General features: G+C 68.5%; 51 protein-coding genes and 1 pseudogene (1 of these 52 only partly in view). 33 read left to right on the plus strand and 19 right to left on the minus strand.

All coding sequences use genetic code 11. The annotated features are described in order from the left end of the window. The 3 genes from DAT35_RS44840 to DAT35_RS44850 all read right to left on the minus strand — a co-directional run. A partial coding sequence (locus DAT35_RS44840) for a GTP-binding protein (protein WP_233262082.1) occupies positions 1-262 on the minus strand: 262 nt, incomplete at its 3' end. Continuing rightward, entirely contained in the window at positions 263-1,168 is a 906-nt protein-coding gene (gene cysD / locus DAT35_RS44845; RefSeq protein ID WP_108075484.1) for a sulfate adenylyltransferase subunit CysD, read from the minus strand. 376 nt (positions 1,169-1,544) lie between these two features. Then, entirely contained in the window at positions 1,545-1,757 is a 213-nt protein-coding gene (locus DAT35_RS44850; RefSeq protein WP_108075485.1) for a hypothetical protein, read from the minus strand. A 120-nt stretch (positions 1,758-1,877) separates the two neighbouring features. On the opposite strand from DAT35_RS44850, the gene DAT35_RS44855 reads away from it, so the two are divergent. From DAT35_RS44855 to coaBC, 6 genes are all read left to right on the plus strand, one after another. Then, a complete protein-coding gene (locus DAT35_RS44855; RefSeq protein WP_108075486.1) occupies positions 1,878-2,504 on the plus strand; it encodes a hypothetical protein in 627 nt (208 codons plus the stop codon). A 46-nt stretch (positions 2,505-2,550) separates the two neighbouring features. Continuing rightward, positions 2,551-3,069 (plus strand): FHA domain-containing protein, encoded by a 519-nt coding sequence (locus DAT35_RS44860; RefSeq protein ID WP_108075487.1) that lies wholly within the window; start codon positions 2,551-2,553, stop codon positions 3,067-3,069. An 80-nt stretch (positions 3,070-3,149) separates the two neighbouring features. Beyond that, entirely contained in the window at positions 3,150-4,412 is a 1,263-nt protein-coding gene (locus DAT35_RS44865; RefSeq protein WP_108075488.1) for a Stp1/IreP family PP2C-type Ser/Thr phosphatase, read from the plus strand. 103 nt (positions 4,413-4,515) lie between these two features. Next, on the plus strand, positions 4,516-7,482 hold the full coding sequence (locus DAT35_RS44870; RefSeq protein WP_108075489.1) for a carboxypeptidase-like regulatory domain-containing protein: 2,967 nt from the start codon (positions 4,516-4,518) through the stop codon (positions 7,480-7,482). A gap of 78 nt (positions 7,483-7,560) precedes the next feature. Further along, entirely contained in the window at positions 7,561-8,598 is a 1,038-nt protein-coding gene (locus tag DAT35_RS44875; RefSeq protein ID WP_108075490.1) for a hypothetical protein, read from the plus strand. Positions 8,599-8,807: 209 nt separating this feature from the next. Then, entirely contained in the window at positions 8,808-10,025 is a 1,218-nt protein-coding gene (gene coaBC, locus DAT35_RS44880) for a bifunctional phosphopantothenoylcysteine decarboxylase/phosphopantothenate--cysteine ligase CoaBC (protein ID WP_108075491.1), read from the plus strand. Positions 10,026-10,061: 36 nt separating this feature from the next. Here the strand turns inward: coaBC and DAT35_RS58505 are convergent, their stop codons facing one another. The 5 genes from DAT35_RS58505 to DAT35_RS44905 are packed head-to-tail and all read right to left on the minus strand — an operon-like array spanning position 10,062 to position 18,598. Next, the gene (locus DAT35_RS58505) at positions 10,062-10,679 is read right to left on the minus strand and encodes a hypothetical protein (protein WP_146210133.1); all 618 of its coding nucleotides are present in this window, start codon (positions 10,677-10,679) and stop codon (positions 10,062-10,064) included. 37 nt (positions 10,680-10,716) lie between these two features. Further along, complete coding sequence (locus DAT35_RS44890; RefSeq protein ID WP_108075493.1) at positions 10,717-14,445, minus strand: FG-GAP-like repeat-containing protein; 3,729 nt, start codon at positions 14,443-14,445, stop codon at positions 10,717-10,719. A 45-nt stretch (positions 14,446-14,490) separates the two neighbouring features. Beyond that, entirely contained in the window at positions 14,491-15,879 is a 1,389-nt protein-coding gene (locus DAT35_RS44895) for a DUF1501 domain-containing protein (RefSeq protein WP_108075494.1), read from the minus strand. A 20-nt stretch (positions 15,880-15,899) separates the two neighbouring features. Further along, on the minus strand, positions 15,900-16,556 hold the full coding sequence (locus DAT35_RS44900; protein WP_108075495.1) for a hypothetical protein: 657 nt from the start codon (positions 16,554-16,556) through the stop codon (positions 15,900-15,902). Beyond that, positions 16,556-18,598 (minus strand): DUF1585 domain-containing protein, encoded by a 2,043-nt coding sequence (locus DAT35_RS44905; protein WP_108075496.1) that lies wholly within the window; start codon positions 18,596-18,598, stop codon positions 16,556-16,558. The genes DAT35_RS44900 and DAT35_RS44905 overlap by 1 nt, the downstream gene beginning before the upstream one ends. Before the next feature lie 642 nt (positions 18,599-19,240). Here DAT35_RS44905 and DAT35_RS44910 point away from each other — a divergent pair. The 8 genes from DAT35_RS44910 to DAT35_RS44945 all read left to right on the plus strand — a co-directional run bounded on the left by DAT35_RS44910 (position 19,241) and on the right by DAT35_RS44945 (position 26,528). Continuing rightward, positions 19,241-20,221 (plus strand): uracil-DNA glycosylase family protein, encoded by a 981-nt coding sequence (locus DAT35_RS44910; RefSeq protein ID WP_233262083.1) that lies wholly within the window; start codon positions 19,241-19,243, stop codon positions 20,219-20,221. A gap of 28 nt (positions 20,222-20,249) precedes the next feature. Further along, on the plus strand, positions 20,250-21,257 hold the full coding sequence (locus tag DAT35_RS44915) for an esterase family protein (protein ID WP_108075497.1): 1,008 nt from the start codon (positions 20,250-20,252) through the stop codon (positions 21,255-21,257). Positions 21,258-21,429: 172 nt separating this feature from the next. Continuing rightward, positions 21,430-22,461, plus strand: coding sequence for an L-erythro-3,5-diaminohexanoate dehydrogenase (locus DAT35_RS44920; protein WP_108075498.1), 1,032 nt, complete (start codon positions 21,430-21,432; stop codon positions 22,459-22,461). 12 nt (positions 22,462-22,473) lie between these two features. Next, entirely contained in the window at positions 22,474-24,024 is a 1,551-nt protein-coding gene (locus DAT35_RS44925; RefSeq protein WP_108075499.1) for a lysine 5,6-aminomutase subunit alpha, read from the plus strand. Further along, positions 24,024-24,512 (plus strand): hypothetical protein, encoded by a 489-nt coding sequence (locus tag DAT35_RS44930; RefSeq protein ID WP_108075500.1) that lies wholly within the window; start codon positions 24,024-24,026, stop codon positions 24,510-24,512. The genes DAT35_RS44925 and DAT35_RS44930 overlap by 1 nt, the downstream gene beginning before the upstream one ends. A 5-nt stretch (positions 24,513-24,517) precedes the next feature. After that, positions 24,518-25,306 carry an OAM dimerization domain-containing protein gene (locus DAT35_RS44935; RefSeq protein ID WP_108075501.1) on the plus strand — a complete coding sequence of 263 codons (789 nt, stop codon included), beginning with the start codon at positions 24,518-24,520 and terminating at the stop codon, positions 25,304-25,306. 29 nt (positions 25,307-25,335) lie between these two features. Next, positions 25,336-25,698, plus strand: coding sequence for a hotdog fold domain-containing protein (locus DAT35_RS44940; RefSeq protein ID WP_199243206.1), 363 nt, complete (start codon positions 25,336-25,338; stop codon positions 25,696-25,698). Continuing rightward, positions 25,695-26,528, plus strand: a complete 834-nt coding sequence (locus tag DAT35_RS44945) for a 3-keto-5-aminohexanoate cleavage protein (RefSeq protein WP_108075502.1) — start codon at positions 25,695-25,697, stop codon at positions 26,526-26,528. The genes DAT35_RS44940 and DAT35_RS44945 overlap by 4 nt, the downstream gene beginning before the upstream one ends. A 7-nt stretch (positions 26,529-26,535) precedes the next feature. On the opposite strand, the gene bla is transcribed toward DAT35_RS44945, so the two are convergent. Further along, a complete protein-coding gene (bla, locus tag DAT35_RS44950) occupies positions 26,536-27,315 on the minus strand; it encodes a subclass B1 metallo-beta-lactamase (RefSeq protein ID WP_108075503.1) in 780 nt (259 codons plus the stop codon). 191 nt (positions 27,316-27,506) lie between these two features. Between bla and DAT35_RS44955 the strand changes: the two genes are divergently transcribed. Further along, positions 27,507-28,481, plus strand: a complete 975-nt coding sequence (locus DAT35_RS44955) for a lytic polysaccharide monooxygenase (protein WP_233262084.1) — start codon at positions 27,507-27,509, stop codon at positions 28,479-28,481. 68 nt (positions 28,482-28,549) lie between these two features. Here the strand turns inward: DAT35_RS44955 and DAT35_RS44960 are convergent, their stop codons facing one another. Continuing rightward, positions 28,550-28,795: a hypothetical protein gene (locus tag DAT35_RS44960; RefSeq protein ID WP_108075504.1), complete on the minus strand. Its 246-nt coding sequence runs from the start codon at positions 28,793-28,795 to the stop codon at positions 28,550-28,552. Positions 28,796-28,961: 166 nt separating this feature from the next. Between DAT35_RS44960 and DAT35_RS44965 the strand changes: the two genes are divergently transcribed. Next, entirely contained in the window at positions 28,962-29,735 is a 774-nt protein-coding gene (locus tag DAT35_RS44965) for an SDR family NAD(P)-dependent oxidoreductase (protein ID WP_108075505.1), read from the plus strand. Between the two features lie 38 nt (positions 29,736-29,773). Here DAT35_RS44965 and DAT35_RS44970 read toward each other — a convergent pair whose 3' ends face one another. Further along, entirely contained in the window at positions 29,774-31,039 is a 1,266-nt protein-coding gene (locus DAT35_RS44970) for a TCR/Tet family MFS transporter (RefSeq protein ID WP_108075506.1), read from the minus strand. Between the two features lie 18 nt (positions 31,040-31,057). After that, entirely contained in the window at positions 31,058-33,181 is a 2,124-nt protein-coding gene (locus DAT35_RS44975) for a hypothetical protein (protein WP_146210134.1), read from the minus strand. 203 nt (positions 33,182-33,384) lie between these two features. Here DAT35_RS44975 and DAT35_RS44980 point away from each other — a divergent pair, with 203 nt between their 5' ends. The 6 genes from DAT35_RS44980 (at position 33,385) to DAT35_RS45000 (ending at position 41,099) form a co-directional block, all read left to right on the plus strand. Beyond that, a complete protein-coding gene (locus DAT35_RS44980) occupies positions 33,385-35,244 on the plus strand; it encodes an SUMF1/EgtB/PvdO family nonheme iron enzyme (RefSeq protein ID WP_108075508.1) in 1,860 nt (619 codons plus the stop codon). Next, a complete protein-coding gene (locus DAT35_RS44985; protein ID WP_108075509.1) occupies positions 35,241-37,304 on the plus strand; it encodes a M14 family metallopeptidase in 2,064 nt (687 codons plus the stop codon). The genes DAT35_RS44980 and DAT35_RS44985 overlap by 4 nt, the downstream gene beginning before the upstream one ends. A 164-nt stretch (positions 37,305-37,468) precedes the next feature. Further along, the gene (locus tag DAT35_RS44990; protein ID WP_108075510.1) at positions 37,469-37,843 is read left to right on the plus strand and encodes a hypothetical protein; all 375 of its coding nucleotides are present in this window, start codon (positions 37,469-37,471) and stop codon (positions 37,841-37,843) included. A 108-nt stretch (positions 37,844-37,951) separates the two neighbouring features. After that, positions 37,952-38,392, plus strand: coding sequence for a heavy metal-binding domain-containing protein (locus tag DAT35_RS58510; protein WP_146210135.1), 441 nt, complete (start codon positions 37,952-37,954; stop codon positions 38,390-38,392). After that, on the plus strand, positions 38,389-39,759 hold the full coding sequence (locus tag DAT35_RS44995; protein ID WP_108075511.1) for a TolC family protein: 1,371 nt from the start codon (positions 38,389-38,391) through the stop codon (positions 39,757-39,759). Before DAT35_RS58510 ends, DAT35_RS44995 begins: the two co-directional genes overlap by 4 nt. Then, positions 39,756-41,099, plus strand: a complete 1,344-nt coding sequence (locus DAT35_RS45000) for a multicopper oxidase family protein (RefSeq protein WP_233262085.1) — start codon at positions 39,756-39,758, stop codon at positions 41,097-41,099. Before DAT35_RS44995 ends, DAT35_RS45000 begins: the two co-directional genes overlap by 4 nt. A 3-nt stretch (positions 41,100-41,102) precedes the next feature. Here DAT35_RS45000 and DAT35_RS45005 read toward each other — a convergent pair whose 3' ends face one another. Both DAT35_RS45005 and DAT35_RS61980 read right to left on the minus strand, forming a co-directional pair. Beyond that, the gene (locus tag DAT35_RS45005; protein WP_108075512.1) at positions 41,103-41,936 is read right to left on the minus strand and encodes an alpha/beta fold hydrolase; all 834 of its coding nucleotides are present in this window, start codon (positions 41,934-41,936) and stop codon (positions 41,103-41,105) included. A gap of 88 nt (positions 41,937-42,024) precedes the next feature. Further along, on the minus strand, positions 42,025-42,150 hold the full coding sequence (locus DAT35_RS61980; RefSeq protein ID WP_255415251.1) for a hypothetical protein: 126 nt from the start codon (positions 42,148-42,150) through the stop codon (positions 42,025-42,027). Positions 42,151-42,733: 583 nt separating this feature from the next. Here DAT35_RS61980 and DAT35_RS62535 point away from each other — a divergent pair. The 7 genes and pseudogenes from DAT35_RS62535 to DAT35_RS45035 form a co-directional block, all read left to right on the plus strand. Further along, positions 42,734-42,922: pseudogene (locus DAT35_RS62535) on the plus strand (DUF6484 domain-containing protein); the annotation flags it as partial. A 40-nt stretch (positions 42,923-42,962) separates the two neighbouring features. Further along, on the plus strand, positions 42,963-43,484 hold the full coding sequence (locus tag DAT35_RS45010; RefSeq protein WP_108075513.1) for a hypothetical protein: 522 nt from the start codon (positions 42,963-42,965) through the stop codon (positions 43,482-43,484). A 12-nt stretch (positions 43,485-43,496) separates the two neighbouring features. Then, positions 43,497-44,786, plus strand: a complete 1,290-nt coding sequence (locus DAT35_RS45015; RefSeq protein ID WP_108075514.1) for a TIGR02270 family protein — start codon at positions 43,497-43,499, stop codon at positions 44,784-44,786. A 77-nt stretch (positions 44,787-44,863) separates the two neighbouring features. Next, the gene (locus tag DAT35_RS45020) at positions 44,864-45,814 is read left to right on the plus strand and encodes a DUF2169 domain-containing protein (RefSeq protein ID WP_233262086.1); all 951 of its coding nucleotides are present in this window, start codon (positions 44,864-44,866) and stop codon (positions 45,812-45,814) included. Then, positions 45,811-46,860: a 3-oxoacyl-ACP synthase gene (locus tag DAT35_RS45025; RefSeq protein WP_108075515.1), complete on the plus strand. Its 1,050-nt coding sequence runs from the start codon at positions 45,811-45,813 to the stop codon at positions 46,858-46,860. The genes DAT35_RS45020 and DAT35_RS45025 overlap by 4 nt, the downstream gene beginning before the upstream one ends. Continuing rightward, positions 46,857-48,218: a DUF4150 domain-containing protein gene (locus DAT35_RS45030; protein WP_108075516.1), complete on the plus strand. Its 1,362-nt coding sequence runs from the start codon at positions 46,857-46,859 to the stop codon at positions 48,216-48,218. The genes DAT35_RS45025 and DAT35_RS45030 overlap by 4 nt, the downstream gene beginning before the upstream one ends. Then, the gene (locus tag DAT35_RS45035) at positions 48,215-49,027 is read left to right on the plus strand and encodes an SMI1/KNR4 family protein (protein ID WP_233262087.1); all 813 of its coding nucleotides are present in this window, start codon (positions 48,215-48,217) and stop codon (positions 49,025-49,027) included. Before DAT35_RS45030 ends, DAT35_RS45035 begins: the two co-directional genes overlap by 4 nt. A 537-nt stretch (positions 49,028-49,564) precedes the next feature. On the opposite strand, the gene DAT35_RS45045 is transcribed toward DAT35_RS45035, so the two are convergent. After that, positions 49,565-50,566, minus strand: coding sequence for an alpha/beta fold hydrolase (locus DAT35_RS45045; RefSeq protein ID WP_108075519.1), 1,002 nt, complete (start codon positions 50,564-50,566; stop codon positions 49,565-49,567). A 54-nt stretch (positions 50,567-50,620) separates the two neighbouring features. On the opposite strand from DAT35_RS45045, the gene DAT35_RS45050 reads away from it, so the two are divergent. The 3 genes from DAT35_RS45050 to DAT35_RS45060 all read left to right on the plus strand — a co-directional run bounded on the left by DAT35_RS45050 (position 50,621) and on the right by DAT35_RS45060 (position 53,195). After that, complete coding sequence (locus tag DAT35_RS45050; RefSeq protein ID WP_108075520.1) at positions 50,621-51,412, plus strand: class I SAM-dependent methyltransferase; 792 nt, start codon at positions 50,621-50,623, stop codon at positions 51,410-51,412. 19 nt (positions 51,413-51,431) lie between these two features. After that, complete coding sequence (locus tag DAT35_RS45055) at positions 51,432-52,241, plus strand: GNAT family N-acetyltransferase (RefSeq protein ID WP_108075521.1); 810 nt, start codon at positions 51,432-51,434, stop codon at positions 52,239-52,241. Positions 52,242-52,322: 81 nt separating this feature from the next. Beyond that, positions 52,323-53,195: a DUF459 domain-containing protein gene (locus DAT35_RS45060; RefSeq protein ID WP_108075522.1), complete on the plus strand. Its 873-nt coding sequence runs from the start codon at positions 52,323-52,325 to the stop codon at positions 53,193-53,195. A gap of 9 nt (positions 53,196-53,204) precedes the next feature. On the opposite strand, the gene DAT35_RS45065 is transcribed toward DAT35_RS45060, so the two are convergent. The 3 genes from DAT35_RS45065 to DAT35_RS45075 all read right to left on the minus strand — a co-directional run bounded on the left by DAT35_RS45065 (position 53,205) and on the right by DAT35_RS45075 (position 54,554). Next, complete coding sequence (locus DAT35_RS45065) at positions 53,205-53,426, minus strand: hypothetical protein (RefSeq protein ID WP_108075523.1); 222 nt, start codon at positions 53,424-53,426, stop codon at positions 53,205-53,207. A gap of 98 nt (positions 53,427-53,524) precedes the next feature. After that, positions 53,525-54,133 carry a GNAT family N-acetyltransferase gene (locus DAT35_RS45070; protein WP_108075524.1) on the minus strand — a complete coding sequence of 203 codons (609 nt, stop codon included), beginning with the start codon at positions 54,131-54,133 and terminating at the stop codon, positions 53,525-53,527. A gap of 37 nt (positions 54,134-54,170) precedes the next feature. After that, positions 54,171-54,554, minus strand: a complete 384-nt coding sequence (locus DAT35_RS45075; RefSeq protein WP_108075525.1) for a hypothetical protein — start codon at positions 54,552-54,554, stop codon at positions 54,171-54,173. A 142-nt stretch (positions 54,555-54,696) separates the two neighbouring features. Here DAT35_RS45075 and DAT35_RS45080 point away from each other — a divergent pair, with 142 nt between their 5' ends. Beyond that, complete coding sequence (locus tag DAT35_RS45080) at positions 54,697-55,035, plus strand: hypothetical protein (protein ID WP_108075526.1); 339 nt, start codon at positions 54,697-54,699, stop codon at positions 55,033-55,035. A gap of 77 nt (positions 55,036-55,112) precedes the next feature. Here DAT35_RS45080 and DAT35_RS45085 read toward each other — a convergent pair whose 3' ends face one another. Next, positions 55,113-56,385: the 3' portion of an OmpA family protein gene (locus tag DAT35_RS45085; RefSeq protein ID WP_158502143.1), read on the minus strand. It continues 23 nt past the right edge of the window; the window shows 1,273 of its 1,296 coding nt (coding positions 24-1,296); the start codon falls outside the window, past its right edge; its stop codon occupies positions 55,113-55,115.

Here is a 56,385-nt window from a genome sequence, read left to right on the forward strand (position 1 = left end):
TGTCCGCGATGATGAACTTGCGCCGGGGCGTGGCGAAGTAGCGGTAGGCCACGTCGATGGTGATGCCCTGCTCGCGCTCGGCACGCAGCCCGTCCATGAGCAGCGCCAGGTTGACGTACTCATCCCCGCGCGCCTTGCTGGTGCGCTCCACGGCCGTGAGTTGGTCTTCGAAGATGGACTTGGTGTCGTAGAGCAGCCGGCCGATGAGCGTGCTCTTGCCGTCGTCGACGGAACCGGCGGTGGCGAACCTGAGCAGCTCCATTTAGAAGTATCCCTCGCGCTTACGGTCTTCCATGGCCGTCTCGCTGAACTTGTCGTCGGCGCGGCTCGCGCCACGCTCGGTGACGCGCGAGGCCGAGACCTCTTGGATCACCTGCTCCACCGTGGAAGCGGTGGACTCGACGCAGGCGGTGCAGGTCATGTCACCCACGGTACGGAAGCGCACCTGGGCCATTGCAGCCTGCTCACCCGGGAGCAGAGGCAGGTAGGGCGAACACGCCATGAGCATGCCATCGCGGCGGAACACCTCGCGCCGGTGGCTGAAGTAGATGGAGGGGAGCGGAATGCGCTCCTGGGCGATGTACTGCCAGATGTCCATCTCGGTCCAGTTGGACAGAGGGAAGACGCGGATGTGCTCACCGCGGCGGTGGCGGCCGTTGTAGAGGCTCCACAGCTCGGGGCGCTGGTTCTTGGGGTCCCACTGGCCGAACTCGTCGCGGAAGGAGAAGACGCGCTCCTTGGCGCGGGCCTTCTCCTCGTCGCGGCGGGCGCCCCCGAAGACGGCGTCGAACTGGTGCTTCTCGATGGCGTCCAGCAGCGGGGCCGTCTGCAGGCGGTTGCGGGAGGCCCGAGGGCCCTTCTCCTCCACCAACCGGCCCGAGTCGATGAACTCCTGCACCGAGGCCACTTCCAGCCGGGCGCCCAGGGCGGCCGCGCGCTGATCTCGGTACTCGAGGACCTCGGGGAAGTTGTGGCCGGTGTCCACGTGCAGCAGCGGAAAGGGGAGCGGGGCAGGCGCGAAAGCCTTTTCAGCCAGCCACAGCATCACCGCTGAGTCCTTCCCTCCCGAGAACAGGAGGACGGGTCGGGCGAATTCAGCCACCACTTCCCGGATGATGAAGATGGACTCCGCTTCCAGGGACTGCAGATGCGACAGCTCGTAGCTCATCCAGTCACAGCATCCCCTGGGTGGGTTCCCAATGTCCATACTTGTACGGGAAGACCGGGAAATGTTGTATTCAGGATGTTGGTTTGGCTTTCCCCTTGCTCACGAAGCGCAGGTGTGTGTAGCCCGCCCACGGCAGAAGGTGGGCTCCAGCGGGGGCGTGAGGGGAGGGGAGAGCCTCGGCGGGCGCGGCGTCGTTGGCCGGCTTCACGGCTTCGAGGAGGGAAGTGCCGGGGCGCCGTTCCCTGTCGCGGCGCTCATCAGCGGTTCCGAGCGGGGGCTCGGTGGGGACTGCCGGCTGGGACGATCAGTCCGGAGACGTACGGTCCAGGGCTCCGGGCGGCGCAGCCGGCGCGCCGCATGACTTCTCCGCGTGACTTCAGGAGGCTCGGGGCAGTTTGCGACGGCCTATGCCATCCTCCGCGTCGTCCGACTCATAGTAGAGGGTCGCCCCTCCCTCGTCGTAGACGACCAGCACGCGTTCACTCTGATCCAACAGGCCCGTGGCGGCGGCTTCCGCCTTGCGGACCAGCGTGTCGGTCCGCTCGGGATGCTTCTTGGTGTTGCCTGTACGTGTTGACGCACCGGGCATGTGGGAAACGGCTCCTTGAGCCCTCACATACGGCGAGGGGGGTAGCGTGCTATAGCCAACGGGAGACTTCGTTGACAAGCGCTTGACATGACCCGCCCGGTCGCGGGGTAAGGAAGCGTCATGAATCGACGCTTCCTCCCGTGGATCGTGTTCACTCTGGGGCTGTCCATGGCCGCCTGGGCCCAGCCTGCCCCGTCCCCCAAGCCCGTCAGGCCTGCCCGGCTCTCGGATTCGCACACCCCCGCCTGGCTGCCCCGGGGGGCCTTCCTGGGCACCTTCATCCGGGACGGGGCCGTCGTCCCCGAGGTCCGCCTTCAGTGGCACCTGGTGTTCTACCAGGGCCGCCGGGACACGCTCGGGCTGCTCATCGAGCCCACCGCCGCCTTCGCCGCCGCCAAGCCGGACACGGTCGTCGAGAACGCCAGCGTCCCCATGACGTCGCTCCAGCTCTACTCGCTGCTGCTGAGCATCGGGTACACCAGCCGGCTCGAGTCCGGCCTCGAGTGGGGCTTCCAGGTCGGCACCGGCCCCGCCTGGTTCCAGTCGCGCTTCCGCGGTGGCTCCAAGAGCGAGGAGTCCTACTGGGTGGGTCTCCTGGATGGCCGTGCTCGCCTCGGCTACCGCTTCGGCCCCGTGGCCCTGGGCGTGGCGGTGGGGTATGGTGATCCCTACAACTACAAGAGGTCGAGCCTGGCCCGTCCCTATATAGGCGGCCTGCAACTCGGACTGTATGCGGACTGGCGCTAGGCGCCTCTGGACCCTGACCCCCCGGGTGGGGTGAAGTGCGTAGCGAATGGTCGAGCTTCTCAGCCTTCATATCGGCCGCTTCCAGCGAGAGCGGGCGGAGTACGAGAGGACGCTGCCTCCGGCGGTGCTCGTCTTCACGCCCGCGAGCGCGGCAACGCAGCCGCTCGAGGACGATGACGAGACGCATCACCACTTCCGCACCCTCACCAACGTGTCCACGCCGATGCTGGGGGTCGGGGAGCCGATCGTCTTTCCAGTCATCAAGAATCAGGAAAACGCGTTCGGCCGGGGGATCACCGTGGGGCGCACGGGGAACAACGACGTGGTGCTGGATGATGGCACCGTGTCGCGCTTTCACGCCTGGTTCCAGCGCGAGACCGACGGGCGCTACATCCTCACGGATGCGGGCTCGAAGAATGGTTCGTACGTGGCGGGCGTACGGTTGACGCCTCGGCGTCCGTCTCTGCTCACGGACGGTAGCCGCCTGCGCTTCGGCCAGGTGGAGGTCACCTTCTACCTGGCGAGTGGTTTCACCAAGGTGCTCGCGAGGCGGTTGGGACCGTGAGCTTGTCAGCCCTTCCACGGGCTTCGTAACCTTTGAGTCACCCCTCTGGGGGGGAACAGGGAGCGTTCGCGGTGCCATTGATGACAGAGGCGTTCGGCCTGACCGACGTGGGCCGGAAGCGGCAGCACAATGAAGATTCGATGCTCGTGGACGCCTCGCTCGGCCTGTTCATCGTGGCCGATGGCATGGGAGGGCACGCCGCCGGTGAGGTGGCCAGCAACCGCGCCACCGAAGTGGTCCGCCAGCACATGGTGTCCAACCGGCACCTGCTCAAGGATCTGAGCACCAACACGAGCCAGGACGCTCGCAACGCGGCCCAGGCCCTGATGGAGGTGGCCATCCAGCGCGCCTGCGCGGACATCTTCCGCATGGCCCTGGCCGACCCCAGCAAGCGCGGCATGGGCACCACCTTCGTGTGCCTGGCCGTGAGCGGCAACAAGGGCGTCATCGGCCACGTGGGTGACTCGCGCATCTACCTGGTGCGTCACGGCCAGTGTCACCGGCTCACCGAGGATCACACCCTGGTGGCCGCCCAGCTCAAGGCCGGCACCATCACCAAGGAGCAGGCCGCCACCTCGCAGTACCGCAACGTGATTACGCGCGCGGTGGGCATCCAGGAGTCCGTCCAGGTCGACACGCTGATCGTCGACCTGTTCCCCGGAGACCTGTTCCTGCTGTGCTCGGACGGCCTCCACGGCTACCTGGATGACGACGAGGTGCTGCCGCTGGTGCAGGGCACGCCCCCCACGGATCTGCCCAAGCGCTTCGTGGACCTGGCCAACGAGCGCGGTGGCAAGGACAACATCACCGCCGTGGTGGTGAAGGTGTCCGGCGAGGGCACGCTGGAGGCGGAGACCTCCGAGGCGCAGAGCCGCATGGAGGCGCTGCGCAAGATTCCGCTCTTCCGCCACCTCACGTACAAGGAGCAGACGGCGGTGCTGTCCATCGCCACCACGCGCACCTTCCCGGCCGGGAGGGAGATCGTCGTGGAGGGCCAGCCCGGTGAGGAGCTCTTCGTGGTCATCCGCGGCCGGGTGGTCATCGAGAAGAGCGGGGTGGAAATCGCCGAGCTGCGGCCTGGCGGACACTTCGGCGAGATGGGCCTCATCGACAACGCCCCTCGCTCGGCCACCGTGCGGGCGGTCGAGCCCACGCGCACCATGGTCATCTCCCGCTCGGACCTGATGGGCCTGATGAAGCGCGAGTCCATCCTGGCCGTGAAGATGCTCTGGAGCTTCGTCCAGGTGCTGTCGGATCGGCTGAGGGCCACCAACTCGGAGCTGAGCGAGGCCCGGCAGGAACTGGCGGTGGCGCAGGCCATCCAGCCGTTCGCCGAGGAGTGAGCACCCGGCGCCGGGAAGGCGTCGGGCGGACGACTCGGAGGAATGAACCGGCGGAAATGTCGGTTGGCAGGCCGGTCGCGGGGGTAACGTCCCGCGCCGTCCGATGCGCAAATGGCTCATCATAGGGGCGGCTGCCGCCCTGGTCGTCGTGGCGGTGGCGGTGTTGTGGCCTCAGGACGAGGCACCTCCGTCTCCGGTTCCGTCCGCGCCCTCGGCGCGTGCGCTCCCCGAGTTCGAGTCGGTGGAGGTGTCCTCCGGGGATGCCGAGGGCCTCACTCTCACCGGACGGGTGCTGGATTCCACGGGGCGGCCCGTGGCCGGAGCCGACGTCTTCCTGGCCGCGAGTGCGCAGAAGACCCTCACCTCGGTGCGCTGTGACGAGTGTGGCCAGGCGCTGCTGGCCTGTCCGGCCCGGGAGAGCGGCCTGCACGCGCTGGCCTTCTTCGAGCAGGCGCGCGGCTTCCTCCAGCCGAAGGCCACCACGCGTACGGACGCCCAGGGGCGCTTCCGTTTCGAGCACCTGGCCGGGGTCTCCTTCTCCGTCTGGGCCCGGGCCTCGGGCTTCGGCGCCGCCATGCGCGAGCGCGCGGCCCCGGGCGAGCCGGTGGACCTGTACCTGCCCCCGACGCGGAGCATCGGCGGACAGGTGGTGGACGACGCGGGACGGGGCCTCCCGGGCGCGCACGTGTACGCGGTGTCCCGCAAGGTGCCCCTGCCGTCCGAGGCCGTGACGGGGCCAAATGGCTCCTTCACGCTGTCCGGGCTGGGGGAAGGTCCCTTCTACGTGCTGGCCACCGCGAGGGGGTTCCTTCCCACGGTGGAGCCCCTGGTAGAGGCGGGTCCGCAGCCGGTGCGTTTGAGTCTGGAGCCCTCGAGGACGCTGGAGGTGCGCGTCACCCGCCACGGCGCCCCCATGACGGCCACGGTGCGGCTGAAGGCGGACCACCTCGCGCGGGAGGTTCGTGCCGAGGGCGGCGTGGCGCGCTTCGAGGATCTGTACCCGGACGAGCTGGTGGTATCGGCCGAGGCCGGGAAGCTGGGGGCCACGCCGCGCACCCTCACGCTGAGCGAGCGCCTCACGCAGGTGACGCTCGAGTTGGAGGACGCGGGCACGCTGCTCGTCACGGTGGTGGACGAGGCCGGACAGCCGGTGCCCTCTCCGGAGTTGGTGCTGCGCACCGTCCGGGGCAAGCCCATCCAGACGCAGAAGCCCTCCACGGGAGCGCTGGTGCAGTTCGGCCCGCTGGCCGTGGGGGACTACGTGCTGGAGGGTCACGCGACGGGCTTCCGGGACGCCCAGCTGCCAGCGCGGGTGAAGCAGGGTGAGACGACGTTGGAACTGGAGATGGCTCGCGCCACGCTGATTTCGGGGCAGGTGCTGGATCAGTACGGCCGGCCAGCGCCCAACGTGTCGGTGCTGGTGCAGCCCACGGGCGAAGCGGTGTTGTCGGATGCGGAGGGCCACTTCACGGCGGCGGTGCCCACGCCGGGCCTGTACGAGCTGCATGCGCACCACTCCGAGTGGGGCGGCGGGCAGCTGAAGGTGACGGCTCCGGCGGAGGGCGTGAAGCTGGAATTGGAGCCTCGGGCGTCGCTGGAGGTGACGGTGATGGGGGAGGGGCGCCGGCTGGAGGGCGCGGACGTGGTGCTGTGGGTGGACAACGAGAACATCTTCCGCAGTGACAGCTCCTCCGGGCCGGACGGCATGGTGCCCATGCGCGGGCTGCCGCCGGGGACGTACTCGCTGGTGGCCACGCACCGGGACTACCTGCCCTCGGAGCGGCAGAAGGTGGTGGTGGAGGACGGGCAGACGCAGCGGGTGACGGTGACGCTCGAGCCCGGGGCGGCGCTCCGGGGCGATGTGGTGGACACACGGGGTGCTCCGGTGGCGGGCGCCTCGGTGTCGGTGCTGCCTCGCATGGCCGAGCCGGTGACGACGGACACACAGGGACACTTCGAGGTGCGCGCGCTCAAGCCCGGGAATCCCTACCTGGTGGAGGTGCGGCACTCGGGATACGACCAGCGCGATCGCGTGCAGGGCTCGCCCGGGGGGGAGCCGGTGCACGTGGTGCTGGAGGCTCGTGGGACGTTTAGGGGTCGGGTGGTGGCCGACGATGGCGAGCCGGTGCGGCGCTACCGCCTGGACGAGCATGACGTGACGAGCCCGGACGGGCGCTTCGAGGTGGCGCTGCCCACGGCGGGCGATCGCGTCATCGTGTCGGTGGAGGCGCCGGGCTTCGAGCCGCTGATGGTGGACAAGCCGGCGCAGCCGAACGATCTGGGAGACCTGGTGCTGGAGCGGGCGCCGTCGGTGACGGGGCTGGTGCGGGACGCGGGTGGCGGACCGGTGGCGGACGCGGTGGTGGGGTGTGATGCGTGCGAGGACTCGGTGATGACGGGGCCGGACGGGCGCTTCACGCTGCCGAGCCCGCCCTTCGTGGCGAAGTTCACCGTGTCGGCGCGCAAGGGGCGGTTGAGCGCGTCGGCTCCGGCCTCGCGCGAGGGGCAGCGGACGGTGGAGCTGGTGCTGAAGCCAGCCACGCGGCTGACCGGGGCGGTGTACCGGCCCGATGGCACGCCGGCGGCGGGCTTCCAGTTGGAGGGCGTCAACGCGGACCGGAGCGAGCCCATCAGCATCGTCACGGGGCCGGACGGCCGTTACAGCGCCGACGTGTCACCGGGGAACTACCGCTTCGCCCTGGGCTCGGCGCGGGAGTTCTCCGGCGAGCCGGCGCTCCTGGTGCAGGTGGACGGAGGGGAGAAGCGGTTGGACTTCGGACCGGCGCCCGGGACGGCCTCGCTGACGGTGCAGCTCAAGTCCGAGCGCGGCAAGGCGCTGTGGGTGATCGCCGGGGACGTGAGCGCCGTGGGCAACCCGCCGAGGGAGTTGATGCGGACGAGCTACGGGCAGTTGCTCTACCAGCCCCGTGGCGAGCGGATCACGCTGCAGGGCTTTCCGCCGGGCCGCTACACGGTGGTGTGGTCGAACTTCCACGTGGACACGGCGGAAGGGCCCATGGTGCGCACCGTGGACCTGCCGACCTCGGGAGACGTGGTTCTCGGCCCGTGAGCCCGAGGTTTTTTCAACTTCGCGTGCAACCTCGCGCCGCCTTCCGTGTTGGAGGCGCTACGCAAGGAGGAAGCACGAATGAAGTGGACCTGGAAGACGGGCCTCATCCCGGTGGGCGGGTTGTTGGCGCTGGGCAGTATCGGCTGTGGACCCGGGGGGAATGGTCTTGAAGGCCTCTCCGACACGAACCTTGGTACGTCGCGTGCGGCCCTGACGGTGTACGAGCAGGCCGCGGTGGACACGGCCAACACCTCACCGGACTGTACGTCGCTCGGGGACTTCTACTGGGAGATCGGCAGCGGCACGGCGAAGCTCTTCGGCTTCTCACGAGGCAGCACCGTGTCCGAGACGACGGTGTTGCCGCTCGCCTCCGCGAGCAAGTGGCTCTACGCGTCCGCCTATGTGCAGTCCAAGGGCTACGTGAACCTCGGAGCGGCCGAGAAGAAGCAGCTCAATTTCACCAGCGGCTACCTCGAGAGCACGGACGACGTCACCTGCGGGGACGTGGGGACGACCGTCTCGGAGTGCTACGGCTCGGACTACAAGAACGTCTCGTACCACTCCGGCGAGGACGGCAACTTCTTCTATGACGGCGGCCATATGCAGAAGCTCGCCACGGACGACATGGGGTGGAGGAGCGGCACGGGCGTGGCCAGCGTCGTCAGCTGGCTCAACGGTCAGTTGGGCACCAGCCTGCCGGAGTCCTCTGGCGCCGTCGCCGTGGCCGGCGGGTTCAGGGGCAGTGCGGCGCACTACCGCGTCTTCCTCCAGAAGCTGCTCACCAACCAATACGCCATGTCCGTGAGGCTGACTGCGGACGCCGTGCCCGCCTACCCGGGTGGCCCCGGCGTGTCGAACACGCCGTGGGTGTCGGGTCAGGCGTACTATGGGCTTGGGCACTGGTTGGAGCGCGAGCTCGTGAGCGATGTCTGGCGGATGACGGGTCACTCCTCACCGGGGCTGTTCGGGTTCTACCCATGGGTGGATGCCGGGAAGAGCCAGTACATGCTCCTGGCCCGGGCGCGTCTGATCGGCCCTGAGCACGAGGGCGAGCAGTCGCGCGTTTGCGCGCACAAAATCCGCAAGGCCTACGAGCTGGGAGTGCCTCAGCTGTAGGCATTCGCCGCGTTCCCCCCTTTCGTTGCCGCGGGGCTGCCCGGAGCCGGGGCTCGGCTCCGCGCTCGTCAGGAGCGCTGAAGGCGATGCCTGGCTGCCCATCCGACCGGCGGCCTGACCCATGCTCCCGGGGGTTGTGCAGGGCTGGCAACATCTGGAAGCAACCGAGGAGGTTGCGAGTCCGGCCCCAGGCGCATAAGGAATCCAGCATGGTGGCTTCGGCTCTGCAGGGACGCCGGGTGATCGTCGGAGTGGGTGGCGGCATCGCGGCGTACAAGGCGTGTGAGTTGGTGCGCGAGTTGGGGCGCGCCGGTGCGCAGGTGCGGGTAGCGATGACGGCGGCGGCCAAGGAGTTCGTCACGCCGCTCACGTTCCAGGCGCTCAGCGGGCACCCGGTGCTGACGGACTACTTCGATCCGTCGCAAGAGGGGAACTTCGGGCACCTGGACCTGGCGCGCTGGGCGGACCTGTACATCGTGGTGCCGGCGACGGCGGATCTCCTGGCGCGCATCCGGGCGGGGATGGGGAACGACGCGGTGACGACGTCGCTGCTGGCGTTCCGAGGGCCAGTGCTGCTCGCGCCCGCGATGAACGTGGCCATGTGGGACAATGAGTTGACCCAGGAGAACGTGGCGGCGCTGAGCTCGAGACCGCGCTTCCACTTCGTGGGGCCCGGGGCGGGGTTGCTCGCGTGCGGGGACGTGGGGGCGGGGCGGCTCGCGGAGGTGGGCACCATCGTGGAGGCGGCGGCGCGTCTGTTCGCCGAGGGCCCCCTGGCGGGCCGGCGGGTGCTCATCACGGCGGGGCCCACGCGCGAGTACCTGGATCCAGTGCGGTTCATCTCCAATCCGTCGACGGGGAAGATGGGGCTGGCGCTGGCGGAGGCGGCGAGGGCGATGGGGGCGCAGGTGACGGTGGTGCTGGGCCCGGTGGGGGAGGTGGCGCGGGACAGCTACGAGGTGGTGGACGTGGTGAGCGCCGAGGACATGGCGCGCGAGGTGCTGGCGCGGGTGGACGAGGTGGATTGCTTCATCGCGTCGGCGGCGGTGAGCGACTGGAAGCCGCAGACGCGCGAGGCCCAGAAGGTGAAGAAGTCGGAGGGGCCGGAGTCGCTGACGCTGGTACGGACTCCGGACGTGCTGGCCGAAGCCTCGCGGCGGGTGTCGGGGCAGGCGCGCCGGCCGGCGCTGGTGGGATTCGCGGCGGAGACGCAGCGGGTGGTCGAGTACGCGCGTGAGAAGCTGGCGCGCAAGGGGCTGGACGCGATCGTGGCGAACGACGTGACGGTGCCCGGAGCAGGCTTCGGAGTGGACACGAACCATGTGACGGTGCTGACGCGGGACGGCAAGCAGCAGGAGCTGTCCGGGACGAAGCGCGAGGTGGCCCGTTCCATCCTGGAACTCGTCGCCGACTATCTCCCGAGGTAAATGCTCGTTCGGCGGAACGTCTGGATGCGTATCGGCTCAGCTCGAAGAGGAATCTGCCTCATCGTAAGCCTTCGTGGCGGTCTCCCAATACTTCTTGCCCTTTTGATCGAGCAACAAGTCACCCGGGAGCGGTGCTAGCATTTCTTCTGGTATTTCGCGCTTGAGGATGTATTCCACCAGGATGCTGGCTTGGAGGCAGGTGGAGAGCTGTTTGACATACTCTCGGATGGGCTGTTCTCCAGGGTAGACGCCCTGCTCGATGAGCGCGGCTGTTTCATTGATCCCCTCGATTTTGGCGTACAGCCCGACGAGTTCTCCGACCAGCTGGCCATTTCCGATTTCGCCGAGGGCGCCAGTGCTGGATTTGTATACATGATCGGGTGTGAATACCTGGCGCATCTTGGGCAGGTTGCCTTTGGTCATCGTCAATCGTACCCCCTCACATCGAGACCAGAGGAACCCTCGAATCGCGGATACCTCCGCATGTAAAGCGATCAAGAGGGTTTCCCGCTTGCTTTGCCTGGTCTCCTTCTGCTTTCGGAGGTCATGTTTTCGAACTCGCCAGTTGTTGAACTGCGTGGCGATGAAGGCGAGTGCTGCTCCGAGCACGGCAATCGCAACGGGTGTATCAAGCCATGACGTTTGTGTTTGCATGGGCGATCCTGGGACGTGCGTGGTGTGCGGACTCGGGTCAGAACCCGAGCGGCATCAGGAAGGCCGTGCCGTTCTGCGTGCCCGTGCGGTAGCTCAGCGGTGCGCCGACGACGAGCGTCGGAGGGAAGCGCTCGCTCCCCGCCATCAACGCCAGGTCGTTGCCGAAGCCCGAGCGCTCCCTCACGTCTCCCGTCAGCGTGAGCCACGGTGAGCGCGCCCGGGTCATCTCCGGTCCTCCCTCGTAGACGAACACCGCGCCTCCTCCGTCCGAGGCCACCGACGCGCCCGGCGCGCTCACCGCCAGCTCCGGCACGCCATCGCCATTCAGGTCCACCCCTCCCGCGAGCGCCGCTCCGAAGCCCACGGGCCGCGAGCGGTGCACCAGTACCTGGGGCATCAGCGTCTTCTCCAGCGCGCTCACCAGCACCTCGCCCGAGGCGGGCCTGCGCTTCACCAGCTCCGCCGTGTCGAACAGCAGCACTGCGGCCTGCGCCACGCCGTCATGAGGCACGCTCGTCGCGCTCACCGCCAGATAGTCCGCGCCGCTTCTGCCCAGCACTCGGCCCACGCGCGCCGTCGCCACGCCCAACCCCATATAGGTGTTGCCCACGTCCGTGCCGGTCGCCAGCCGCACCGTTGCCGGAGCCGTGCGCCCAGCACACTTCGCCCCGCTCGCGTCGAACCCGAACAGCACCACGATGCCCGACCGGCTGCTGTCATCCGCGTAGCGCCACGCCACCTCGTCGCAGCCGTCCCCGTCCAGGTCCCCCAGTGCCGCCGGTGCCGAGGTCACCTGTGGAATGGAAGGAGACGTCGCGTAATAGGGCGACGAGTAGACGGGGTTGCATCCCATCGTCCGTTTCGCCAGCGTGGCGTCATCTGGAGCGCGCCCCAGGAAGAGCTCGAAGCCGTTGTTGCGCAGCACCCCGATGTCCTGCCGGCCGTCCCCGTTGGCGTCGAAGCCGCCCACCACCCCGCGTCCGACTCCCGAGCGCGGACAGGTGCCACCCATGGCGATGCATCCCGCGGTGATGTCGCCCAGCGCCCACAACCGATAGGCGGGTTTGAAGCTCCCATCCGTCTGGGCCAGCGACACCAGCACACCTCCCGCCGGCAGGTCCGAGCTTGGAAGGCACTCGGGACGGAGCTGGGCGTAGGCGTCCTTGAGCTCGGTGGTGCTCGCGGTGGCCCTCGGGATGATGAGGCCCGGCGCGCCCAGCACCAGGTCCGCCCGTCCATCCCCGTTGAAGTCCGTGAAGGCCACGTCCGTGCCCACGCTTCGTCCGTTGTACAGCGGTGCGAACGCCCCCTCCGCCACGAGCGTGCCCGCGCCACCTCCTGCGCCATGCGCCCAGGCCCGGCCCACCGAGAGATCGGTGCCATCGCCGTTCGCCCCCGGGCCTGACCAGCCCGGCGAGCCCACCAGCGCCACCAGATTCCCTGTCGCACCCTTGCCCAACGCCACGGCCTCGCCGAAGCGTTCCAGGCTCGGCCGCGCGGGCACCATGCAGCTCGTGCGCGTCCACTGCTCGAGCGAGCTGCCCGCCTTCATGAAGCCGTCCACCCGTCCGGTGAAGGCGCGTCCCTCCGCCGAGGCCCGTCCCGCGAAGACCACCAGCCCCGCGCTTCCCGGCAGTGGCCATGCCGCGAGCCCCACCCCGAAGGTGTCCGACTTCGCCAGTCCTGACAGGACGGCTCGCGGCGTGTTGAGGGCGGCGCCCCGGCCCAGGCTCGTCAGCGGGTACACCAGCACCTTGCCCGCCATGCGCAGCGAGCCTCCCCCCGAGGACACACTCGCGTAGGGCGCGCCCAGCAGCAGCTCCGGGCCGGGTTCCCCGTCCACGTCCGCCACGGCCCAGCTCCGTCCCGCCATGATGGCGCGCTCGTCCCCATAGAACCGGGCGAAGGCATCCGCGAGCTTCAACTGCGCCGGCGTGTTCGAGGGCTCGCCCGAGGGCGTGTACGCGCTCAGGTCGAAGAGCAGTGCTCCTCCCGCGTTCGTCATCGCGCCCAGGCCGCCGCTGCCGCGCAGGTCCGGCGAGTCCGCACGTTCTGCCGCCACCAGCAACAGCGGGGGCCGCGAGCCCTCGCCCGGGGCGGTGCCCAATCGCCAGGTCCCCTCGCCGCCGTCCGCCGTGGTCGTGGGCAGCACGAACACATCCGGAGTGACTCGGAAGCGCGGGGCTTCGGGGCGCGCGAAGAAGACGGAGACCGCGGGCTGCACCACTCCCACGGAGCTGCCATCGGCCTTGAAGCGCGAGGTCTTTCCCAGTGCGGCCACGTCTGGCAGCCCGTCCCCGTTGAAGTCCGCCACCACCATCGCCTGTCCCAACCCCGTCCTGGAGCGGGACTCGATGGCACTGCTCATCCCCAGGTCGCTCCCGCCGAGACGGATGGAGGGCAGATCGGGCACGGGCTGTCCCGGGGCGAGCAGGAAGATGTCCACGATGCCCCGGCCCGCGAACCGCGGAGAGGGGGCCAGATCACCCGCGGGCGAGCCCACGAGCAGGTCCAGGTTCCCGTCCCCATCCACGTCGTCGAGCGCCACGCCGGTACCGAAGGCGTCCCGTCCCAACCCGGCGAGCGGCGGCCGCAGGCGCTCCGGTCCCTTCGTCCCGAAGCGGTACAGGTACACCGCGCCCGAGCTCTCGGTGGTGACGTCCGCTCCTGGAGAGGAGACCACCAGCTCCGCTTTTCCGTCATGGTCCAGGTCGCCCGCCGCCAGGGCGTCACCGAACCTCGCCGTGTCCGTCTCTCCGGTGAGCACCCAGGTGGGCTCCGAAGGCAGACCCGCGGCGCTCCCCTTGAAGATGAGCACCGCGCCGCCCTGGGGCCGAGCGAGGTCGCTCTCCGGCCGTCCCACCGCGACGTCCGGCACTCCGTCTCCATCAAAGTCCGCCGTCACCACCGAGGCCGTGTCCGTGAGCTGCCCGTGGGCGATGGTGTCGCGCGACAGCTCCGACAGCACGCGCACGGACACGGTCGCCGTCTGCTTCGTGAAGGGATCCTCCGCCTTCAGCACCGCCGTGCCCGTGGCACCCGGCTCGGCCGAGAAGTGTCCATCCTCCACCGTGCCGGGGCCGGACAGCTTCGTCCAGACCACGTGCTCGCTGCCGCCCACCGTCGCCAGCGGCACCGACGAGCCCGCGGGCAGTGCCAACCGCTCCGGGTCCCCGCGCAGCACCGCATCCTCGCGCACCTCGTACAGGAGGAGTGCCTCGTCTCCTGCCCGGCCATCCCGCACCCGCACCAGGTCCACGCCCTGTCCCGGGCCCGCCGTGTACTGGCCCGAGGGCGTCAGCGTGCTGCCCGCCTCGCTGCGCTCCAGCGTGAATTCAGGCTCGCCCAGCAGCCCCGTCACCCGCACCTGGAAGAACGTGCCCGGCTTCACCAGGACCCGCGTGGGCGCCACATCGAAAGCAGCCACCACGGCCACCCGTGCCCGCGCATCCCCGGGGCACCTCAGGTCCTCCACCACCAGGGTGTCCGTCGCTGGCGTGAGGCCCGCGACGAAGCGCGAGCCCCGCATCTCTCCCGAGGAGCCCCCGGGCTCGACGCGAAAGCGATAGGAGCCCGTGCCTCCCGAGGCCGTGAGCGTCACGGGCTCCTTCACTCGCACCTTCTCGGGGCTCGCGGTGAGGGCGAGTGGGGGAAGGCTCGCGCACGGGTCCACGGCTGCCGGAGGCTCGGAGGGTTTCTCCTCGGGGTGGCAGGCCGCGCACAGGAGCGCGAGCACGAGCGACACGCGGAAGACGGCTCGAGTCATGGTGGAACGCCTCACGGATTCGCGCCAGTGACAGTCCAGCGAGGGTCACGCCAACAGGGGCTGGAGGGGCTCGACACGTGTGAAGCCGTAGTCGAGACCGGCGGACGCCAGCACCGTCGCGATGATGTGATCGGGGAGGATATGGGTTCCATTGTTCGGGTCGCGGGCACCCGTCTTCAGGTCCACCACACCCGGGGCCATGCCGATGTCCCCGCTGTGCCCGAACACCTGGTTGTGCTTCAGCCCGGCCCCCATCAGCAGACAGCTGCTCGTCAGATGGTGGTCCCGGCCCGTGTTGGAGTTGATGAGCGGAGTGCGAGCGAACTCGGAGAAGGCCAGGAGGGTGGTGTGGTCCATGAAGTTGCCACCGGACGGATGTGGGGAGCGCCGCAGGTCATCCACCAGCAGGGCCAGTGCATCGAAGCCCGTGCGCAGGTAGGTGGCATGGACGGTCTGCGTGCCGAGGTGCGTGTCCAGGTTTCCCACCAGGTTGATGGACACGCACTGGCTGATGCCCTTCTTCAGGGCCGTGGCCACCATCGCCGCGCGCCCCGCCGAGCTGTCATAGGGCCCCGAGCCCGGCAGTCCGTAGAAGGCGCGGACTTCCGCGTTGGCCGGCAGCTCGAAGCGGAACGCGTTGTCCAGCCGGCTCGACAGCACCTGCTGCATCTGCCCGCGGCTCAACCGGTACCGGTCGCCCACGCCTCCAGCTCCGTATGCGGCCTGTTCACAGGTGATGGGCTGCCCACGCAGGTCCACCAACTGCTTCTCCAGCTCACTGTCGAGCTGCTGGGGGCTCGGTGACAGCGCGAGCAGCAGATCCTGCGACCGGTTCACCTTCAACGCGTTGGCGCTCCCCGGGTAGCGGTCGTTGTACGTCTCCATGTTGTAGGAGATGGAGGGGATGGGCACCCGGGGCACCATCTGCCCGACGATCTCCGTCGCCGTGGACGAGCCGCGCGCCGATGCTCCCAGGGGACGCGTACCGGTGATGAAGTAGCGCATCCCCTCTTCGTGCACGAGCGTGGTCATGTTGATGCCACGCACCACCGTCATCAGATCGTAGTGCGCGGCCAGCTTGCTCACCGCCGGGCCGAAGGTGATGTTGGACGGGGCCGCGCCCGGGCGCGTCGCCGGCACGATGGGCCTGGAGGGAAAGCTCGGATCGACGAAGAGGTTGTAGCCCGGGAGGATGCGCGTCTCTGGCACCCGCTCGGGGGTGAAGACGTCGGGGTCTCTCGGGTCCAGGGCGAGCAGTTGATCCCACCCTCCCGCGAAGAAGACGAAGACGAAACAGCGGTCCGGGGGGGCCAGCGTGGCCGCCTGCGCGAAGGCCCGGAAGGGAACGCCGCCCAGCAGGGAGGCGCCCAGGAATCCCGCGGTGGCCTTCAGGAAGGACCGGCGCTCGAGGCAGCTCTCATGGTTCTTCTTCATGGTGGTCTCTCCCCGGGCCGTCAGTAGGTGAGGAAGCGCGAATCCGTCATCAACGCGATGCACACCGCCGCCAGCGCCTGATGGCGCTTCCGGGTGGTCTCCGCTCGCGCCGCCGCCTGCGAGAAGAAGCCCGTCCAGCGCGTGAGCTCGTCTCCCTGAAGGGGCGTGCCCCAGAATCGGATGGACAGGTACACGAGCAGCTCACGCACCTGCGCGTCGGTGAGCTGGCGCAGATCTCCGAGCTCCCCAGGCACGGTGCGGCTGAGCACGCGGGCCTCCGGGGAAGCCTGGGTCAGCTCGGCGGACGCCTGGGCCAGACACACGTCGCGAGCCCCGTCCTCGAGGAACTTGGCGAAGACGAGGTTGGGCTCGATGCTCTCGATGTTGACGAGCGCGTAGTCCGCCTGGCCCATCGTGGTCGCCAGGCTGTCGAGTCCCGTCCAGGGGCGGCCCACGGTCACCTCGATGGAACGGGCGAGCTGGCTGACGGTGATGCGGCGCGGGGAGCGCCCCACGCGGCCGTTCTGAAGATCCGGGTCTGGCAGCGGCGCGGTCGTGTCCCCGTGTGGGTTGGGCACGGGCTCGAGCTGCCCGTCCACCGGAGGCGGAGCCACGGAGGACTTCTCACACGCGGTGGCACCGAGCGTGAGCAGCGCGAACAGGAGCAGGCGGCGCATCAGTCGATCCTCCGGTAGGCATCCGTCATCACCACGCGCTCGATGAGCGCCTTGAAGCGGTAGCCGTCGCGGGCGAAGCCATCGGCGAGTGGCTGGAGGTAGAGGCGCTGCTCCTCTGCCGACATGGGCCGGCCGAGGAACTCCTGCCAGACGCGCTGCACCGTGCAGCGCTCCAGCTCACCTGTCTGGAGCATGCGCTGCACCAGCAGCCGGGGACCGCCGTCGATGGATTGCTCCTCGTCCGCCGAGCGGTAGAGGTACGTCTTGAGCATGCCCAGCGAGCTGGCCCCATCACCGTCGGAGGCCTGCATCACGTACTGGCCGCACTCACCGCCGCAGAAGAGGTTGTTGGCGAGCGCGCAGTCGCGGCACCTGGGGTCATAGCGGGGGAAGTGGTCCGGGTCGAGGAAGAGCGCAGTGCGCTCGGCGAAGCGTCCCCAGTGGGCGCCGGTGGGCTCGATGGTGGCGTGGCAGGCGTTGCAGCCACAGCGTTTGGCCAGGTTGTTCTCGCGGTTGCAGGAGTCCTCGGGGGGCGGAGGGCGCGCGTTGGCCGGAGGGACGAACGACCGGCACAGGAAGGCCGAGTAGAAGTGGTTGACGCGGGAGCGCTGGGTGGGGAAGCGGTAGAGGTACGAGGCCGTGGTGAGCACGCCCGAGTGCTGGGGCCCGCGCACGTACTCCTTCCAGGTGTCGGTCTGCGCGAAGGGGACGACGGGCAGGACCTGTGGTTCCGCGGGAGGCGTCACGCTGAAGACGCCCACGCCCTGTTGGGGGGCGCGGTAGAGCTCGGACAGCGGGCCGTTGAGGAAGGAGCGGCGCGTGGTGAGGATGTTGAAATAGGGCTCGTCGCGGCGCACCACCGAGTCGGCGATGAGCTCGGGCTCGGTGTTGATGGCCGCCAGGCGGGCCTGGTGGGTGAAGCCATCCGGAGAATCACAGCGGCGCAGGCCCTCGCCGCAGCCGCACGTCCGGTCGCCGATGAAGCGCGTGGTGATGCAGGGCTCCAACGTCCAGGGGTTGGCCGTGCGCGCCTGCGCCTCGATGGCGCACACCCGCACCTCCGAGCGCTCCGCACTCCAGAAAGGCGCTGGCTGCGTCACATAGCCCTCGCGCTGGACACAACCGCGCTGGGGCTCGTAGGCGCCCTTGATGGCGACGCCCGTGCTGGTGAGCTTCAAGCCGAGGTTCAATGTGCAGCGGTCGAGCCGCGCCAGCGAGGTGCTCGGCGTGGGGCTGGGGTGCGCGAAGGCAACCACCCGGCCCGAACCATCCGGGGCCAGCACCTCCTGCGTGAGTGCGGCCGTGGTGGCTTTGCCGGGGTCGGGCAGACACAGGTACGGCACTCGCGTGCCGTTGGACTGGCGCCGCATGTCGCAGAAGAAGAGGTACCTGGCGGGGATGCGCCCCCTGGCCACCGCCACCTCACACGAGGTGATGGTGGCATCGGTGGGCGTCTGATCCAGCCGGGTGCAGGTGTAGTAGTTGGTGTCGTAGTCCCAACTCACGGGCAGCGGCACGCCGCGCTCGTCGTAGCGCTCCTGGGCGCAGGCCTCGGCGGTCGTGGGGAGCGCGGGGTCCGCATGCGGGTCCTGCCGGGCGGCGCCACAATCGTCCTGTGCGATGAAGCTGTCACAGCCCTGGCCGTAATCCCCGCGCAGCGGGCGGCTGCTGGGACCGCGCAGCGCCAGCGGATCCTCGGCCGAGCCTGTGCCCAACAGGCGCAGGTTGCCGTTGCCGATGATGCTGGCGCTCACGTTGCTCCACAGGAGCGCGCGGTGGTAGGCGCGGATGCGCCCGTAGAACTCCTCCTTCTGCATCAGTGCGCGGACGTCGTCGACCGTCACCTGACCCCTGGCCCGCGCCGCCTGGTACTCCTCGTACGTGGGCGGACGGCCGAGCAGATCCAGGGTGAGCTGACGCAGATGGCGCTCGAGGGGGACCTTCGACACCGGGGAGCACACGGGCTCATCCGCGAGCGCAGGGGACGCGGCCAGGAGCACGGCGGCGGCCAGGAGCGCGGGAACGCCGCGTGTGACGCTCACTTCATGACAGGAATTTCCATTGAAAGTCATACACTTGCTCTTCTGGAAGAGCGGCGGGTCGTCGCGAATTGCACACAGGTCATTGCAAGGACAGACGGACAAGCATCCGCGGTGGGTTCTTCATGGCGCCCCCGTCCAGCCTGGCCCGACATCTGGCGCGCCATTGAGCCTCATTCGCGAATGGGGTCAATTCACGGGCTGCCACGCGCCGTGGCCCCTGTCGGCCTCGAAACTCCCGCGAGATGCGTTTGTCTGCCTTTGCCCATCGGCGATGCCCCGGAAGGCGAGAGCACGTCATCCCCATGCTGTCCCAACCTCACCCGGAGGTATGGGGTTTCCTCCACGGGCCGGACGTGCCGGGCACCTGGGCCGCGGGGGTGATGGGCCCGGCGGGATGACCCTCCAGGTGGGTGGGCCACGCCGGGCGAGCGGGTCGGGGGGATACCGCCACCGGACTTCTCCGGGCCTGCCGGGGCGTGGCTCCGAGCCCTCCGGGAGAGGGCAGGGCAGGGGGGCGCGGGCCTCCGGACGCCCCCGTGGATTTCCCCCGTGGCGCCGGGCTCGACCCTGGGGTAAGCGTACAGGCGCCCTACCCGGCAGGCGGTTGAACCGAGGCCCTTGGGCCCATAAACCCTGGTGACCGTGAGCGAAGCCCCCGATACCTCGCAAGAGTTGAGCGAAGTGCTGGAGGACCTGCGCCGCCACCTCCTCTGGCAAGAGGAGGACGGTGGCCGGGTGCTCCAGGTGGACGCACGTCTGGCCGCCGAGCTGCGTGGCTCGGGCCTGCGTCCCCAGGCACTGCTGCGCGCCCAGGCCGCCAAGTCCACACCGTCTCCGGCCGCGCAGCCTCCGCCCCCAGCCGCCGTGCCCCCGGCGCCCCCCGCCGCGCGCCCGGTAGCCCCGCGTCCCATGTCCGCGGAGCCCGAGCGTCCCCTGGCCGCGCGTGCGCCGGAGCCACCCCCCGTCCGCCGGGAGGCCCCATCCGCGAAGCTCCTCGACGTCACCCCCCAGGTGCGCCCGCACGCGGACCCGCTGCCGGGCGTGGTGGAGGGCGAGCGGCCCACGTTGGATGAGATCCGCCGCGAGCTGGGCGACTGCCGCCGCTGCAAGCTGTGCACCGGGCGCAAGAACATCGTCTTCGGGTCGGGCAACCCGCGCGCCGAGCTGGTCTTCGTGGGCGAGGGCCCCGGGGCGGACGAGGACGTGCAGGGCGTCCCCTTCGTGGGGGCGGCGGGCCAACTGCTGACGAAGATGATCGAGGCGATGGGCTACCGCCGCGACGACGTCTACATCTGCAACGTGGTGAAGTGCCGGCCGCCCAACAATCGCAACCCGGAGCCGGACGAGGTCACGGCGTGCGAGCCGTTCCTGCGCTCGCAGCTCAAGGCGGTGCAGCCCAAGGTCATCGTGGCACTGGGCAAGTTCGCGGCGCAGACGCTGCTGCGTGACAGCACCCCCATCACGCGGATGCGGGGCAACTGGCGCGAGTACGAGGGCATCAAACTGATGCCCACCTTCCACCCGGCCTATCTGCTGCGCCAACCGGCGGAGAAGAAGAAGGCTTGGGAGGATCTGCAACAGGTGATGAAGTTCTTCGGAAAGCAACCCGGGCAGCGAGGCTGACCGGGTTCCCCTGGGAGGGGGATACGCGATGAAGGGAGTCCTCGAGACGCAGGAGATGCACTCGCCGGCGCTGGAGTCCAACCCGCTGGGAGACCCGGCACGGCGGCAGTTGTTGGTGTACCTGCCCCCCGGTTACGCCGGAGGCCAGCGCCGCTACCCGGTGGTGTACTTCCTCAACGCGTTCTCCAACAGCGGCAAGTCGTGGACGAACTTCTCCGCGTTCTCGGTGAGCGTGCCCGAGCGGTTGGATGCGCTCGTGGCGGCGGGCACGATTCCTCCGGTCATCGGCGTGTTCCCGGACGGCTGGACGTCGCTGGGCGGCAGCCAGTGGGTGAACAGCGACGCCATTGGCCGCTACCGGGACTTCCTGGCCAAGGACGTGGTGGGCTTCGTGGACCGCACGTACCGCACGCTGCCCAAGCCGGCGGCGCGGGCGGTGGTGGGGCACAGCTCGGGCGGCTACGGCGCGCTGGTGATGGGCCGCTACCACCCGGAGATCTTCTCGCACCTGAGCGCCCAGTCGCCGGACGCCTACTTCGAGTACTGCTACCTGCCCGATCTGCCCAAGGCGGCCGCGGCGCTGCTCAAGGCGGGCGGCGTGGAGGCGTGGTACCAGGACTTCCTCCGGCGCGCCCGCGAGACCAAGGCCCGTGGCGATGACTTCACCGTCATCAACATCCTGGCCATGGCGGCGGCCTACTCGCCGAAGAAGGGCGAGCCGCTCAACCTGGAGCTGCCCTTCGATCCGCAGACGGGCCGGTTGAAGCTGGAGGTGTGGAACCGCTGGCTGGTGCACGACCCGGTGCGCTTCGTGCCCAAGTTCGTGGATGCTTTCCGCAAGCAGAAGAGCGTCTTCATCGACTGCGGCACCCGCGACGAGTTCAACCTGCGCTGGGGTGCTCGCATGGTGGCCGAGGATCTCAAGACCGGCGGCGTCGAGGTCGTCCACGAGGAGTTCGAGGACGGGCACACCGGCGTCAACTACCGCTTCGAGCGCTCGCTGGCGGTGCTCGGGCCGAAGCTCGCGGTCGAGTGACTCGGAGTCCGGGTGTCTGATGACGCAGGGCGTTGTTCCCGCGCACGGACACCCGGCCTGACTCCCCTGTGTTGATGCCTCTGGCGCTCCAACGTGGGCCCGGGTAGAGGGCTACCCGTGCATTCGCGCTGGTGGGGGGCTATGCGCTCCCCACGCGGCCTGGAGAGTCGCCATGAGCAACGACCGCTACGGATTGTCCCGCGTCGTCGGGGAGAAGGGTGTGCTGCCCCAGCGGGCACGCAAGCTGGACCCCGCGCTGCCCTGCCGGGAGGCCGAGCTCCTCATCGACGTGGAGAGCCTCAACATCGACGCCGCGTCCTTCAAGCAGATCAAGGACGAGGTGGGCGCGGAGCCCTCGCGCATCGCCGCTCGCGTGCAGGAGATCGTCCGCGAGCGCGGCAAGATGCAGAACCCCGTGACGGGCTCGGGCGGCATGCTCATCGGGCGGGTGAAGGAGATTGGCGCGCAGCACCCGGCGCGCGGCGTGCTCCAGCCGGGCGACCGCATCGCCACGCTGGTGAGCCTCAGTCTCACGCCGCTCGTCATCGACGAGGTGAAGGCCGTGCATCCGTCCATCGATCGGGTGGACATCCGCGGCCACGCCCTCCTCTTCGCCACGGGCCTGTACGCGAAGCTGCCCACGGACATGCCGGACACGCTGGCCCTGGCGGCGCTCGACGTGTGTGGTGCGCCAGCCCTGGTGGCCCGCTACGTGCGCCCCGGGATGACGGTGGCCGTGCTGGGCGCAGGCAAGAGCGGGGCGCTGTGCCTCGCGCAGGCGCGCAAGGACTTGAAGGGCCAAGGCCGGCTGCTCGCCATGGACATCTCCGAGCAGGCGCTCGCCACCCTGAAGGGTCTGGGGTTGTGCGATGTCTCGCTCAAGGTGGACGCCACGCAGGCCGTGGATGTGATGGAGGCCGTGGCCAAGGCCACGGATGGCGCGCTGTGTGATCTGGTGATCAACTGCGCCTCGGTGGGGAACACGGAGATGGCCTCCATCCTGAGCGTGAAAGATGGCGGGACGGTCATCTTCTTCTCCATGGCCACCAGCTTCACCGCGGCGGCCCTGGGCGCCGAGGGCGTGGGCAAGGACGTCACCATGTTGGTAGGCAATGGTTACGTTCCGGGCCACGCCGATCTCACGCTCGAACTGCTGCGCTCCGAGCCGGCCCTGCGCCGTCTCTTTGAAACGCGTTACGTGTAGTAAGGTGCCGACATGCCAGGTCCGTTCATCGAAGACGCGCAGCTCACGCATGCGCGCAAGCTGGCGGAAGAGATCACCGAGCCCATCTTCGAGCTCATCCGCCGCAACACCACTGTCTCCATCGAGCGCACCGTGCTGCGCTTCTTCGGCATCTCAGATGCCGGGCCTGGAGGCGTGCCACTCGCCAACCTGATGGTTGACCGGCTGAAGGCCGCCGGGGTGCTGAACCGGGGCGCCGCCTATTGGTATGGCCGGGCCCTGCAGATGGGGGCTCGCAGCCCCCTGGAAGCCGTGGAGCGCCTGACCGCGCTGCCGGCGGAGAAGCTGGGGCCCCTCTCTCCGGAGATGGAGCACAACCTCCGCGAGGCCGTGCAGGACGAGGCCCGGGCGGCCATGGACGATCTCAAGTCCCGCATCACCCAGCGTGACGCGCTGCGCAAGGAGCTGGGGAGCGCTCCGGCGCCGCACAAGTACGTCATCGTCGCCACGGGCAACATCTACGACGACGTGGACCAGGCCCGGGCGGCGGCGCAGGCGGGCGCGGACATCATCGCGGTCATCCGCTCCACGGCGCAGTCGCTGCTGGACTACGTGCCGCACGGCGCCACCACCGAGGGCTACGGCGGCACGTACGCCACCCAGGAGAACTTCCGCATCATGCGCGAGGCCCTGGATGACGAGAGCCGCAAGCTCAAGCGCTACATCCAGCTCACCAACTACTCGTCGGGCCTGTGCATGGCGGAGATCGCCTTCGCCGCGGCCTACGAGCGGCTGGACATGCTGCTCAATGACGCGATGTACGGAATCCTGTTCCGCGACATCAACATGCGGCGCACGTTCATCGACCAGTACTTCAGCCGCCGCATCTGCGCCCTGGCCGGCATCATCATCAACACCGGCGAGGACAACTACATCACCACCGCGGACGCCTACGACGCCGCGCACACGGTGATCGCCAGCCAGTTCATCAACGAGAGCTTCGCCAAGCGCGCGGGCTTGAAGGACTGGCAGCTGGGCCTGGGTCACTCGTACGAGATCGACCCATACCGCGCGGACACGCTGCTCTTGGAGCTGTCGCAGGCGATGCTCGTGCGCCGGTGCTTCCCCAACGCGCCGCTGAAGTACATGCCGCCCACCAAGCACAAGGAGACGGACATCTTCTTCAGCCACGCGTACGACGTGATGGCGGACCTGGTGGCCATCTGGACGCGGCAGGGCATCCAGCTCCTGGGGATGATGACCGAGGCCATGCACACGCCGCTGCTCGCGGATCGGTACGTGGCGCTCAAGGCGGCCAGCTACATCTACCGGGCGGCGGCGGGCATCGACGAGGAGTTCACCGTGCGCGAGGACGGGAAGATCGCCAACCGGGCGCGCGCCGTGTTCGCCGAGGCCATGGCGCTGCTGGAGGAGTGCCAGAAGGACGGCATGGTGGCGGCCATCGGCCGGGGCCGTTTCGGCGACGTGAAGCGCGCGGAGACGGGCGGCAAGGGCCTGGACGGCGTGCTGGAGAAGGCGCCGGACTACTTCAACCCGTTCCAGGACATGCTGGAGGCTCCGTGATGCTCGGCTCGATGCTGGTGATGGTGCTCGCGGCCGGAGAGCCGGCGGCGGCGCTGGCGAAGTACGAGGTGAAGACGCTCTCGGTGCAGCTGCCCTCGGATTGGAAGCAGTCCGAGGCGGATGGCACCCAGCGCTTCAGCGACCCGTCCGGTGACGCCTACCTGCTGCTGGACGTGGGCGCGGTGCAGGCGGCGGGCATGAAGCCCCAGGTGTGCCTGGAGAAGATCCTCGCCGCCATGGGGAACGCGGAGGGCTGGAAGCAGCTCAAGCTGGGGAAGGCTCCGGCCGCGCGGCGTGTCGACACGGACATGACGCCCGACCGGGCCGAGTCCGTGGAGACGGTGACGTACGTGGGCTGTGACGGGAAGACCACCTGGTCGCTCGTCTTCCACATGGATGCGAAGAAGAAGGACCACTTCGCGCCGCTCGCGGAGAAGGTGGCCGGTAGCGTCGCGTACGTGAAGTCCTCGGCGAAGAAAGGGAAGTAACCGCCATGGCGACGAAGCCGACCAAGCAGATCATCCGCCCCTATGGCGACCGTCGGGATGACGGTGTGGTGCAGTTGTCGTTCACGCTGCCGGTGCCGCTGTCGGAGAAGGCCAAGGAGGCCGCCGCCGTCATGGCGAGGAAGATGGGGTTCACCGACGTGAAGGTGGCCGCCGCCGAGCGCGCCGCCGACACGTACACCTTCTTCATCGTATACGCGCGCACCCCGCACTCGCTCGACTACGCCGAGATCGACGTGCCCGAGGTCGTGGTCAAGAAGCAGGGCTTCGATGACCTCAACGCGCTCATCAAGGACAAGGTGGGCCGGCGCATCGTGGTGTTTGGCGCGTGCACGGGCACGGACACGCACACCGTGGGCATTGACGCCATCCTCAACATGAAGGGGTACGCGGGCGATTACGGCCTGGAGCGCTACCCCTGGTTCGAGGCCTTCAACCTGGGCAGCCAGGTACCCAATGAGGACCTCATCAAGAAGGCCATGGCGCGCAACGCGGACGCCATCCTCGTGTCGCAGGTGGTGACCCAGCGCGACGTGCACAAGGACAACTCGCGCCAGTTCATCGACGCGGCCAAGGCCGCGGGCATCCACGGCAAGACGCTGCTGCTGCTGGGCGGGCCGCGCGTGGACCACAAGCTGGCGTTGGATCTGGGCTTCGACGCGGGCTTCGGCCCGGGGACCAAGCCCTCGGACGTGGCCAACTACATCGTGCACCAGGTTCTCCAGAAGGAAGGCAAGGAGGAGAAGAACGTGCACTGGGAGGGGGAGCCCAAGTGAGCAACGTGAAGGCAGTCATCCGGTTGCGCATGAGCAGCCATGACGCGCATTACGGCGGCAACCTGGTGGACGGCGCGAGGATGCTCGGGCTGTTCGGCGACGTGGCCACCGAGCTGTGCATCCGCCTGGACGGGGACGAGGGGCTGTTCCGCGCCTACGACTCGGTGGAGTTCCTCGCGCCGGTGTACGCCGGGGACTTCATCGAGGCCGAGGGGGAGATCGTCCAGGTGGGCAACACCTCGCGCAAGATGCGCTTCGAGGCGCGCAAGGTCATCCGCCCGCGACCGGATGTGAACGATTCGGCGGCGGACCTGTTGCCGGAGCCGGTGGTGGTGTGCCGGGCTAGCGGGACCTGCGTGGTGCCGAAGGACAAACAGCGAGGCCAGCGATGAGCAACCCCATGGTCATTACGGCGGCGATGGTGGGCGCGGAGACGACGCGCGAGCAGACGCCCTACCTGCCCATCAGCGCCGAGGAGATCGCCGAGGACGCGGCGAAGTGCCGGGAAGCGGGCGCGGCGATGGTGCATCTGCACGTGCGCACGCCGGACGGCAAGCCGTCGCAGGACACGGAGCTGTTCCGGGCGGCGATCCGGGCCATCCGCAAGCGCACGGACATCCTCGTCCAGGTGTCCACGGGTGGCGCGGTGGGGATGGGCGTGGACGAGCGCTGCGGCGGGCTGCGGCTGACGGGCGAGGACCGGCCGGACATGGCCACGCTGACGACGGGCACGGTGAACTTCGGCGAGGAGGTGTTCTGGAACCCGCGCCCGCTGGTGCGGGACATCGCCCGGCGCATCCAGGCGCTGGGGCTCCGGCCGGAGTTCGAGTGCTTCGACGTGGGGATGGTCGACGAGGTGCGGGCGCTGGCGAAGGAGGGCGTGGCGACGCTGCCGGGCCACTTCGACTTCGTGATGGGAGTGCCGGGGGCGCTGACGGCGCGCGAGGACGCGCTGGACTTCATGATCAAGTCGCTGCCGGAGGGGTGCACGTGGACGGTGGCGGCGGTGGGGCGGCACCAGCTGCCCTTCGTGGACCTGGCCGCGGAGCGGGGCGGTAACGCGCGCGTGGGGCTCGAGGACAACATCTACGTGTCCAAGGGCGTCCTGGCGAAGGGCAACTGGGAGCTGGTGGCGGAGGCGGCGAAGCGGGCGAAGGCGAAGGGCCGGACTCTGGCCACGCCTCAGGAGGCCCGCAAGCTCCTGCGCCTGGACGCGGTGTAGTCCCGCTTCAGTGCGGGGCCGGGCCGCCGGTGCCGGCTTCGCGCAGCAGTTCCTGGGTGCGCGTGAGCAGCTCCAGTCCGCCGGGAAGGCCGTGGCCGGGCACCACCGTGCGCACGTCGGGGTACCGCTGACGCACACGCTCGAGGCTCTGGGGCCACGCCGGCACGTCCGCGTCCGCCACGTTGCCCAGGTTGTGCGCGTCGGCATCCTTCACGAAGCAGCCTCCGAAGAGGAGGCCGCTGGCACGGTGCCACACCACGAGGTTGTCGCGTGCGTGTCCGGCGCCGGGGAAGAAGAACGACAGGGGGCCCAGGTCCTTGGTGTCCGCGATTCGCTGGGCGGGCACGGGCTGGCCGTGCTCGGACGCGAGCTTCGCGGTCTCCGCTCGCGCGTACACGGGCACGCCCCGGGCCTCGAGCGCGGGCACGCCTCCGGTCCGGTCGATGTGGAAATGTGTCACCACGGCGGCGCGCACGGGCCGGTGCAGCGTGTCCCGAGCCCAGGCGAGCAGGTGCTCCGCCTGCTTCGCATTCCAGCCGGTGTCGACGAGCAGTGAGGACTCGCCGTCCTCGATGAGCAATCCATTCGCGGGGGTCCGGCCCCAGTCCTCCCCCGCGAGCGTCACATGCAGCCAGATGCCGGGGGCGAGGCGTTGCACGCGCACGTCGTCGGCCAGCACGGTTTCCTCCGAGGGCGCGGCGGGCCGAGTCTCGGTGGAAGGGGTGGGGCGCGAGGAGGCGCAGGCAGTCAGCAGGACGAGCAGGATACAGGAGCGGAAGGTGGGCATGGGGCTCGGGAGCGATGCGTGGGCGCATCCGAACGCAGGCCCGATGCGAGTGCAAGCTTTCACTCGGACCCCTCGTCTCGGGCCCTTTGACACCGGGAGTGGGTTTTTTTGTCACCGGTGGTGACCCGAAAAACCCGGCTGTCGACTCTTTACTCGGCGAAGTCCACCTCGAAGGGAGAGGGCTCGTCCTCATGATGAAGGCATTCGTCTCACCGTTCCTGGCCGTGGTGTCCCTGGTGTCCGGGGGGCAGGCACTCGCGCACGGCTCTTTCGAGATACCCATCAGCCGTGTGTACAACTGTTACAAGGAAGGGCCGGAGGCGCCCAAGTCCGCGGCTTGCAAGGCGGCGGTTGCCTACGGCGGCACGCAAGCTTTCTACGATTGGAATGGCGTGCGGCAGGGGAATGCCAATGACCAGCACCGCCAGATCATTCCAGACGGAAAGCTGTGCAGCGGCGGCAATGAGTCTCACAAGGGGCTGGACCTGGCGAGGAACGACTGGCCGGCGAAGCTGATCGCGCCGAACTCGAGTGGCCGGTTCGACTTCACCTATTACGCAACCGCGCCCCATTCCACCAAGTACTTCCAGTTCTACGTGACGAAGGCGGGCTACAATCCGTTGCAGCCGCTGAAGTGGTCGGACTTGGAAGCGACGCCGTTCTGCACCGTGACGAGCGTCACCCTCCAGAACAACCGCTACACGGTGAGTTGTCCATTCCCCACGGGGAAGACGGGCCGGCACGTCATCTACAACATCTGGCAGCGCGCGGACAGCCCGGAGGCATTCTACGCCTGCATCGATGTGGACTTCGGCACGGGCCTCGCGGCCTCCGATTGGAAGGAGTTGGAGCCGGTGCAGGTCCGGGAGGATCTGGGCGCGGGGAGCAAGGTGACCTTCCGGGTGTTCGACAGTGAGGGCAGGGACGTGGAGCGTCACGAGCTGAGGTTGGAGCAGGAGGCCAACCCGGCGGCCAACTGGCTCGTGCGTCTGGCGCGGCAGGTCAATGCTCAGTCCCGCTTTGTCCGGGTGGGTGCCCTCCAGGCGGGGGGAGACGTCGCTCCCCTCGAGGCGCGTCAGGGCAACAGCGTCTACGTCCGGGAAACGGGGTATCGCATCCAGATCGACATCGAGAAGCCGGCGGCCGGCGAGCCCTCGCGGCGGTGAGGCACTGATTGTCAGCGAAACTCCCGCGCGTCAGCTCATGGCGCGCGGGAGCCCGTAGCCGGAGGGGACTACGGGTTCGTGCACTGCTGACTCAGGCACTGGCAGATCTTCTGGCCGTTGTCGTTCATCGCCGCGCACGTCTTGGCCGACGCGGGGCAATCCACGTTCGTGGTACAGAGCTGCACGCAGACCTTTTTGTCTGGATGGCAGAGCTCGGATTCCAGACAGTCGTTGTCCGTGGCGCACGACAGGTCGGCGCCACCCTTCCCGCAAGCGGTCAGCATCATGCCCATCGCACCCAGTGCGATGTACATCCATGTCCTCTTCCGAAGCTGCATTCCCGGCTTCCTCCTGCTGAGCCCTCGCAGAGTACCCCTTCCAGACGCCGCTGTTGGCCTGCTCCCCATGACGGTGGGCTGGAAGCCGAGCCCACCGGCTCATTGTTTCCTGGGGGTTGCGAACGGCTGGTAACGTCCGGCCATGGACACGGATCTTCGAGGCAAGGGAGTTCTCGTCACCGGAGGCGCGGGAGGGATCGGGAGCGCGGTGGTGCGAGCCTTCGCGGATGAAGGCGCGAAGGTGGCGGTGCACTACCACCAGAGCGCGGACAAGGCGGAGTCCCTCGCGAAGGAGCTGGGTGGCGCCGCGCTGAAGGCGGACCTGACGTCCGAGTCCGACGTGGATGCCCTGGTCCCCGCGGCGGTGAAGGCGCTCGGCCGGCTGGACGTGCTGGTGGCGAACGCGGGCGTCTGGCCTCCGCCGGACGAGGGCGTGTGGCAGATGTCGTTGGAGCGCTGGCGCCGGACGCTGGCGGAGAACCTGGACAGCGTGTTCCTGAGCTGCCGCGCCTTCCTGCGCCACGTGGCGACGACGGGGACGGGGAACATCATCCTCATCGGCTCGACGGCGGGGCTGTTCGGTGAGGCGGGGCACTCGGACTACGCGGCGGCGAAGGGCGCGCTGGCCAGCGGGTTCCTCAAGAGCCTGAAGAACGAGATCACGCGCATCGCGCCGCTGGGCCGGGTGAACACGGTGTGCCCTGGGTGGACGGCGGTGGATCGCAACAAGGACAAGTTGAACGAGGCGTTCATCCACCGGGTGACGCGGACGATGCCCCTGCGCAAGGTGGGCCGTCCCGAGGACGTGGCACGGGTGGTGGTGACGCTGGCGTCCGACCGCATCTCCGGCCACGTTACGGGCGAGGTCATCACCGTGGCCGGCGGCATGGAAGGCCGCGTTCTGCACGAGACCTGAGCCCGCGAGGGCGGACGAGCCGCCCCCCCCGCGGGAGTTCAGCCCGCCGTCGGGATGCTGGTGACGGGGGCGGCCTCTCCGCGCGAGCGGGTGGCCCGCCCGGCCAGAGCGATGGCGAAGATCAGCAGCAGCGTGGCGAACAGGAAGGGCGCTCCAGGCAGGTTCCAGTCGAGCCGCGGGCCAATGAAGTACGCGAACGTCTGCGTGAAGATCGTGGGGCCGATCATCCCCGCGATGCCCATCAGACTCGAGAGCGCGCCCTGGAGCTGGCCCTGCTCCGACTGGCTGATGCGGCTGGACATCAACCCCTGCGACGCCGGCCCGAAGAGCCCCCACAGGGACATCACCGGCACTCCGAGCCAGAACAGGTGGCCCGTCGGCGCCAGTCCGTAGATGGTGAAGCCCACCGCACCGAATGAGAGCCCCAGGAGCAGCGCGCGCCGCTCGCCCACCTTCTTGACGAGGGGCCTCACCAATCCTCCCTGGACGAACAGGGAGCAGAGCCCCACGCCCGCCATGGTGAGCCCCACGGTGCGCTGGTCCCAGCCGAAGCGGTAGCTCCCATACAGGACGAACACGCTGGGCAGCGCCACGTGGGCCAGGTTGTACAGGAAGTGGACGCTCGCCAGCCCCTGCACCTCCCGGTTCGAGCGCAGCAGGTTCAGCGCACCCACCGGGTTCGCGCGCCGCCAACTGAAGGCCTTGCGCCGCTCGGGCGGCAGGGACTCGGGCAGGACGAACAGGCCGTACATCGCGTTGGCCAGACTCAGGGCCGCGGACACCCAGAAGGGCATGCGCGGATCCACGCCGCCCAGCACGCCGCCGAGCGCGGGCCCCAGCACGAAGCCCACGCCGAACGCGGCGCCAATCATCCCGAAGCTGGCGGCGCGCTTCTCCGGCGGCGTCACGTCCGCGATGTAGGCGCTGGCCGTGCTGATGCTCGCCGCGGTGATGCCCGAGATGACCCGGCCCACGAAGAGCCAGTGCAGCGACGACGCCAGCGCCATGAGGATGTAGTCGAGCCCCAGCCCGAAGTTCGACACGAGGATCACCGCCCGGCGGCCGTAGCGGTCGGACAGCGCGCCGAGCACGGGCGAGAAGACGAACTGCATCAGCGCCCAGACGGTGGAGAACAGGCCGAAGACCTCGGAGGCCCGCGCCGTGTCGCCGTTGAGGAAGCCCTCCACGATTCCCGGCAGGACGGGGATGATCATCCCCATGGCCAGGATGTCGAGCAGGACGGTCACGAAGATGAAGACCAGCGCGGCGCGCCGTGGACTCGGGGGGGCAGTCGGTGCGGACATGGGCGCGCGTGTCCTAGCTCAGAACGTCTCCGAGGAACAGCGCAGGTGGGTCGAATAGGGCGCGCAGGTGGCGTTCTTCACCAGGGACCAGTTGGCCTGGGGCCAGATGGTTTGAGCCCAATCGGCGATCGTGTTGACCAGGGTGGGATTCACCCCGAGGTACTTGAACTGCGGGAGCAGGTACCAGAGGCGGTTGCCGAGCGTGGAGTCATAGAAGCCGTTGATGAGCTCGGTCGTGCTCGCGCCGCCGCCGTTCCACCAGTCCGCCGCGGGGTACTGGCGTGTCTTGTCCCACCACGTGGACAGGAGCGCCTCCAGGATGGCCTTGCGCTCCTGGGTGGTGATGTCGGTCCAGCCCGTCATGAAGTCGGGCGCCACCAGGCGGCTCAGGTCGCCCGCGGTTTTCGGGCTCCACCCGGCCGAGCCCGATGCGTTGGGTTTGAGCGTGTTGTCTGACGTCTGCATCCCCTTCACCAGCCAGAGCGTGAGCAACCCGTTGGTGGGGGGCGTGCCGATGGCGTAACGCTGCATGTCCTTGATGAAGCCGTGCACGTAGGACCAGTCGATCGGCCGCTGGCCGTTGCGATCCGCCCCGTCCGAATGGTTGCCATTGAAGAGGATCAGGGAGGCCTGGTACCACGCCATGGAGAAGTAGGTGAACATCAACGGGCTGTTGTCGTTGATGCCCGAGTTGTTCTTCGGCAGCTTGAGCAGGTTGGGAGAGCTGTCGAAGCTGTTGTTCCTCATCCAGCTGCGCGTCTCGCGCGAGGAGGGGAAGAGCTGGCGTTGCTGGCCTTCGAGGCCGAACTCCTGCATGAGCTCCCACGTCTTCACCAGGTGCCAGAGCGCGGTGGAGTAGACCTTCCGCGAGTAGTTGATATCCAGGCCCGTGGTGGCGTTCGGGTACCTCGGCGAGAGGAACTCGTAGATGTACTGGTTGAACAGCGTGTGGGGGTAGTAGAGCAGGAGCCTGTAGTTGGTATAGCCCGCGGCCTTGACCTTCGCGCCCAGTTCCCGCAGGGGGGCGCTGACACCCGTCGCGGTCCCTTCACCGGCATAGGCCTTGTTGAGCTTGTCGTTGACGAAGGTGTCACCCCAGGCGTCCTTGGGATGGATGCTCGGCAGCCAGTGGTTCCAATCGGGCATCTGGAAGGCGATGGGCATCTCCCGGGCACTGAGGTTCGTCGTCGTGGCGACCGCCGCCTTCGTGATGCCCGCCGGGAAGATGGACTTGAGGATGTCCCGGTCCCGCTCCAGGACCGCGTCGATTCCGGCTCCCGCCGCCCATTGCTCCACGGGCTTGGAGTCCAGTCCTGGCCCGGGCTGGTATGGGGGGTTCCACGGCCGTCCCGGGTTGGGCACGCCCGGCAGGGTCCGGATGTACGAGGCGACCTTGTTGGCCTCCGCGTCGCTCATGCCATGGAATTTCGCCCGCTCGATGATGGCGAGGTTCGAGTAGTTGAAATACTTCAGATCCCTCCCGTCCTGGGCATGGCAGTCCATGCACCGTGCCCGGATGGCCGTGGCGTTCTTGTAGGAGCGCACCAGTTGCCGCGTCCGCCAGAGCTTCTCTCCCTCGGCGATGGAGGCGGCGTCGGTGAGCGGGGGTTGCCAGGTGGCTGGATTGTCCTCCTCGAACATGGAGTCCGGCAGGATGCGGCTCCCATCGGCCCGGAGCAGGTTGAACTTCAACACCCGGTAGCCGATGGATCGCTCGTCCGAGGTGTTGAACCGGAAGGTGAGCTGGTTGGTGCCCGCCACGAGCGCCCCGGTGGGGACGTTCAGGTTCAGCTTCAGCGTCGCGAAGGCCCCGCCGATGCCCCCGTAGCTCTTCCCGAGCCCCTCGACGGTCACCGTGGTGTTGCTCAGGTCCACCCAGGCACCGGCGTTGAAGCGGACGCTGGCCTTGTTCGCGTAGCTCAGGCTGTGGACCTGCATCCAGAGCCTCAGGGGATTCTGGATGTCCTGGGCGGTGAGGGTGAACGTCACGCTCTTCGTCAATCCCTCGCGGCCGAGGACCTCGATGGGCAGACGGATGGGCGAGACGAGCTCATAGCCCTCCTCTGGCGGGGTGTCTCCCGGGGCCTGTTCGGAGGGGGGCTCCGTGAGTGCTGTTTCATCAGGGGCCGCGAGGCAACTCACGAAAGCCAACGTGAATCCCAACGCGAGCGGCAAGAGGTAATGGGAGCGATTTTGTTTGGTTGTCGACATTTGTTTGAGGCGAAATCATCTACCCCACGCAAGGGAAAAAAAAGCGAGCGGGGAAACAGGTGCCCCTCTGTCAGGACCGAGACCAGGCGATGTTTGTCTTTCCCGAGAGAAGCCCGGGGTAGCATCGCGCCGCGATGGGACTCACTCCTCTGCTCCTGATGTGGTTGGTGAGCGCGGTGCCGTGCGAGAAGGCGCCGCCGCCCGGCATGGTGTGCATCGAGGGGGGCGATGCGATCGTGGGCGCTGACGATCGCACCCCCGCCGAACAGCCCCGGCACAAGGTGTTCGTCGAGACGTTCTATCTGGATGCCAGGGAGGTCACGGTCGGCGACTACAGCCGCTGCGAGCGCGCGGGCGCGTGTCCCCGGCTGCCTCGTCCGTCGTTCTACGCGCGCTTCCAACGCCCCGAGCTCCCGGCGGTGCCGATCACCTGGGACATGGCGCATCAGTACTGCGTGTTCGCCGGCAAGCGGCTGCCCTCAGAGGCCGAGTGGGAGAAGGCCGCGCGAGGACCCGAGGGGCGGACCTATCCGTGGGGAGAGGAGCCTCCCACGTGCGACAAGGCGAACTACAAGGGCTGCCCCGGGAACACGACGATGCCGCCCGGCAGCCTCCCGCCCGGCTCCCAGGGTCTCTATGACCTGGCGGGCAACGGCTACGAGTGGGTGAAGGACTGGTGGGCTCCGTGCTTCCAGGGCTGTGACAAGGCGTGTGGTGAGGCCTGCCTGCGTGAGAATCCTCGTGGGCCGTGCGACGGCGCGCGCCCGTGCAAGGGGTTCACCCAGCGCGTGCTCAAGGGCGGCTCCTGGTACTGGCCCGAGGACATGTTGCGTGGCTCCTGGCGGCGCGGCCAGAGTCCCACGAGCGGGCTCCACCGTCTGAGCTTCCGCTGCGCGTCGACGACGACGCGGCTGTCGGCGTGGCCTCCTCGGTTCATCACCGACCCCCCGGCCCGGCCGGCGGATCCTTCTCCGCCGAGCGAGGAGGAGCGCGCCAAGGCTCTCGCGGTCGTCGAGGACACCGACGTCTTCCAGATTCCCCTCTGCGGGCGCAAGGGCAAGGCGCGCGTCGATTGCCGCGACCCGCTGAGCTACATCAAGTCGAACGAGGCGCTCCAATACCTCTTCGGTGACTCCATCAAGAACGTGGGCGGTGGCTATGTCGGGCTCGGCGCCGATCAGGGCTACTCGTTCATCGCGCACGCCCGGAGCCAGTGGGCGTGGATCTTCGACTACGACCCGACGGTGATCCGGCTCCATCACGTGCTGAGGGCCGTGGTGAAGCGCGCGCGGACCCGCGAGGACTTCGTCGAGGCCTTCACCGATAAGCGCTTGGAGGCGACGCGGGCCGCCATCGAACAGGAGTGGGCGTCACTTCCGGTGGAAGAGCGCGCCGCCATCGCCGGTGTGTTCGAGCGTGCGCGGCGCTCGTTGTGGGCCAACTACGCGCGCCAGCTCCGGCCCGCGCGCTGGACGGATGGGTTCGGTTGGCTCCAGAACGACGAGAACTACCGCTACGTGCGCCTGCTCTTCGAGCAGGGACGCATCATCGCCATCAAGGGCAACATGCTCACGGACAAGGCGCTCCCGTCGATCGCGCGTGCCGCTCGGGCCGTGGGCGTGCCGATCCGCGTCTACTACCCCTCGAATGCCGAGGAGCAGTGGAAGCAGCTGCCGCCCCAGTACCGGGACAACGTGCGGCAATTGCCGTTCGACGAGCGCAGCGTCATCCTCCGGACCTTGATCTCCCGCAAGTTCCACAAGTCGGAGTCGCGCTGGCACTACATCGTCCACGGAGGGCTCCACGCCCAGGAGCATCTGGCCCTCCCGGGGTACGCGAACGTCTGGACCTTCATGGAGGACCGTCAGCAGGTGGGCGCGTTCCTGTCCACCGTCATGGTCTCGGCCACCGAGGGCGCTCCCAAGCGGGAGCGCTACCTCGACTTCCTGAGCTACATCGGCGTGCCCTCGGGGCGGACGGAGCCCTCGCCGTGAGGTTCCTGGGTGGACTCCTCGTGTGCCTGCTCGTCGCGGGCCATGCACGCGGCGAGGGCTATCCCATCCCTCGTGGTGAGCACTCCGTCACGTGGAAGGCGGAGGCCACCGTCGGAGAGTGGAGCGCCCAGGACGCGGTGCTCTCCCTCGCCCCTTCGCGCGTCACCCGCAACTTCTTCGTCCAGGAGCCGGCGTCCGTGTCCTCGGTGCCGTTCGTGCGCGCGAGGATCCAGAACCCCTCCCGTGCCGACCTGGCGATCCTGTTCCGCGCGAAGGTGCGCGCGACCGAGCCGCTGTTCGCGCTCTCGGGTTATGGCTTCTACCTCGATGCGCGCCGCGAGACGCTCGGGTTCTTGCGCTACGACGGGACGCGCTCCGACGACAGTGGTGTGCGCGCGAAGGTGCGTGGGCTCGCGAAGGTGGGAGAGCTCGAGATCGTGCTCTTCCTCGCCGGGCCCGCCTTCGCCGCCCACGTGTACGACGCACGGACGAAGGCGGAGCTCGCGAGCCTCGTCTGGTCCGACCCGGCGTTTCCCGAGGGCACGCTCGGTGTGTATGCGAACAAGAACCAGCCTCCCGATGTGAAGGTGTCGCTGTTCGTGCCGGATCCGCCGCCCCAGGAGGCCTCGGCTCGCGATGGCCTCACGACCGGGTGGCTCGTGCGTGTCGAGCGCGGTCTGGAGCTCGCTCCGGAGCTGCGCCGCCATCTGCGCCGTGTCGCACGCGAGGCGGACACCGATGTGTATGTGGCCAGCGAGCTCGGGGTGCACCTGCTGCGCACGAGCCCGCTCCAGGTGCGCGACATCCAGCCAGGGGTGCCGTACCGCTTCCAGGACTCCACCTTCGCGGAGCGCCTCTCGCGCGCCCGCAATGCTCCTCCGCGCGACGCCTTCATCGAGGGCATCAAGGATCCCGAGCTCATCGAGCGCGCCATGCGGGCGCTCTCCGCACGGGCTCCGGAGCTCACGCGCGTCATCGAGATCGGCCGCACGCACGAGGACCGGCCGATGCTCGCGCTGCTCCTGGGCGAGGCGCTCGATGATCATTCACGCCCGGCGGTGCTGTTGTGCGGTGGCACCCATGCGAACGAGGTGGTGACGCCCGAGCCGCCGCTCGATGCCGCGCGCTGGCTGCTGGACAACCGGGGAGATCCGCGCGTCGCCCGCTGGTTGCGCACGTTCCATGTCGTCGTCGTTCCACTCGTCAACCCGGATGGGAGCCAGGGGTATTGGCACGTGTCCGACGCACGCGGGCGCACCAACCGGCGGCAGGACGAGCAGGCGGCCGGATTGGGGCTGCTCGAGTACGGCGTCGACCTCAACCGCAACTACCCCTTCGCGTGGAGGAACGTCGAGGATCGCTTCAACAGCGATGATCCCCGCTCGCCTTTCTTCCGGGGGCCGTCCGCGGGCTCGGAGCCCGAGGTCCAGGCGATGATGCGGCTTGGCGAGGCGTGGCGCTTCGTCGCCATGGTGTCGTACCACGCCGCCGCGAGCCGTCTGCTCGTACCGTACACCGTGGAGGGGGCGCGCTCGCCAGAGCCCTCGGCCGCGTGGGGGGTGGCGCCCGCCATGGTCGATGCGGTCCGCCGCATACCCGAGGGGAAGCGCTATGCGGCCGTGCGCCACCTCTACCCTGTGGGAGGGACGGATCAGGACTGGTTCTATTGGAGCTTCGGCACGCTCGCGTATCTGGTGGAGTTGCCATTCTCGGCGCCAGGACCTCGCCGGCCGCTTGCGCCGATGGTCGAGGGGGCGCGTCCCTTCTGGCAGGTTCTGTTGGATCGGTTCCTCGACGGCCCGTCTCTCACGATCCGCGTCCCCGAGGCGTTCCGGGCGGAGGGGCCCGTGACCGTGGCCATCGACGAGCTCACCTGGCCGAACGAGGAGCACTTCTCCGCGCACCCGCTGTCCGGCGTGTTCCATACCTATCTCCCGGCCGCCGGGCGCTACACGGTGCGCGCCACGAGCTCATCCGGAAGGACGGTGTCTCGCTCCGTTGACGTGCGCTCGGGTCATGGGGAGGTTGCGCTCGATGACGGCACGGAGCGTGGCCCCTAGCGAAGCCGATACCCGCCTACACAGAACGTCCGCATGGCCGCCGGTCGAGCAGGGCGGAGGACCTCGCACTTCAGGGCGACGAAATGCGAGCTGTAAGAGTTCGGGGCCCGCTGCGTTGGTGTGAGTGCTTGCGGAGTGCTCGAGGGAAGGGTAGTGCAGAGATCGTGATTGTCCGTCTCGTCGCCATAGGCTTCGCCCTGCTGCTGTCGATGCAGGCCGCCCTCCCGGGCGGGACGATCACGGTGTGCCGTTTCACCGGCAAGCGGGTCGAGCCGTGCGCCTGCCCCGAGAAGAAGCCCGTCGAGCAGCGAGTCCTTCCCCAGGGCTGCTGCGAGATCCAGCAGGGCCATCGGGCGGACTTCACGGGCGTGGTGCCCTCGCTCGACTGGAGGCCCCAGTTCCACGCGGTCGAGTTTCCGGCCGTGGCCTCCTGGACGCCGCCGGAGCCTCCCGAGGAGCCGGGCCTCCGGGTCCGCTCGGGGCATGATCCGCCACCTCGGGAACGGCTGTTCCTCTCGCTGCGTCAGCTCCTCATTTGAGCCGGCCCCCCGCCGCCGTGTGACTGGATGTGGCCTCGTGCCGCTCCGGAACGGGAGGCGTGTGTCTTCTGGCCGTTGCTCGAAAACTCTTTCTTTCAGGTGAATACGATGTCTTTCACGACGAAGCTCGTGGCCGGAGCTCTGGCTCTTGGCCTGTCCGCTTGCGCCACCGGTGCCGCGGAGCGTGTTCCTTCTCCTATCGATCCCTCCAATCCGGAGGCGCCCGAATCCCCGGTGCATGGCGTGGCCGCCGTGCTGGCCGGCAATCCCCCTACCTTGTTGTCTCTCGCGGACCCACCGGGTGGTTCGGCGCACGCCTCGCACGGGGGCGGCCATGCGGGCCACGCCGCGCCCGCGCCCACCGGGAGTGCCTCTCAGGACGCTGGCACTCCCTCCACGGTCTACACGTGCCCGATGCATCCGGAGGTCACCTCTTCCGAGCAGGGGCGCTGCCCGAAGTGCGGGATGAAGCTCGTTCCCCAGAAGCCCGCCGGGTCGAAGCCCTCGGAAGGGAATGGGCACTCCCATCAGCACGAGGCCCACCGATGAGACGACTCGTCACCACGGTGGCCCTGTCCCTGTTCGCCGCTGGGTGCGCGACGATGTCTCCCGAGCGTGGGCACGCGGAGGTAGGTGCCATGGTCCGGGAGCGCGTGTCCGCCCCGACCGGCTGGGAGAAGGGATCGCCTCCCCCCGAGGAGGTTCGCGCGAGCGTCTTGGAGCTGCTCCGCGACGGGCTCACGCGCGAGGAGGCGGTGCGCATCGCGCTCGTGAACAGCCCGGGCCTTCAGGCCGAGTACGAGGCGCTGGGCATCTCCCAGGCGGAGCTGGTGGAGGCCGGGCTGCTGCGCAACCCCACGATTGGCGCGATGGTCCGGTTTCCCAACCAGCCGGCCGTGGGCCTCAACGTCGAGTTCTCGCTCGTGCAGGAGTTGCTCGATCTCTTCATGCTCCCGGCTCGCAAGCGCATCGCACGGCAGCAGTTCGAGGCGGATGTGCTGCGCACGGCCCACGAGGCACTGGCCCTGGTGGCGGAGGTACGCGAGGCCTACACGGCAACGCAGGCGGCCGAGAAGCTCCTGCAGTACCAGGCCCAGATCACCGCTGCCGCCGAGGTCTCGGCCGAGCTGGCCCAGAAGCAGTATGACGCCGGGAACATCGCCGAGCTGGACCTGGGTATTGCACAGTCCGCCTGGCAGGAGGCCCGGCTCGCCCTGGCGCGCGAGGAACTGGAGCTCGTCGAGCGTCGCGAGCGGATGAACCGGTTGCTGGGGCTGTGGGGTGAGAACACGGAGTGGAAGGTGGGGGAGTCCCTCCCGGAGCTTCCGTCCGAGGAGCCGCCGCTGGAGCACCTCGAGCGGCTCGCCATCCAGCGCCGGTTGGACGTCGACGCCGCGCGCAAGGAGGTGTCGCTGATGGACCAGTCGGTGTCGCTGGCGCGCAGCTCGCGGTTCCTCGGGACCGTGGAGGTGGGCGTGAGCACGGAGCGGGACGGGGATGGGCTGCGGGTCACCGGACCGAGTCTCGTGCTGGAGCTGCCCATCTTCGATCAGCGCCAGGCGCTCATCGGGCGTCTGGAGGCGCAGCGGCGGCAGGCGGAGCGGCGGCTGACGAAGCTGTCCGTGGACGCACGCTCCGAGGTGCGGCTGGCACGGGCGCAACTGCAGACGTCGCGGCGGATGGTGGAGCACTACGTGAAGGTGTTGTTGCCCTTGCGCCGGCGCGTCATCGAGCAGGCCCAGCTCCATTACAACGCCATGGTGTTGAGCCCGTACCAGCTCCTCGAGGCGCGGCGCGACGAGGTGCAGGCGTACCGGGAGTACGTGGAGACGCTGAGGGATTACTGGAACGCCCGGAACGCATTGGAGAACGCGGTGGGCGGCCGGCTGACGGACGAGAAGGGAGACGCGCGATGAGCTCGCGAGACACGAAGGACCTGAGCCGGCGGCAGATGCTCGTCGCCAGCGGAATCGGTGTGGCGGGTGGGGCGCTGCTGGCGTCCCGGGAGGCGCGGGCCGAGGGGGCGAATGCCAGGCACCTGCCTCCCGCGCGGCCCGGCCGGGACTACCAGCCGGTGGTGGTGCCCAACGGCGCGAAGCTGCCATGGAAGGTCGTGGATGGCGTGAAGGTGTTCCACCTGGTGGCCGGCGAGGTGGAGCACGAGTTCGCACCAGGCCTGAAGGCGGTGTGCTGGGGCTACAACGGGCGCGTGCATGGTCCGCTCATCGAAGCGGTGGAAGGGGACCGGGTGCGCTTCTACGTCACCAACCGGCTGGCGGCGCCCACCACGGTGCACTGGCACGGGCTGCTGCTGCCGAGCGGCATGGATGGAGTGGGAGGACTCAACCAGCGGGCCATCAACCCGGGCGAGACGTTCAAGTACGAGTTCACCCTGCGCCAGTCGGGGACGCTGATGTACCACTCGCACCACGACGAGATGACGCAGATCGCCCTGGGCATGACGGGGCTCTTCATCGTCCACCCACGGCAGCCTCGGGGGCCGAAGGTGGACCGCGACTTCGCCCTGATGCTGCACGAGTGGAAGGTGGAGCCCGGGGCACGCCGGCCAGACCCGAACGCGATGAACGACTTCAACCTGCTCACGCTCAACGGCAAGGCCTTCCCGGGGACGGCGCCGCTGGTGGTGAAGACGGGGCAGCGCGTGCGCATCCGGCTGGGGAACCTGAGCCCGATGGATCACCACCCCATCCACCTGCACGGCTACCAGTTCCGCATCACCGAGACGGATGGTGGCCGCATTCCCGAGTCCGCGCAGCAGCCGGAGACCACGGTGCTGGTGCCGGTGGGGAGCACGCGGACGGTGGAGTTCGTCGCGGACGAGCCGGGCGACTGGGCCATGCACTGCCACATGACGCACCACGTGATGAACCAGATGGGGCACGACATGCCGAACCTCATCGGGGTGAAGCCGGGCGAGCTCGACGAGAAGGTGCGCAAGCTGCTGCCCAACTACATGACGATGGGCCAGGCGGGCATGGGAGACATGGAGGAGATGGGCATGGCCGTCCCCGCCAACAGCATCCCCATGGTGGGCGGGCGCGGGCGGCACGGCGGCATCACCATGGGCGGCATGTTCACGGTGCTCAAGGTGCGTGACCGGCTCGACGGCTACGGGGACCCGGGCTGGTACGAGAACCCGGTGAACACCCAGGCCCAGACGGCGGCCGAGGCGGAGCTGCTCCGCGACGGCATCGACGTGAACGGGGACCCGGGCGTCACCGACGGCGACGCCTGAGCGTCACTTCCCGAGGAACCCGAGCAGGGCCTGGTGCCACTTCTCGGGGGCCTCGAAGTGGGGGATGTGACCCACGTTGGGAATCTCCACGAGCGTCGCCTTGGGGAACGCCTTGGCGGCGCGCTTGCCGAGCTCGGGGTACTGGCCGAGCTTCGCGAGTGCCTCGGGGGACACGCGGGCGCGGCCGAGCGTGGTGCGATCCGCCTGCCCGATGACGAGCAGCACGGGCGCCGTCACCAGGGGGAACTCGTGCACCACGGGCTGCTGGTAGATCATCTGCTCGGTGGCGGCCGAGACCCAGGCGAGCCTCGGGTACTCGGCGCTCAGCGTCTGGCGGAAGGGAATCTGGACGTACTCGTCGAACTCGGGGCGCCACGTGACGTAGTAGGTCTTCTGGTACTTGCGGATGGACTCCTCGGTGGTGCCGAGCTGGTCGCGGTAGAGGTCCTCGGTGGAACGCCAGGGGACGAGGAAGCGGTAGTCCTCGAGCCCGATGGGATTCTCCAGGACGAGGTGGGTGGTGGCCTCGGGGAACATGCGGGCGAAGCGGGTGGCGAGCATGCCGCCCATGGAGTGACCCACTACGACGACCTTCGGGATGTCGAGCTTATCGAGCAACTGCTTCGTGTTGGTGGCGAGCGTGTGGAAGCTGTAGTCGAGCGCGGGCTTGGAGGACTTGCCGAAGCCCACCTGGTCGGGGACGACGACGCGGTAGCCGGCCTCGCTGAGGGCGCGGATGGTGACGTTCCAGTAGGAGCCGAAGAAGTTCTTCCCGTGGAGCAGCAGGACGGTGCGGCCGTTGGCCTTTCCGGCGGCGGGCACGTCCATATAGGCCATGCGGACATCCTGGCTCCGCGGCGGCGGCCCCGGGCGAGGAGGAGGCACCAGCTTCAGATGCGGCAGCTCGGGCCATGTGCCGGAAGCGTCAGCGCGCCCGGAGGCTGGAGTGGGCGGGGTTGCTGCGCAAGAGGTTCGCAGTGGACGTCTTCTGCTGCCCGAGGTGCGGAGGAAGGCGGCGGGTGCTGGTGTAGCTCACCCAGGGCAGCGTCATCCGGCGCAGTCTTCGCCACCTGCACCTGCCCGAGCTGCCCCCACTCCAGGCACCTGCCAGGGGGCCACCGCAGCAGGCGCTGTGGGAGTGACGCACGGCTGAGGGATGCACTCTCTGGCGGAGCCCAAGGCGAGCGGTGGCCTGCGCAGGGGAGGAGTGTGCCTGGAGCGCGACGGGCGGGCCTCCTTGGGGCCCTCCTGCACCGTCCAATGCGTGTCGCGCGGCCCTCCTGGACGACCACCTACCCCGGCCCTCGCCCGCAACAGGGCTCCCATGCCGCCTATGCTCTCGCGCCGCTCATTCTGGCGGAGAGCCTCTCGCAGCGTCGCGCGCAGCAGGTGCACCTCTGCCACCAAGCGAAGCACGTCCTCAGCGGCACGCCGGGTGCGGCCCTTCACGCCCAGCACACCTCCTGCATCGCGAGTCAGTCTGGAATTGTATGGTTGCCCGGTAGAGACAAGTCCGACTGTTTGAATCGCTTCACCGCATGAAGTAGTTCGGCTGCCGCGAGGGGGGAATTCCTCCCATTCGCGTCGGCCGTCCAGCACCCTGTCATTGCATTTCGAAGAGGAGGGGAAGTTCCATGAGTCGCCCGTCGTCTTTGCACGCCTCGTTGTCCGGAGTGACGTTGGAGCCTCTTTGGGAGAGCCGCCTGGGGCGCATTATTGGGACGGACGGTGACTGCCGGCCCGTGGTGGACTTCGAAGGCAATCCGGTGGGGCCTCGCGTGGCACGCAAGGCCGTGCGGGTGGACGCGGAGGGGCTTCAGGCCACTGTCGAGGCACGTCAACCCGTGGAGCTCCGCTTCGAGGATGGGGACCCGCGGCTCCCCGCGGCTCCCCATCATCACGGCCCTTCTCCCCGTCGCTCCGCGGACCACCTATTCGGATGCGTTGCAGGCCGCGCTGGAGGATGCCGCCGAGTCACGCGCTCGCACGATCCAGCCCCAGGACGGATTCGCCCTCCGCTGTGGCGAGGCCTCGGTCACCCTGCTGCGCAACGGGAAGGTCTCCCTGAATGGGACATCCGTCGAAACCTCGGCAGCGGGCACGCTCCGCCTCAAGGGCATTTCCGTTCATGTCCATACGGCGGGTGCGCAGGCCGCCTCGGGGAGTGAGGAGCACGTGCGGCCTCGGGAGGCAGGCGGCCTCGTCCCGGGAGGAGACGCAGCGGACGTCCAGGTCATCCAGAGCCAGGAGCGCCTCACGCTGCGGTGCGGCCGGGCGAGTCTGACGCTGCTGCGCAGTGGGCGCATTCTCCTCGAGGGGACGTACGTGGAGACGCGCGCCGAGGGCGTCGTCCGCCTTCAGGGCGGCTCCATCCGAATCAATTAGGGGGGAAGGAACATGGTGTTGGAGGACGTGCTGGAGGAGTACCTGGACGAGGCTGCCTTCCGGTGGGTGCAGTGGGAAAGGGCGCTGGTGGCGCCGGATTTCACGCTGGCGGAGACGGCGGAGCGCGAGGAGCGGCTGCTGGCGTACCTGGAGGGGCTGGAGGACGAGGACGCACTGGACACCGTGGTGCGCCCGGCCTTCGACTCGGAGGAAGCGCCACGCATTTCGGCCGCGGCCCATGCGCTGCTGGGGCTGGGCGAGGTGGACGAAGTGCTGGTGCGGCTGCGAGGGGCGGAAGCGCCGGCCCGTGCCGCCATGCTGCGGGCGCTGGAGGTGAGTGAGGCTCCGGGTCTGGGCGCGCGCCTCATGGAGTTGTTGAAGCTGGAGGACACGGGACTGCAGGCCGGAGTGCTGGAGGCGCTGGCCTTCCGCCAGGAGGCACCCGCGGAGGTACTGGCGCGCTTCTTCACGCATGGCGAGCAGCGGGCGCGAGTCGCGGCCCTGCGCGGGGTGCTGCCGCTGCCGGAGGACGCGGTGCGCAGGCAGTTGCCCGCGCTGCTGGACTCGGCGCACGCCGGTATTCGCGCGGCGGCCATGGAGGCGGGACTGGCCTCCGGCGTGCGGCTGGCCTGGGAGGCCTGCCGCAAGGCGGTGCAGTCGCCCGGCGCGCACGCCCGGGAAGCCATGGTGCTGCTCGCCATAGGCGGTGACGAGGCGGAGGCGTCACTCCTGGTGGGCTTGCTGGAGTCCGCCGAGCTGCGTGCGGACGCCCTCTGGGCGCTGGGCTTCAGCGGCAGGGTGGCGGCCATGGAGTCCTGCGTGAAGTACCTCGAGGTGCCCGAGGTGGCGCGGCTGGCGGGAGAGGCCTTCGCGGCCATGACGGGCCTGCGGCTGGAGGGCGCCCATGCCCTGCCTCCAGGCGAGCGGCCCGAAGGCGCGCCTCCTCCACCCGAGGAGCAGGAGAGTCTGGACGCCGACTTGGTGCCCCGGCCGGAGGACGACCTGCCCTGGCCGCACGTGGCCGGGGTGAGGGCCTGGTGGGCGCAGAACCAGACGCGCTTCGCGACGGGCTCGCGCTACCTCATGGGCCAGCCCTTCAGCGGCCCGGTGCTGCTGGAAGCCCTGGAAGCCAGTCCCATGCGGCGCCGGCACGTACTCGCGCGGGAGTTGGCCATTCGTACCCGGGGCCAGCACCACATTCCCACCCGCGCCTTCACCCACCGCCAACGCGAAGCCCTCGCCCGGGCCCGAGCCACTGCCGCCCTCGTCTGTGGCACGCCCCTGGCCTCCACCCTGCGGTGACGTCCCATGCCTACCCTCGAAAACCTCACGCCCTTCGCGGCCACCGACTTCCTCTCGTTGACGAAGGAGGGCGAGGAGTGCCTCGTCCTCGTCGTCTCCGGCAGCTTCGTCCTGCCTCCGGCCGGGCGCGCCACGGACGCACCGCTGGCGGTACGCGACGAGCAACCGCCGCCTGCCATCACGGACACGTATTGGGCGAGCCGGAGAAGTCGAGCCTGCGCTACGAGTCGCAATCCGCTTACATGCGGCCCGGCACGGACGTGCTGCTGCACGGCCAGGCCTGGGCGCCCCGGGGCCGCAAGGTGACACGCACGCAGGTGGCGGTGCGGGTGGGCGCGCTGGAGAAGCGGGCCACCGTTACCGGCACGCGCGTCTGGTACCAAAGCCTCATGGGGCTGAGCGCCTCGGACGCGCTGCCCTTCGAGTCCCTGCCGCTGCGCTACGAGTACGCCTTCGGCGGCACCACGGCCTCGGGCCAAGAGGCGCGCAACCCCGTGGGCCGGGGCTACTACGCCAGCGCGAAGGAGGCGCTGGAAAAGCCCCTGCCTTCCATTGAGGCGCCAGAGGCCCTCGTGCGCGGCTGGGCGGACAGGCCACCGCCCTGCGGCTTCGGCCCGGTGGCGCGGCACTGGCTGCCGCGCCGGGGCTGGGCGGGGACGTACGACGCGGCGTGGGTGGAGAAGCGCGCCCCACTCTGGCCCGCGGACTTCGACGAGCGTTTCTTCCACGTCGCCCCCGACGGCCTGCGGGCTTCGACGCACCTGAAGGGCGGAGAGCCGGTGGTGCTGGCGGGCGTCTCTCCCGACGGGCCCCTGGCCTTCACGCTCCCCACGCACCGGCTGATGGCTCGCTGCACCTTCGCCGGACGGAGGGAGAGGCGGCGCATGGTGCTGGACACGGTGCTGCTGGAGCCGGAGGAGCGCCGCCTCGTCCTCACCTGGCGGGCGACGGTTCCAGCGCATCGGCAGTTGACCCTGCATGAGGTGAGCACCGTGCGGCTGTTGCTGCCCGGGGAGGACGCGCTATGAGTGGAGCGCAGGTAGTGGGGCTGGGACTCTGCACGCCCGTTGGCACCTCGACGCACATGACGCTGGCGTCGCTGCGCGCTGGTCTGGTGCGCTTCAGCCGGACGGAGGTGCTGGACGAAGTGGCGGAGCCCGTGCGGGCCTCGCGGCTGAGTCTCCTCGACGACTCTCTCACTCGCACCCAGCGCATGGCGGCCCTGGCCCGGCAGGCCCTCGCCGGAGTGCGCCCGCTGCTGGACACACTCCCTCCAGGGCGAGTGCCGCTGTACCTCGGACTGCCCGAGGCGGGGCTGGGGGCCCGGCTGGACCAGGAGGCGCTGGTGGGTGCGCTGCTGGCCGAGACGGAGGGACGGCTGGAAGTGGTGAAGGTGCACGAGTCCGGGCGGGCCGCCTTCTTCGAGGCCCTGGCTTCCGCCCAGAAGGACTTGCACTCCGGCCGGGCGGGGGCGCTGGCCCTGGTGGGCGCGGTGGACTCGCTGGCCGATACTGCTTCCTTGAAGGCGCTGGTGGGCGCGCGGCTGCACCTGGGGCGCCGGAATCCGGACGGGAGGATTCCGGGCGAAGCGGCGGGCTTCGTCGCCATGGCGCGGCCGGGCGCCCCCAAGTCCTTGAAGCTGGAGGCCACGGGCGTCCTGCTGGGCACGGCCCTCGCCATGGAGCCGAAGCCCTTCTCACAGCGCGGCCCCAGCCTGGCCGAAGGGCTGACGGAAGTCCTCCATGCCCTGCGGCGAAACGCGGTGACGGGCGCGCGGCGCGTGGACGCAGTCCTGGCCTGTCAGCCCGGAGACTCCTTCTGGGGTACTGAATTCACCCGCGCCTACCTGCGCAACGCCGCCCTCATGCCCGAGCCCTTACGCGTGCATGTCGCGGGCGAAGGACTGGGGGACGCCGGGGCTGGCGCGGGCCCCGTCATGCTGGGCGTGGCCCTGCACCGGGCGCGCTGGCGTCAGCCCAGCGCGCGCAGGACACTCGTCTATGGCAGTGCCGATGGTGGGCGCGTGGGAGCCTGCATCGTGGAGATGATTCGAAACGCCAAGGAGGAAGCATGAGCAAGGTCTTCGCCAACGGCCGCTCCATCGTTCACAAGGGGAGCGGCAACACACATACCTCGGCCGCGCCGGACGTCTGCAAGGTGCCGACACCAGGAGGGCCGGTGCCCACGCCCTTCGTCAATTCGGCCCAGGACTCCATGCTCACCAAGGGGAGCAAGAGCGTCACCATCAACGGCTACCCGGTGGCGCTCACGGACTCAGAGTTGAGCGTCAGCTCGGGCGATGAGCCGGGAACGGCGGGCGGCCTCATCTCCTCCAAGTTCAAGGGGAAGCTGGCCTGGGGCAGCGGCAGCGTGGACGTGAGGATTGAGGGCAAGGGCGTCGTGCGCTTCCTCGACGTCACCCTCCACAACGGCAACTCATTCAACACCACTTTCATGTCGAATGGGCATAACGGGACGGGATTCGCCTACGCGGACGACTTCAAGGGCGCGTGTATCATCTGTCAGAAGGACCCCGACAGCCATGCGGTGATTGAACGACAAGAAACAGAGGAGGGCCAAAGCCTCGACATCGCAAAGAAGATTCTCAAGGACCTCAAGGCGCGCGAGGCCGAGTGGGCCCAGGTCAATCAGGACATCATTACGAAGGAAGCCCAACTCAAGCGCCTTCTTGAGGGCACGAATCCTCCGCCCAAACAGGCGACCTTGGATGAGCGAAGGGCGAGAATCCAGGAGCTTGAGGAGAAGCGCAAGGGGTTTGAGGACCATCGACGCGAGAACTCTAGCGGATACATGTTCGGAGTCATGGTGTGCCGCAATGGCAAGAAATTCGCCGCAGTGTCGGGTGGCGAGGTGCCCCCTCGCTTCAAGGCCATCGCCGAGGCTCACGGTTGCACCGTTATTGGGGAGGCCGCCACGCTGGAGGACTTCTTGGCCATCAACCCAAGGTGTGCCGCGGGGGACACCGAGGCCATCCACAAGATGAGAAAGCGGTGGAGAGAGACGAAGGAGAAGTTCGATGACAAAAAACCAGGATACAACAACAAGCCTGGAACTTGCGCAGGCGCCAAACTCATCGGCAAAAGCGGTCACGTCGCGAATTCGATGACCGAGATGTTCTTCGCCTTTCCCAGTGCAAAAAAGATGACCTACAAGGTATTCTATCGCGGCCCCCCCGAATACTCTCCACCCAAGGATAACGTTGTGGGACCTGACGGCAAGGGGGCGGGGGCTTGGATGCCTCCACGTGTAGCGGCAGTCGTCGCTGCCATCAAGGAGGGTAGAGGTGGCGAGCCCGATGGGGAACGCGTTGATATGCGACGCAAGTCGGAGGAGACTGTGCCTTCCTGCCGGTCGTGTCAGGACACGCTTTTCATGGCCCGGTGTGACCTCGAGGTGCAGACGTGCGGATGACCTGGTCAAAGCTTCTCGAGGCTCCCCCTCCCTTGTCGATGCGGGGCTTGCTCGCGTTCATGGAGCGATGGAAGCCCGGTAGTACCCAGGGCTTCGAACCTGCCACGGCCGACCAGATTGCCGCCCTGGCCAAGCCGCATGGAGGGCTCAACGCGCTGCCTCGCGTGTATCGCGAGTTCCTTGAGACGATGGGCGCATCGACGGGCGAATTGCAGCTGACGTATTACGGCACGACTTCAATTTCGGCGCTGCTGGAGGACCGCGAGGGCCCTCAACGGGAGCGGCCTGATGCTCGCCGGTATCTCAAGTTCACCATTGGCGAGGAGCGTGAGGATAGCGTCGGCAGGCGCGACACGGACGACTTCTTCGAACTTACCCGCCCGACACCCGACGGACGGGACGCGGCAATCATCCGCATTCACGAAGAGGACCTAATCCGTGGGAAGGGTGAGGTAGAGCAACCCTTCCCGACCTTCTCCGACTGGCTACGAACGATCATCGTATCCAGGGTCGTCCTTGAAGCTGAACCGGAGGAGCAAACGCAGTACTACGACCTTGAGTCGAAACCCGAGGCTCCGGCCAAGACGTACGATTTCCTCACGCGCCTGGGATTCTCGCTCACCGAACTCGGGGCCTCGTCGGCGGTGATTCCTCTCGAGCACACAGAGTATGGCGCGATTGCCCTTATCCGTGCACCTACAGCATCAATCCCAAGTACGAGACTGAGGTTGCGCGCGCGTGACAAGACCCAGCAAGCGCTCCTCAATGAAGTCATCGAGGACCACAAGCAGGCGTTGCGCGGTGGTTGACGAGGTTCGCTGCGCCTATGGTCTGACAAAGTCAGTCAACGCCAAGTCGCTGCGGAGGAGGCGGTGACGGCGCGGCCCTGTGACAACGAGAGGCCGCTGCCTGATTCCTACTTCCGCCGCGCGAGTGGTGGAGCGTTGATGAAGGCGAGAGCTATGGCGAAGGTGGAGGAATGCGCCTGACACAGGCCGCTCAAGCTGCGCGGCCGGCCAGTGGAGGGGCCGGCCGCACCCCCCAGGCGCGTCTGGCTCTTGCCGAGGAGTACGCTCCCTGTGCGGCGCCGTCCGACGAGCGCGTGTCGGTGGCCGAGGTGGTGGAACTCATCCGCAAGGCCGCGGCGGCGAGGAATGGGAAGAGCATCCTCGCGCGGTGCGCGCCGGCCTCATGGGACGTGACTGGATGGGCTTGCCCCAGTTACGTGGCTCTCCCGCACTTTGTGTGAATCCTGGGCGCATACGGATGGTCGCAAGAGCGAGGCTCGCCTGCTCGCTACCGCTGAACCACACGAAGTGCGGGAGAGCCACAAAACCGGGGCAGGCTCACTTCCCGAGGAACCCGAGCAGGGCCTGGTGCCACTTCTCGGGGGCCTCGAAGTGGGGGATGTGACCCACGTTGGGAATCTCCACGAGCGTCGCCTTGGGGAACGCCTTGGCGGCGCGCTTGCCGAGCTCGGGGTACTGGCCGAGCTTCGCGAGTGCCTCGGGAGACACGCGGGCGCGGCCGAGCGTGGTGCGATCCGCCTGCCCGATGACGAGCAGCACGGGCGCCGTCACCAGGGGGAACTCGTGCACCACGGGCTGCTGGTAGATCATCTGCTCGGTGGCGGCCGAGACCCAGGCGAGCCTCGGGTACTCGGCGCTCAGCGTCTGGCGGAAGGGAATCTGGACGTACTCGTCGAACTCGGGGCGCCACGTGACGTAGTAGGTCTTCTGGTACTTGCGGATGGACTCCTCGGTGGTGCCGAGTTGGTCGCGGTAGAGGTCCTCGGTGGAGCGCCAGGGAACGAGGAAGCGGTAGTCCTCGAGCCCGATGGGATTCTCCAGGACGAGGTGGGTGGTGGCCTCGGGGAACATGCGGGCGAAGCGGGTGGCGAGCATGCCGCCCATGGAGTGGCCCACCACGACGACCTTCGGGATGTCGAGCTTGTCGAGCAACTGCTTCGTGTTGGTGGCGAGCGTGTGGAAGCTGTAGTCGAGCGCGGGCTTGGAGGACTTGCCGAAGCCCACCTGGTCGGGGACGACGACGCGGTAGCCGGCCTCGCTGAGGGCGCGGATGGTGACGTTCCAGTAGGAGCCGAAGAAGTTCTTCCCGTGGAGCAGCAGGACGGTGCGGCCGTTGGCCTTTCCGGCGGCGGGCACGTCCATATAGGCCATGCGGACATCCTGGCCCTGGAGTGTGAGCGGGAGGTACTGGACGGGGTAGGGGTAGGAATAGCCCTCGAGCGCGATGCCGAGCGGCTCGGGAGTCTTCGGGGCCTGGGCGGAGGCGGGTGCGGCGCACAGCAGCAGGAGGAGTGCGAGCAGGGGTCGCTGGATGATCATGGGACCTCCTAGTATGCGTGTGAAGATGCGTGCGCACGAAGAAGAGGAGACGGCATGAGACCAGGAGTCGATCTTCGGGACTACAACCGCGAGGCGTGGAACCGGCAGGTGGCGAAGGGGGATCGGTGGACGCTGCCCGTGGGGCCGGAGGTGATCGCCGCGGCGCGCCGGGATGAGTGGAGCGTGGTGCTCACTCCGAACAAACCGGTACCGCGTGCGTGGTTCGGGGACCTGACCGGCAAGGACGTGCTGGGCCTGGCGAGCGCGGGTGGACAGCAGGGACCGGTGCTCGCGGCCGCCGGGGCGCGCGTCACGGTGTTCGACAACTCATCCGCTCAACTGGGTCAGGATCGCAAGGTGGCCGAGCGCGAGGGCCTGTCCATCCGTCTGGTGGAGGGGGACATGCGTGATCTCTCGGTCTTCCCGGACGAGAGCTTCGATCTGATCTTCCACCCCTGCTCCAACGGCTTCGTGGACGATGTGCGGCCCGTGTGGCGCGAGGCCTTCCGGGTGTTGCGGCCCGGCGGGGCGCTGCTCTCCGGGTTCTCCAACCCGGTCATCTACCTGTTCGATCCGGACCTGGAGAAGCAGGGGGTGATGCAGCTCAAGTACCGCATGCCGTACTCGGACCTGACGAGCCTCACCGATGAGGAGCGCCGCCGGTACACCGACAACGGCGAGCCCCTGTGCGTCGGGCACTCGCTGGAGGACCAGATCGGCGGGCAGCTCGAGGCCGGGTTCCTGCTCGCGGGCTTCTACGAGGACAAGCACGTCGAGGGAGACCGGCTGTCCGAGTACCTGTCGGGATTCTGTGCCACCCGGGCGGTGAAGCCCACGAAGCGGTGACACCCGAAGACACTTCCCGATGACGACCCTGATCGAACGATTGCAGTCCTATATGCGCCGCGCTGCCGCGGGACGTTACGAGTCCGTCCCGGTTGCGCCCTTCACGGCGTTCATCCATTCCAGCGACCCGCTCATCTACTTCAACTACGCCATCCCGGACGGGCCCATTTCGGGGGACGTGAGCGAGCCGCTGCGGCGGCTCCGGGCGGTGTTCACGGAGCGGAAGAGAGTGCCCCGCTTCGAGTACGTCTCCGAGCTGGCTCCGGCCCTCGCGGACAAGCTCCTCGCCGCGGGGTTCCGGTTGGAGGCCGAGGCGTGGGTGATGGTCTGCACGCGTGAGAGCTTCACCCCGGTCGCACCTCCGGACGCGCTCGAATTGTCGATGCTCACACCTGGCTCCTCTCGCGAGGAGGTGCGCGCGTATTGCACCACCGTGAGGCGGGGCTTCTCCCCGAACGAGCCCTACGAGGCCTCCGAGGAGGAGATCTCCAGGATGCTGAAGGATCTCGGGGAGAGCGGGGCGGTGCTGGGGTGCGTGGAGGGACAGCCCGCCGTGGTCGGCATGTACACCCGGCCCTCCGAGGGGATCTCCGAGCTGGGAGGAGTGGCGACGATCGAGCGCTTCCGCAAGCGGGGACTCGGCACCGCGCTGACCTCCCGGGTCGCGCAGGAGGCCTTCGCGCGGGGCGTGGACACGCTGTTCCTGAGCACCATCTCCGAGCAGGCCGGCCGCATCTACGAGCGAGTGGGATTCCGGTTCGTGACGCGGATGCTCTTCTTCGTCGATGCCTCGCACCCGGAGGGGGCCTCGAATCCCGTGTCGGGGTAGGGGGATGCCCGTTCGTCTCTCCGGCGGGCGGGCAGCCGATTTGTTCTCAGCCGGGCACGGGCGCGGTAGCTTGCGCGCGAGATGGAGCCCCTCCTCGCTCGTGTGCTCGTGTGCCTGGCCGTCCTGTCCACGGGAGTGGTGCGCGCGGCGGAAGGGGAGTCGCCGCCCGCCCCGGAGCTGCCAGCGGCCCAGCGGACGCGGACCGTGCTCCTGCTCGGGGACAGCCTGATCGTCACCAGCTTCGGCGAGTACCTCGAGAAGTCGCTGAATGAGTCCCCCGGAGTCCGCGCCGTGCGGCGGGCGAAGTCCTCCACCGGGCTTGCCCGCCCCGACTTCTTCGACTGGATGGCGGTGGGCCGCGAGGAGATCGAGCGCCACCAGCCCGACGTGGTCGTCATCATCATGGGCGGCAACGACGGACAGGGGCTCACGGACGACAAGGGCAAGGCGAAGGTCCAATGGGGCGCCTCCGGATGGGAGGCTGCCTACCGCCAGCGCGTCGAGGACTTCCTTCACGTCCTCGCGGCACCTGGCCGGAAGATCCTCTGGGTCGAGCTGCCCGTCACCGGGCTGAAGAACTTCGAGCGCAAGCTGGGGGTGATTCGCCGCGTCCTGCGCGAGGCCGTCTCGGCCCATGAGGCCGCGACCCATCTCGACACCAGGCCGTTCTTCACCGACGCGAAGGGTGCCCTGCTGCGCGAGGCTCGGGTCGAGGGCTTCCGCAAGCCGATGCGGTTGCGGATGGACGACGGGGTCCACTTCACGTTGGCCGGTGGCATGTACTTCGCCAGCAAGGTCTACCCCGAGGTGATGGGATTGCTCGGGTCCAGCGAGGACTCGGGGCCCGCCAACCCGCCACCCGCGGAGCTCAACACGCTGGAGCCGGCGGTCTGCCGCGAGTCCGATGCCGCATCGGAGGTCCCGATGACGCCCGTGGCCTCCTGCCGTCCTTGAGACTGGGGCTCAGGGCTGGCCCGTTCCCGGATGTGTCGGAGCGGGCGCGGGAGTGCGCTTCTTCGGAACGAGGGCGCGGCGCGGACCCCGGATGGCGTAGTTCAGCAGCATCCCCGCCGGGAGGAGCATGCCGATGCCCTGGGTGAGGTCGGCTGGTGGGTGGACCACTGCTCCGAGCGCCATCGCGGTGAAGAGCAGACCACAGACCAGACGGATGACGAGTGAGCTCACGAGGGAATCCTTGGGACGGGGTGAACCAGGATAACCAGGGGTTTCTTCCGTGCACGTCCGCCCGTGAGAAAGCCCTCGGCATGGAGCCTGCAGCCGCATCAGCGTGAGCGCCGGGCTGGGGTCTTCCCCGGTGCGGACGTGAGGCTCCGGCGCACGCGCTGCTTGCCGGAAGGCCGCTCGGCTACCACCTCGAAGCCCTGCCTCAGGAAGAGGGGCACCGTGCCCGTGTAGACGGAAGCCGCGGGCATACGCCCGCTCGCCGCGGAAGGCTTCATCGGATAGGCCTCCACCACCTCCGCCCCGCGCTTCTTCAACACCTCCAGTGCTGCCCGCAGCAACTCGGAGGCCACGCCCTGGCCCCGCCAGTCCTTGTGCACGAAGAAGCACGGGAGCGACCAGACGCGATCCGCGTCGTCGCACTTCAGGCTTGGAGCCCGGTCCAGCTTCTTGAACTCCCGCCGGGGCCCCAGTGCGAGCCACCCCACCGGCGCTCCATCCACGAAGGCCAGCAGCCCTTGGGCCTCTCCGCTTTCGACCAGCGCCTTCATCCGCCGCTTCGCCTCGGCGCCCTTCACCTCGCTGAAGCGCTCGCCCTTCTCCAGCCGCCAGAAGGTGCACCAGCATCCGGCGCACGCGCCGTTCTTCCCGAACAACTTCTCGAAGGCGGGCCACAACTCCGGTGTCAGCTCACGTGTCTCGATTCGCATGGCGGCCACACCTTAGCCTTGTGGTCCTCTTGCGCGTCTATCCGAGCCAGGCGATGAGGGCGCGGACGGCTTCCTCCCTCCGCCGGGAGGCCTCCTGGACGCGCTGGAGCGTCCCCGCCAGTGCGCCCATTCCCTTCGAGGCCCGCTCGGGGGCCGTGCGGTAGTTCTCGGCGAGCTGCTCCAGGTGCTCGCGCAACCGCGGGTGGCGCTCGCGGAGCTGGGCGGGCCCCGTGTCGGGTTTCACCTCCAAGACGAGCGCCGAGGCGAGTTGCTGCCACTCCTCGAGGCTCCGCCCGGTGCGGTTCGCGAAGCCACGGCGCACCATGGGCCTGATGAAGAAGGGCATCGACGAGAAGTCACGCGCCGTGTCCTCGAGGGTGTTGCGGAGCGCGGCGGCGAGGGTGACGGGATCCGGGGTCATGGGCGCGGAGCCTACTCCAGACGGAGCGGCGGGGAGAGAGAGCCAGACCGGGACTCCGCGTGGTGTCCACGGCCTTTCGGGAGAGGAGGGGAGTGCGGCCTCGTGCCTGTGCTACCGTCGTGCCGCCGAAAGAGCTATCGCCATGCGATTCAATCCAGCCGTCCTCATCATCACGGGAGGCTTCAGCCTCTTCTTCCTCATCTCTGGGGTGCGCGCCCTGGTGCGCAAGCGAATGACGGTGGTCAACCCAGACTCGCCTTCGGCATGGCCTGGCCTGTTGGGCTCGCTCCTCGTCGAGGCCCGAAAGCCATACGACGTACCCATGCCAGGTGGGCCCCATCTCGGCCCCCACATGGAGGCCACCGGAGCCAGGGCCGTTGGCATGGCATGGCTCTACATCGTGCTCGGCGTGGCGTTCCTCCTCGTGGGCCTCTTTCACTTCCTCATGGACAACGATCTCCTCTCGTTTTTGTTCGACTGAGCCTTGCCATCGGCCATGCCGGGCGAGCTGCACCAGCGCCGTCACGAAAAACGGTATGGGCTTTGGAGTGGAGTGGGCTACCGCTCGAGGACGACGAGCTCCACGCGCCGGTTGAGGTCCCGTCCGCGGGCGGTGAAGTTGGGTGCCTTCGGGCGGGTGTCCGCGAGGCCCACCGTTTCGATGCGAGCCGGGTCCAATCCCGCTTGCACGAGCAGCTCGGCCACCGCGCGAGCCCGCGCCTCGGAGAGCTGTTTCCGCGCGCTCTCCTCGCCCTCGTGGTTGTCGGTGTGGCCCTCGATGCGGATGCGCTGGATGGGGCGGCGCACGACCGTGTCCACCAGTTGAGGGAAGAGCGCGTTGCCCGCCGGCAGCGGCGTCACCTTGCCCTCGGGGAAGCGCAGGGGCTTCACCAGCTCGAGCCGATCGCTCTTCTCCTTCACGAGCTTCTTCTTCGGCGCGCGTACCAGCGTGAAGTCCAGCGGCTTCGCGTTGCCTCCGGCGAGCTGAACCCGGCGCGTCTGCGCGAGGAAGCCGGGGGCGATGAGGTCGACCGTGTAGTCGCCGGGAGCCAGCTCCACGGGCGTGGGAGCTTTGGCTCCCTTCTTCAGTGCCACCTTCTGGGACGTGGCCCCGCGCACGGAGAGCGTGGCCGCCATGGGCTTGCGGCTCACCAGCGCGCGCACCAGGAGCTTCGCTTTCTGGGTCTGCGCCGGGGCGGCCGGTGGAGGAGTCCCTGGATCGCGAGGCGCCTTCGGTGGCTCCGGAGGTGGCGTTGCTTCCCGGGCGATCGCCACTCCCGCATCAGGCGGTGCCGTCCGCCCCGGGTGGGGCTCGGGGAGCGTGGCGTCCTCGAGCTTCGCGATCATCTCCATCGTCACGTCGTGGGCCAGCTTCACCTTCAGCCGCGGATCCCTCGCCTCCGGCACGAGCAGGGTCATGGCCTTCACGTCCACGCGCAGCCCTCGCTGCGTCTGGAAGTTGAGCGTGGAGGTCATGTTCCACAGCAGGCCGGATGTCTGGCTGAACAGGTTCCACGAGGCGTCCATGTAGACGACGTTGGACACGAGGCTGTGCGGGCCGTCCTTCACCTTCTTCGTCGTGAGCACATGGGGGCCGGGGGAGCCGATGTCGTCCACCGGGGGAACCTCGAGCGGCTCACCATCGAGCGTGAAGTGCACCTCGACGAGCTTGTACTCGGACGGATCCAGGCCCGCGAAGAGCAGGCGCACTTCCGGCGCCGGACTGTTCACCATCTCCTGGAGTTGCCGGTCGAGCTCGGCGCGCACCTGCTCGACGGATGGCGGCTCCGCGGCGCGCGAAGCACCGGCGGAGAGCACCACTGTCAGCAAG

Origin of the sequence: Vitiosangium sp. GDMCC 1.1324, assembly GCF_003044305.1 — a bacterium.
Taxonomy (GTDB): domain Bacteria; phylum Myxococcota; class Myxococcia; order Myxococcales; family Myxococcaceae; genus Archangium.

Bases quoted from the DNA above. Each gene is read 5' to 3' on its own strand.
- cysD (WP_108075484.1), bottom strand. From the start codon at position 1,168: ATGAGCTACGAGCTGTCGCATCTGCAGTCCCTGGAAGCGGAGTCCATC.
- DAT35_RS44850 (WP_108075485.1), bottom strand. From the start codon at position 1,757: ATGCCCGGTGCGTCAACACGTACAGGCAACACCAAGAAGCATCCCGAG.
- DAT35_RS44855 (WP_108075486.1), top strand. From the start codon at position 1,878: ATGAATCGACGCTTCCTCCCGTGGATCGTGTTCACTCTGGGGCTGTCC.
- DAT35_RS44860 (WP_108075487.1), top strand. From the start codon at position 2,551: ATGGTCGAGCTTCTCAGCCTTCATATCGGCCGCTTCCAGCGAGAGCGG.
- DAT35_RS44865 (WP_108075488.1), top strand. From the start codon at position 3,150: ATGACAGAGGCGTTCGGCCTGACCGACGTGGGCCGGAAGCGGCAGCAC.
- DAT35_RS44870 (WP_108075489.1), top strand. From the start codon at position 4,516: ATGCGCAAATGGCTCATCATAGGGGCGGCTGCCGCCCTGGTCGTCGTG.
- DAT35_RS44875 (WP_108075490.1), top strand. From the start codon at position 7,561: ATGAAGTGGACCTGGAAGACGGGCCTCATCCCGGTGGGCGGGTTGTTG.
- coaBC (WP_108075491.1), top strand. From the start codon at position 8,808: ATGGTGGCTTCGGCTCTGCAGGGACGCCGGGTGATCGTCGGAGTGGGT.
- DAT35_RS58505 (WP_146210133.1), bottom strand. From the start codon at position 10,679: ATGCAAACACAAACGTCATGGCTTGATACACCCGTTGCGATTGCCGTG.
- DAT35_RS44890 (WP_108075493.1), bottom strand. From the start codon at position 14,445: ATGACTCGAGCCGTCTTCCGCGTGTCGCTCGTGCTCGCGCTCCTGTGC.
- DAT35_RS44895 (WP_108075494.1), bottom strand. From the start codon at position 15,879: ATGAAGAAGAACCATGAGAGCTGCCTCGAGCGCCGGTCCTTCCTGAAG.
- DAT35_RS44900 (WP_108075495.1), bottom strand. From the start codon at position 16,556: ATGCGCCGCCTGCTCCTGTTCGCGCTGCTCACGCTCGGTGCCACCGCG.
- DAT35_RS44915 (WP_108075497.1), top strand. From the start codon at position 20,250: ATGAAGGGAGTCCTCGAGACGCAGGAGATGCACTCGCCGGCGCTGGAG.
- DAT35_RS44920 (WP_108075498.1), top strand. From the start codon at position 21,430: ATGAGCAACGACCGCTACGGATTGTCCCGCGTCGTCGGGGAGAAGGGT.
- DAT35_RS44925 (WP_108075499.1), top strand. From the start codon at position 22,474: ATGCCAGGTCCGTTCATCGAAGACGCGCAGCTCACGCATGCGCGCAAG.
- DAT35_RS44930 (WP_108075500.1), top strand. From the start codon at position 24,024: ATGCTCGGCTCGATGCTGGTGATGGTGCTCGCGGCCGGAGAGCCGGCG.
- DAT35_RS44935 (WP_108075501.1), top strand. From the start codon at position 24,518: ATGGCGACGAAGCCGACCAAGCAGATCATCCGCCCCTATGGCGACCGT.
- DAT35_RS44940 (WP_199243206.1), top strand. From the start codon at position 25,336: ATGAGCAGCCATGACGCGCATTACGGCGGCAACCTGGTGGACGGCGCG.
- DAT35_RS44945 (WP_108075502.1), top strand. From the start codon at position 25,695: ATGAGCAACCCCATGGTCATTACGGCGGCGATGGTGGGCGCGGAGACG.
- bla (WP_108075503.1), bottom strand. From the start codon at position 27,315: ATGCCCACCTTCCGCTCCTGTATCCTGCTCGTCCTGCTGACTGCCTGC.
- DAT35_RS44955 (WP_233262084.1), top strand. From the start codon at position 27,507: ATGATGAAGGCATTCGTCTCACCGTTCCTGGCCGTGGTGTCCCTGGTG.
- DAT35_RS44960 (WP_108075504.1), bottom strand. From the start codon at position 28,795: ATGTACATCGCACTGGGTGCGATGGGCATGATGCTGACCGCTTGCGGG.
- DAT35_RS44965 (WP_108075505.1), top strand. From the start codon at position 28,962: ATGGACACGGATCTTCGAGGCAAGGGAGTTCTCGTCACCGGAGGCGCG.
- DAT35_RS44970 (WP_108075506.1), bottom strand. From the start codon at position 31,039: ATGTCCGCACCGACTGCCCCCCCGAGTCCACGGCGCGCCGCGCTGGTC.
- DAT35_RS44980 (WP_108075508.1), top strand. From the start codon at position 33,385: ATGGGACTCACTCCTCTGCTCCTGATGTGGTTGGTGAGCGCGGTGCCG.
- DAT35_RS58510 (WP_146210135.1), top strand. From the start codon at position 37,952: ATGTCTTTCACGACGAAGCTCGTGGCCGGAGCTCTGGCTCTTGGCCTG.
- DAT35_RS44995 (WP_108075511.1), top strand. From the start codon at position 38,389: ATGAGACGACTCGTCACCACGGTGGCCCTGTCCCTGTTCGCCGCTGGG.
- DAT35_RS45000 (WP_233262085.1), top strand. From the start codon at position 39,756: ATGAGCTCGCGAGACACGAAGGACCTGAGCCGGCGGCAGATGCTCGTC.
- DAT35_RS45005 (WP_108075512.1), bottom strand. From the start codon at position 41,936: ATGGCCTATATGGACGTGCCCGCCGCCGGAAAGGCCAACGGCCGCACC.
- DAT35_RS61980 (WP_255415251.1), bottom strand. From the start codon at position 42,150: ATGACGCTGCCCTGGGTGAGCTACACCAGCACCCGCCGCCTTCCTCCG.
- DAT35_RS45010 (WP_108075513.1), top strand. From the start codon at position 42,963: ATGGGGACCCGCGGCTCCCCGCGGCTCCCCATCATCACGGCCCTTCTC.
- DAT35_RS45015 (WP_108075514.1), top strand. From the start codon at position 43,497: ATGGTGTTGGAGGACGTGCTGGAGGAGTACCTGGACGAGGCTGCCTTC.
- DAT35_RS45025 (WP_108075515.1), top strand. From the start codon at position 45,811: ATGAGTGGAGCGCAGGTAGTGGGGCTGGGACTCTGCACGCCCGTTGGC.
- DAT35_RS45030 (WP_108075516.1), top strand. From the start codon at position 46,857: ATGAGCAAGGTCTTCGCCAACGGCCGCTCCATCGTTCACAAGGGGAGC.
- DAT35_RS45035 (WP_233262087.1), top strand. From the start codon at position 48,215: ATGACCTGGTCAAAGCTTCTCGAGGCTCCCCCTCCCTTGTCGATGCGG.
- DAT35_RS45045 (WP_108075519.1), bottom strand. From the start codon at position 50,566: ATGATCATCCAGCGACCCCTGCTCGCACTCCTCCTGCTGCTGTGCGCC.
- DAT35_RS45050 (WP_108075520.1), top strand. From the start codon at position 50,621: ATGAGACCAGGAGTCGATCTTCGGGACTACAACCGCGAGGCGTGGAAC.
- DAT35_RS45055 (WP_108075521.1), top strand. From the start codon at position 51,432: ATGACGACCCTGATCGAACGATTGCAGTCCTATATGCGCCGCGCTGCC.
- DAT35_RS45060 (WP_108075522.1), top strand. From the start codon at position 52,323: ATGGAGCCCCTCCTCGCTCGTGTGCTCGTGTGCCTGGCCGTCCTGTCC.
- DAT35_RS45070 (WP_108075524.1), bottom strand. From the start codon at position 54,133: ATGCGAATCGAGACACGTGAGCTGACACCGGAGTTGTGGCCCGCCTTC.
- DAT35_RS45075 (WP_108075525.1), bottom strand. From the start codon at position 54,554: ATGACCCCGGATCCCGTCACCCTCGCCGCCGCGCTCCGCAACACCCTC.
- DAT35_RS45080 (WP_108075526.1), top strand. From the start codon at position 54,697: ATGCGATTCAATCCAGCCGTCCTCATCATCACGGGAGGCTTCAGCCTC.